51 protein-coding genes and 1 other annotated feature (2 of these 52 cut by a window edge) are annotated in these 57,671 nt (G+C 34.2%); of the genes, 5 read left to right on the top strand and 46 right to left on the bottom strand.

The genetic code is table 11. The annotated features are described in order from the left end of the window. The 25 genes from BM120_RS04685 to BM120_RS04805 form a co-directional block, all read right to left on the bottom strand. Positions 1-370: the 5' portion of a Stp1/IreP family PP2C-type Ser/Thr phosphatase gene (locus BM120_RS04685; RefSeq protein WP_091993688.1), read on the bottom strand. 383 nt of this gene lie to the left of the window's left edge; 370 of the gene's 753 nt are visible here — the first part of the coding sequence; the start codon lies at positions 368-370; its stop codon lies off the left edge, out of view. 11 nt (positions 371-381) lie between these two features. Then, positions 382-1,431: a dual-specificity RNA methyltransferase RlmN gene (gene rlmN / locus BM120_RS04690; RefSeq protein WP_091993813.1), complete on the bottom strand. Its 1,050-nt coding sequence runs from the start codon at positions 1,429-1,431 to the stop codon at positions 382-384. A gap of 23 nt (positions 1,432-1,454) precedes the next feature. Further along, positions 1,455-2,810 carry a 16S rRNA (cytosine(967)-C(5))-methyltransferase RsmB gene (rsmB, locus tag BM120_RS04695; RefSeq protein WP_091993690.1) on the bottom strand — a complete coding sequence of 452 codons (1,356 nt, stop codon included), beginning with the start codon at positions 2,808-2,810 and terminating at the stop codon, positions 1,455-1,457. Positions 2,811-2,917: 107 nt separating this feature from the next. Then, a complete protein-coding gene (locus BM120_RS04700) occupies positions 2,918-3,604 on the bottom strand; it encodes a zinc metallopeptidase (RefSeq protein WP_091993691.1) in 687 nt (228 codons plus the stop codon). A gap of 12 nt (positions 3,605-3,616) precedes the next feature. Continuing rightward, a complete protein-coding gene (gene fmt / locus BM120_RS04705) occupies positions 3,617-4,549 on the bottom strand; it encodes a methionyl-tRNA formyltransferase (protein WP_091993693.1) in 933 nt (310 codons plus the stop codon). 2 nt (positions 4,550-4,551) lie between these two features. Next, positions 4,552-4,998 carry a peptide deformylase gene (gene def, locus BM120_RS04710; RefSeq protein ID WP_091993694.1) on the bottom strand — a complete coding sequence of 149 codons (447 nt, stop codon included), beginning with the start codon at positions 4,996-4,998 and terminating at the stop codon, positions 4,552-4,554. Between the two features lie 29 nt (positions 4,999-5,027). Beyond that, positions 5,028-7,511, bottom strand: coding sequence for a primosomal protein N' (priA, locus tag BM120_RS04715; protein ID WP_091993696.1), 2,484 nt, complete (start codon positions 7,509-7,511; stop codon positions 5,028-5,030). Positions 7,512-7,572: 61 nt separating this feature from the next. Then, positions 7,573-8,781 (bottom strand): bifunctional phosphopantothenoylcysteine decarboxylase/phosphopantothenate--cysteine ligase CoaBC, encoded by a 1,209-nt coding sequence (coaBC, locus tag BM120_RS04720; protein WP_091993697.1) that lies wholly within the window; start codon positions 8,779-8,781, stop codon positions 7,573-7,575. 27 nt (positions 8,782-8,808) lie between these two features. After that, positions 8,809-9,075, bottom strand: coding sequence for a DNA-directed RNA polymerase subunit omega (gene rpoZ / locus BM120_RS04725; RefSeq protein WP_091993699.1), 267 nt, complete (start codon positions 9,073-9,075; stop codon positions 8,809-8,811). Beyond that, positions 9,069-9,695: a guanylate kinase gene (gene gmk, locus BM120_RS04730; protein WP_091993701.1), complete on the bottom strand. Its 627-nt coding sequence runs from the start codon at positions 9,693-9,695 to the stop codon at positions 9,069-9,071. The genes rpoZ and gmk overlap by 7 nt, the downstream gene beginning before the upstream one ends. A gap of 37 nt (positions 9,696-9,732) precedes the next feature. Further along, positions 9,733-10,614: a YicC/YloC family endoribonuclease gene (locus BM120_RS04735; protein ID WP_091993702.1), complete on the bottom strand. Its 882-nt coding sequence runs from the start codon at positions 10,612-10,614 to the stop codon at positions 9,733-9,735. A 164-nt stretch (positions 10,615-10,778) separates the two neighbouring features. Then, complete coding sequence (locus BM120_RS04740; RefSeq protein ID WP_091993704.1) at positions 10,779-12,557, bottom strand: Rqc2 family fibronectin-binding protein; 1,779 nt, start codon at positions 12,555-12,557, stop codon at positions 10,779-10,781. A 71-nt stretch (positions 12,558-12,628) separates the two neighbouring features. Beyond that, a complete protein-coding gene (pyrR, locus tag BM120_RS04745; RefSeq protein WP_091993705.1) occupies positions 12,629-13,156 on the bottom strand; it encodes a bifunctional pyr operon transcriptional regulator/uracil phosphoribosyltransferase PyrR in 528 nt (175 codons plus the stop codon). A 36-nt stretch (positions 13,157-13,192) separates the two neighbouring features. Next, positions 13,193-14,119 (bottom strand): RluA family pseudouridine synthase, encoded by a 927-nt coding sequence (locus BM120_RS04750; protein WP_091993707.1) that lies wholly within the window; start codon positions 14,117-14,119, stop codon positions 13,193-13,195. A gap of 4 nt (positions 14,120-14,123) precedes the next feature. Continuing rightward, a complete protein-coding gene (gene lspA / locus BM120_RS04755) occupies positions 14,124-14,561 on the bottom strand; it encodes a signal peptidase II (protein ID WP_091993709.1) in 438 nt (145 codons plus the stop codon). A gap of 179 nt (positions 14,562-14,740) precedes the next feature. Continuing rightward, on the bottom strand, positions 14,741-15,748 hold the full coding sequence (gene trpS / locus BM120_RS04760) for a tryptophan--tRNA ligase (protein ID WP_091993710.1): 1,008 nt from the start codon (positions 15,746-15,748) through the stop codon (positions 14,741-14,743). A 75-nt stretch (positions 15,749-15,823) separates the two neighbouring features. Beyond that, positions 15,824-16,534, bottom strand: a complete 711-nt coding sequence (locus tag BM120_RS04765) for a 5'-methylthioadenosine/adenosylhomocysteine nucleosidase (protein WP_091993712.1) — start codon at positions 16,532-16,534, stop codon at positions 15,824-15,826. Between the two features lie 305 nt (positions 16,535-16,839). Further along, positions 16,840-17,736 carry a sulfite exporter TauE/SafE family protein gene (locus BM120_RS04770; RefSeq protein WP_091993713.1) on the bottom strand — a complete coding sequence of 299 codons (897 nt, stop codon included), beginning with the start codon at positions 17,734-17,736 and terminating at the stop codon, positions 16,840-16,842. A 97-nt stretch (positions 17,737-17,833) separates the two neighbouring features. After that, positions 17,834-18,841 (bottom strand): proline racemase, encoded by a 1,008-nt coding sequence (locus BM120_RS04775; RefSeq protein WP_091993715.1) that lies wholly within the window; start codon positions 18,839-18,841, stop codon positions 17,834-17,836. A 96-nt stretch (positions 18,842-18,937) separates the two neighbouring features. Next, entirely contained in the window at positions 18,938-19,405 is a 468-nt protein-coding gene (locus BM120_RS04780; RefSeq protein WP_091993716.1) for a glycine/sarcosine/betaine reductase component B subunit, read from the bottom strand. A 10-nt stretch (positions 19,406-19,415) separates the two neighbouring features. Next, positions 19,416-20,174 (bottom strand): proline reductase cluster protein PrdD, encoded by a 759-nt coding sequence (gene prdD, locus BM120_RS04785; protein WP_091993718.1) that lies wholly within the window; start codon positions 20,172-20,174, stop codon positions 19,416-19,418. A gap of 126 nt (positions 20,175-20,300) precedes the next feature. Beyond that, on the bottom strand, positions 20,301-21,032 hold the full coding sequence (gene prdB, locus BM120_RS04790) for a D-proline reductase (dithiol) protein PrdB (protein ID WP_091993719.1): 732 nt from the start codon (positions 21,030-21,032) through the stop codon (positions 20,301-20,303). A 24-nt stretch (positions 21,033-21,056) separates the two neighbouring features. Then, positions 21,057-21,419 (bottom strand): CBO2463/CBO2479 domain-containing protein, encoded by a 363-nt coding sequence (locus tag BM120_RS04795; RefSeq protein WP_091993721.1) that lies wholly within the window; start codon positions 21,417-21,419, stop codon positions 21,057-21,059. A 38-nt stretch (positions 21,420-21,457) separates the two neighbouring features. Continuing rightward, the gene (gene prdA / locus BM120_RS04800; RefSeq protein WP_091993722.1) at positions 21,458-23,371 is read right to left on the bottom strand and encodes a D-proline reductase (dithiol) proprotein PrdA; all 1,914 of its coding nucleotides are present in this window, start codon (positions 23,369-23,371) and stop codon (positions 21,458-21,460) included. Between the two features lie 1,016 nt (positions 23,372-24,387). Continuing rightward, positions 24,388-25,809 (bottom strand): sigma 54-interacting transcriptional regulator, encoded by a 1,422-nt coding sequence (locus BM120_RS04805; RefSeq protein ID WP_278335329.1) that lies wholly within the window; start codon positions 25,807-25,809, stop codon positions 24,388-24,390. A gap of 358 nt (positions 25,810-26,167) precedes the next feature. Between BM120_RS04805 and prdC the strand changes: the two genes are divergently transcribed. Continuing rightward, positions 26,168-27,490, top strand: coding sequence for a proline reductase-associated electron transfer protein PrdC (gene prdC / locus BM120_RS04810; RefSeq protein ID WP_091993725.1), 1,323 nt, complete (start codon positions 26,168-26,170; stop codon positions 27,488-27,490). Between the two features lie 135 nt (positions 27,491-27,625). Here prdC and selB read toward each other — a convergent pair whose 3' ends face one another. From selB to BM120_RS04835, 5 genes are all read right to left on the bottom strand, one after another. After that, positions 27,626-29,515, bottom strand: coding sequence for a selenocysteine-specific translation elongation factor (gene selB, locus BM120_RS04815; RefSeq protein WP_091993727.1), 1,890 nt, complete (start codon positions 29,513-29,515; stop codon positions 27,626-27,628). A 9-nt stretch (positions 29,516-29,524) separates the two neighbouring features. Further along, complete coding sequence (gene selA / locus BM120_RS04820; protein ID WP_091993729.1) at positions 29,525-30,976, bottom strand: L-seryl-tRNA(Sec) selenium transferase; 1,452 nt, start codon at positions 30,974-30,976, stop codon at positions 29,525-29,527. 32 nt (positions 30,977-31,008) lie between these two features. Then, positions 31,009-32,061 carry a selenide, water dikinase SelD gene (selD, locus tag BM120_RS04825; RefSeq protein ID WP_091993731.1) on the bottom strand — a complete coding sequence of 351 codons (1,053 nt, stop codon included), beginning with the start codon at positions 32,059-32,061 and terminating at the stop codon, positions 31,009-31,011. Between the two features lie 199 nt (positions 32,062-32,260). Further along, positions 32,261-33,247: an ornithine cyclodeaminase family protein gene (locus BM120_RS04830; protein WP_091993733.1), complete on the bottom strand. Its 987-nt coding sequence runs from the start codon at positions 33,245-33,247 to the stop codon at positions 32,261-32,263. Between the two features lie 81 nt (positions 33,248-33,328). Beyond that, positions 33,329-34,090 carry a helix-hairpin-helix domain-containing protein gene (locus BM120_RS04835; RefSeq protein WP_091993734.1) on the bottom strand — a complete coding sequence of 254 codons (762 nt, stop codon included), beginning with the start codon at positions 34,088-34,090 and terminating at the stop codon, positions 33,329-33,331. A 218-nt stretch (positions 34,091-34,308) separates the two neighbouring features. Here BM120_RS04835 and BM120_RS04840 point away from each other — a divergent pair, with 218 nt between their 5' ends. Continuing rightward, positions 34,309-36,042: a D-alanyl-D-alanine carboxypeptidase family protein gene (locus tag BM120_RS04840; RefSeq protein WP_242941563.1), complete on the top strand. Its 1,734-nt coding sequence runs from the start codon at positions 34,309-34,311 to the stop codon at positions 36,040-36,042. A 125-nt stretch (positions 36,043-36,167) separates the two neighbouring features. Here the strand turns inward: BM120_RS04840 and BM120_RS04845 are convergent, their stop codons facing one another. The 15 genes from BM120_RS04845 to recX all read right to left on the bottom strand — a co-directional run bounded on the left by BM120_RS04845 (position 36,168) and on the right by recX (position 51,041). Then, positions 36,168-36,491, bottom strand: a complete 324-nt coding sequence (locus tag BM120_RS04845; protein ID WP_091993737.1) for a DUF2325 domain-containing protein — start codon at positions 36,489-36,491, stop codon at positions 36,168-36,170. Positions 36,492-36,685: 194 nt separating this feature from the next. Beyond that, positions 36,686-39,361, bottom strand: a complete 2,676-nt coding sequence (locus BM120_RS04850) for a cation-translocating P-type ATPase (protein ID WP_091993739.1) — start codon at positions 39,359-39,361, stop codon at positions 36,686-36,688. Between the two features lie 357 nt (positions 39,362-39,718). Then, a complete protein-coding gene (locus tag BM120_RS04855; protein ID WP_091993740.1) occupies positions 39,719-40,096 on the bottom strand; it encodes a RidA family protein in 378 nt (125 codons plus the stop codon). An 85-nt stretch (positions 40,097-40,181) separates the two neighbouring features. Next, entirely contained in the window at positions 40,182-41,399 is a 1,218-nt protein-coding gene (ilvA, locus tag BM120_RS04860; RefSeq protein WP_091993742.1) for a threonine ammonia-lyase, read from the bottom strand. Positions 41,400-41,533: 134 nt separating this feature from the next. Next, positions 41,534-41,896, bottom strand: a complete 363-nt coding sequence (locus BM120_RS04865) for a YhbY family RNA-binding protein (protein WP_091993743.1) — start codon at positions 41,894-41,896, stop codon at positions 41,534-41,536. Between the two features lie 21 nt (positions 41,897-41,917). Continuing rightward, the gene (gene obgE, locus BM120_RS04870; protein WP_091993745.1) at positions 41,918-43,198 is read right to left on the bottom strand and encodes a GTPase ObgE; all 1,281 of its coding nucleotides are present in this window, start codon (positions 43,196-43,198) and stop codon (positions 41,918-41,920) included. A gap of 136 nt (positions 43,199-43,334) precedes the next feature. Beyond that, positions 43,335-43,625, bottom strand: a complete 291-nt coding sequence (gene rpmA, locus BM120_RS04875; RefSeq protein WP_091993747.1) for a 50S ribosomal protein L27 — start codon at positions 43,623-43,625, stop codon at positions 43,335-43,337. 13 nt (positions 43,626-43,638) lie between these two features. Then, entirely contained in the window at positions 43,639-43,956 is a 318-nt protein-coding gene (locus BM120_RS04880; RefSeq protein WP_091993749.1) for a ribosomal-processing cysteine protease Prp, read from the bottom strand. A gap of 9 nt (positions 43,957-43,965) precedes the next feature. Beyond that, positions 43,966-44,274 carry a 50S ribosomal protein L21 gene (gene rplU / locus BM120_RS04885; RefSeq protein ID WP_091993750.1) on the bottom strand — a complete coding sequence of 103 codons (309 nt, stop codon included), beginning with the start codon at positions 44,272-44,274 and terminating at the stop codon, positions 43,966-43,968. 171 nt (positions 44,275-44,445) lie between these two features. Further along, the gene (locus tag BM120_RS04890; RefSeq protein ID WP_091993752.1) at positions 44,446-45,387 is read right to left on the bottom strand and encodes a DMT family transporter; all 942 of its coding nucleotides are present in this window, start codon (positions 45,385-45,387) and stop codon (positions 44,446-44,448) included. A gap of 266 nt (positions 45,388-45,653) precedes the next feature. Continuing rightward, entirely contained in the window at positions 45,654-48,074 is a 2,421-nt protein-coding gene (gene leuS, locus BM120_RS04895; RefSeq protein WP_091993753.1) for a leucine--tRNA ligase, read from the bottom strand. Positions 48,075-48,164: 90 nt separating this feature from the next. Continuing rightward, positions 48,165-48,358: a binding site (T-box leader), on the bottom strand. 191 nt (positions 48,359-48,549) lie between these two features. Then, complete coding sequence (gene rsfS, locus BM120_RS04900; protein ID WP_091993755.1) at positions 48,550-48,891, bottom strand: ribosome silencing factor; 342 nt, start codon at positions 48,889-48,891, stop codon at positions 48,550-48,552. 39 nt (positions 48,892-48,930) lie between these two features. Beyond that, positions 48,931-49,533, bottom strand: coding sequence for a bis(5'-nucleosyl)-tetraphosphatase (symmetrical) YqeK (yqeK, locus tag BM120_RS04905; RefSeq protein WP_091993756.1), 603 nt, complete (start codon positions 49,531-49,533; stop codon positions 48,931-48,933). Beyond that, positions 49,526-50,221: a nicotinate-nucleotide adenylyltransferase gene (gene nadD / locus BM120_RS04910; RefSeq protein WP_091993758.1), complete on the bottom strand. Its 696-nt coding sequence runs from the start codon at positions 50,219-50,221 to the stop codon at positions 49,526-49,528. Before nadD ends, yqeK begins: the two co-directional genes overlap by 8 nt. Before the next feature lie 184 nt (positions 50,222-50,405). Next, positions 50,406-51,041, bottom strand: coding sequence for a recombination regulator RecX (recX, locus tag BM120_RS04915; protein ID WP_091993760.1), 636 nt, complete (start codon positions 51,039-51,041; stop codon positions 50,406-50,408). Positions 51,042-51,254: 213 nt separating this feature from the next. Here recX and BM120_RS04920 point away from each other — a divergent pair, with 213 nt between their 5' ends. The 3 genes from BM120_RS04920 to BM120_RS04930 all read left to right on the top strand — a co-directional run bounded on the left by BM120_RS04920 (position 51,255) and on the right by BM120_RS04930 (position 56,079). Continuing rightward, complete coding sequence (locus tag BM120_RS04920) at positions 51,255-52,175, top strand: ribonuclease Z (protein ID WP_091993761.1); 921 nt, start codon at positions 51,255-51,257, stop codon at positions 52,173-52,175. A gap of 302 nt (positions 52,176-52,477) precedes the next feature. Continuing rightward, on the top strand, positions 52,478-54,313 hold the full coding sequence (locus BM120_RS04925) for an NAD(P)-binding protein (RefSeq protein ID WP_091993763.1): 1,836 nt from the start codon (positions 52,478-52,480) through the stop codon (positions 54,311-54,313). Then, a complete protein-coding gene (locus tag BM120_RS04930; RefSeq protein ID WP_091993764.1) occupies positions 54,307-56,079 on the top strand; it encodes an NADH-dependent [FeFe] hydrogenase, group A6 in 1,773 nt (590 codons plus the stop codon). Before BM120_RS04925 ends, BM120_RS04930 begins: the two co-directional genes overlap by 7 nt. Positions 56,080-56,191: 112 nt before the next feature. Here the strand turns inward: BM120_RS04930 and BM120_RS04935 are convergent, their stop codons facing one another. Next, on the bottom strand, positions 56,192-57,671 hold the 3' portion of the coding sequence (locus tag BM120_RS04935) for a ribonuclease E/G (RefSeq protein ID WP_091993766.1). Its footprint extends 20 nt past the window's final position; the window shows 1,480 of its 1,500 coding nt (coding positions 21-1,500); the start codon falls outside the window, past its right edge; it ends in the stop codon at positions 56,192-56,194.

Below are 57,671 nucleotides of genomic sequence, written 5' to 3' on the forward strand. Positions count from 1 at the left end.
TTGCAACATATGCTTTATTTTCATAAACAAAAGCCATTGTCAGAGTTGTACCCATCCCATCAAAGCTAATATCTGCTTTCGATTTTTCATATATCATTGTATTTACAGTATTGTAGGCCTGCTTTATTATATCGTCTATATATTCAACTTTTATTGCCTCATTTTGAATTATGCTATCGTTAAAAATTTCAATAATATTTTCGACAGCAAGCTGACTGGCGACTTCACCTTTTTTATGGCCACCCATTCCATCGGCAATTGCAAAAATTCCAACCTCTTTTTTTTCACCGATTTCAATTATTTCTCCCTTGCAATAGTCTTCATTATTTTTTCTGACTATTCCAATATGAGAAGTACACACAAAATCCATACTATTCCTCCTTAAACCGTGCCATCAGTATTTTTAAACTTTCTCCTTAGTTGTCCGCAAGCACCACTAATATCAGCTCCCATGGAATTTCTAATAGTCACAGGTATATTGTTTTTATCTAAATAATATTTAAATTTATTAATATGCTCTTTACTTGGTTTTTCAAAAGCTCTTTCATCCACAGGATTGATAGGAATTAGATTTACATGACATAGCATTCCTCTCAACAATTTTACAATCTCACTGGCCTCATTTTCAGAATCATTTACTCCATTGATTAGAGAATACTCAAGGGTTATTCGCCTTCCAGTTTTTTCAATAAAGTATCTACAAGATTTTAAAATATCCCGAATTGAAAATTTATTTGCCACAGGCATAATTTTTTTTCTTTCTTCATCAAATGGAGAATGAAATGAAATAGCCAAATTAATCGGTAATTGCAAATCTGCCAAATCATATATTTTATCTACCACACCACAGGTTGATAGTGTAATATGTCTATATCCAATGTTGAGACCATTTTCTTCATTAACCAATTTCAAAAACTGCACTGAGCTTTCATAGTTATCCAACGGTTCGCCACTTCCCATCATTACCACATTCGATACTCTCATCCCCAGATCTTCTTGCACCTTTAATATCTGATCCAGTATTTCCCATGGCTCCAGATTTCTATATAGCCCATCAATCGTGGACGCACAAAACCTACACCCCATCCTGCAACCAACTTGATTGGACACACAAACGGTAACTCTACTATCATAAATCATGGCAACAGTCTCAATAATGCTTCCATCATTTAACAAAAATAGATATTTTTTTGTATTGTCAAACCTTGATTCCAATATCAATTCTATGTCTATATTACCAATTATCGAGAACTCAGACAGCTTTGCTCTTATACTTTTGGGAATATTATTCATTTCGTCAAAATCTCTTATTCCTCTGTATATCCAAGAGAAAATTTGCCCACCTCGGAATTTTTTTTCGCCAATACTAACCAAAAAATCCTTCATTTCATTTTCAGTTAGGTTTTTAAGCACAACCTTCTCATTATACATTATACCATACCTCAATATAATTTTTAAACTTTTTTCAATTTGCAAATAAAGAAACCATCCATATTATCTTTACTGGGCATAATCTTTAAATATCCTTTGCGTCTTCTTTCTTCATCAAATAGCTTTGTCATAGGGGCACCACAGATATTTTCGAATACGAAACCTTGATTTTCATTCAAAAACCTTCTCACTACATCAATATTTTCCGAATCAAATATGGTACAAGTAGAATACACTATCAAGCCACCTTTTTTCAAGTATTTCGCCGCATTATTCAATATTTTTAATTGCAATATCGGCAATCCGACTACATCATTTTCTTTTTTGTATTTTATTTCAGGTTTTCGTCTCACTATTCCTATGCCAGAGCAAGGTACATCACATAATACATAGTCAAACTTGCCTTCATATTCAGGGTTGAACTCGGATGCATCTCCCAAAGAAATTTCGACATTATTTATTCCCAATCTCTCACAATATGACTTCACAAGCTTAATTTTATGCTCGAATACATCATGTGACACTATTTTTCCAGTATTGTTCATTATCTCTGCCAAATGAGTTGACTTTCCACCTGGAGCTGAACATAAATCTAATACCATTGAATTTTCCGATGGATTAAGAATATTTCCCACCAGCATTGAACTTTTATCTTGTATACTTATATAGCCTTTTCTAAACAACTCATTTTTTTCGATTCTTTTAAAAGAATCAACCTCGATTGCCTCAATTATACCTTCAACTTTTCTCCCAACAATACCATCCTTTGACAGTCCTTCTAAAACAAAATCCACATAGTCGTCAAATGATGGAAATTCACTAGATTTTAACCTATTTATACGAAGATAAATTTTCGGCTTTTCAGACAACGAAATTAGTATACCTCTTGTTTTTTCAATACCATTTTCTTTGACCAATCTTTCAACTATCCATTTTTCAAATGAGTATCTAGTAGCCAAGCCTTCTATTGAATTTTCATCATGCTCAAATACGTCATCAATATTCCTGGAAATATTTCTAAGAACAGCATTTACAAAATTCGACGACCCTTTGTCTATTTTTTTCATCATAGAAACAGCTTCATTTATGGCTGCGTAGTCTTTTACACCATCTAGAAAAATAAGCTGGTATGCACCCATTCTAAGTGAAATTTTTACAGAATATTGCATTTTTTTAACCTTTATCTTGGAGTGTCTATTTATTATTCCATCCAAAAAAATCTTATTTTCCAAAACACCATAAACCAGTTCCGTTGCAAAGCCTCTTTGCAAATCATTCAAATCACTCCCTTTTAAGTAATAGTCCAAAGAGATATTGGAGTATTTTTTATTTTTTTCTATATCAAAAAGCACCTTATAAGCAATATTTCTTGCCGACACCTATTTCACCTCAACTCTTTTCTATTTTTACTGTTCAAAAATAAATGGCTATCCTACACAAATATAAGAAAATAGCCATTTATAACTAATCCATGCTTATCAATTACTTAATCTCTATCTCTGGCGATCAAAATAAGTCTAACCAATTGTAATATTGAAGCCAAAGCCGCTGCTACATAGGTTAAAGCCGCCGCATTCAATACTCTTCTTCCATCTCTCTTTTCTTCTGGACCCAAGATTCCCAAAGCTTCAAGTTGATTTAATGCACGACTAGATGCGTTAAACTCAACAGGTAAAGTCACAATTTGGAATAATACAGTTGCAGAAAACAACAGGATTCCTAGCCAAAGAAAATTCTTGCTAACCATAAATCCCATCAATATAATTATCCATGATGCAGATGAAGCAAAATTCACCATTGGAACCAAAGTACTTCTAAAATTCATCGGCGCATAGGCTTCTTTATCTTGAATTGCATGACCACATTCATGAGCTGCTACTGAAACAGCAGTTATAGAAGTTCCGTAATATACTTCCTCGGAAAGACTAACTGTTTTGCCTCTTGGATCATAATGGTCTGATAAATTTCCCTTTACCGGATACACCAAAACATTTGATAATCCATTATGATCAAGTATTCTTCTTGCTACCTCTTGACCAGTAATTCCTTTCATAGCCCTTACCTGAAAATATTTTTTAGTGGTTGAATTAACCTTAAATGAAGCATATAAAGACAATAATATTGCAGGAATCAATATTATCATCGAACTATCATAATAAAACATCGGATACATCAAATCACCTTCCTATTTCAATATTAAACCTAATTCTATATCATTTCCCTTAATATATTCTGAAACTGCCATTCTTTTCTTATTTGGCATTTGTATTTCCTGTATCAATAGCTTACCTATTCCACAAAGAACTACTATCCCATTCTTATCTGCATCAGTAATTTTACCAATTTCATTGTTTTGACCAGAATCCGAAAAAACACAGGTCTTCCATATTTTCATCTTATTTTCGCCATACTCACACCACGCCCCCGGCCAAGGGTTAATTCCTCTAACTAAATTATGAATCTCCCTAGCAGACCTCGAAAAATCCACATGAGCCATCTCCTTGTTTAATGTGGGTGCATACGTTGATTTTGAATTATCTTGCTTTGTTCTTGAAAAATCTGATTTTGAGATTTTTTTGATGGTGCTACTTAATATCTCTGCGCCTTCTACCATCATCCAGTCATGAAGCTCGCCAGCTGTTATTTCATCGTTCAATTCAAATTCTCTTGCTTCAATAATATCTCCAGTATCAAGTCCAGTATCCATAAGCATCGTCGTAATACCAGTCTTTTGTAGACCATTAATTATCGCCCAATTAATAGGTGCAGCCCCTCTTAATTCAGGAAGCAACGATACATGTACATTTATACAACCAAGCTTCGGTATTTCCAATAAATCTTTTTTCAAAATCTGACCATATGCCAAAACAACTACTAAATCTGGATTTATTTCACGTATTTTATCTATAAATTCAGGTTTTGAAGCCTTTTCAGGCTGAAGCACACAAATATTATGTTTAAGGGCAAGCTCCTTTACTGGAGACATCGCAATTTTCTTTCCTCTTCCCTTTGGTTTGTCTGGCTGCGTAACTACCGCTGCTACCTCATATCCATCATCAATTAATCTCTGAAGTGAATCAACGGCAATTTGCGGTGTCCCCATAAATACTATCTTCATAGCTATTCTCCCCTAACTACTTTTTCTACAAAAAGTATTCCATCTAGATGATCTATCTCATGACAAAATGCCCTAGCTAAAAATGCTTTACCTTCAACAAATATCTCATTTCCATTTCTATCCTGAGCCTTAACCTTTACATAATTTGGACGCGTCACCTCATCCACATACTTATCAACACTCAGACACCCTTCCACATCAGTTTGCGTTCCTGAGCTTTCTATAATTTCTGGATTTATCAATTCAATCAATCCATCTCCAATATCCACAATAACAGCCCTCCTGAGAATACCTACCTGTGGTGCAGCCAATCCAACTCCATCGTGCAAATACATCGTATCTGCCATATCATCTAGCAAAGTATGCAGCCTTTCATTAAATTCCACAACTTTTTTTGATTTTTTATTCAATACGGGATCTCCCATTTTTAACACATTTCTTATAGCCATTTTATCCTCCTTAAAATCACATCCATACACTAAATAAAAGTATTCGGATTTATCTCTATATTTATATCTATACCCTTACTAAATACATTTTCATACTTTTTTATACAAATATATTTTATCATAGATTTCAAAAGTTTTATGTCAACTCCATGATTTTTTATTATTACTTGCCATCTAAATTTATTATTTATCATCCTAATTGAGCATTCGTTTGGACCAAGTATGCTTCTTATTGAATCAATTCCCTTTTCTTCCATCAAATACTTTAACGTATCTCTAAATCTAAAGGAATTTTCTTTGGCTAACGACTCATCCGAATTTGCAAAAACAACCCTAATAATACTGTTAAATGGTTCATAGCCAAAAGTTTTTCTAAGCTTTATCTCAGTTTCATAAAAGGCTTTGAAATCGTAATTTGCAGCACTCCTAATAGCAAAATGCTCTGTATTATATGTCTGTAGAACAACCTGACCCAGCTTTTCACCTCTACCCGCTCTACCGGAAACCTGAGTAATCAATTGAAATGTCTGTTCATATGATTTGAAATCCGGAAAATTCAGCATGAGGTCTGCCGATATAATACCCACCAAAGTCACATTTGCAAAATCATGTCCTTTGCTCAGCATTTGTGTACCGATTAAAATATCCGCTTCTCCCTTATTAAACGTTTCAAGAATTTTCTGCACTCCATTTTTCTTTTTTGTAGAATCTCTATCCATTCGCAGCGTTTTGTGATTTGGAAATAAATTAAATACAATCTCTTCTATTTTCTCGGTACCTACACCAACACTTCCAATATTTGTCATATTGCATTTCGGGCATCTATCAGGAATATGTTCTTCATATCCACAGTAATGACAAATTCCTTTTTTTAGCGACTTGTGATTCGTCAAAGTAATATCACAATTTTTGCATTTAAACACATGACCACAGTCTTTGCACTCCATAAAATTTGCGTAACCTCTTTTGTTTAAAAACAAAATTACCTGATTGCCTTTTTTTAGCTCCAAATCCATTTTGGCTACCAATTCCTTGCTTAGAGGCGAGCCATTGCCCGAATGTAGCTCTTTCCTCATATCAACTATTGATATTTCAGGCATCAAATTGTTATTTACTCTTTTATTTAACTCAAGCAGCTCGTAATCACCATTTTTGGCATTGTAGTAATCTTGTACAGATGGTGTCGCAGAGCCCAGCACAACAGCAACATTGCTTTTGAATGCCTTGTATCTTGCAATTTCAATCGCATCATACTTCGGTGTCTTTTCTGATTTATAACTAAAATCGTGTTCTTCGTCTATTATTATCAATCCCAATGAATCAAATGGAAGAAAAATTGCAGATCTCGTACCAATAACAACCCTTATATTTCCATTCTTCACCTCTCTAAAGACATCATATTTTTCACCTTCGGATAATTGGCTATGAAAAACTCCTACTATATCACCAAATCTATTTTTTACCCTTGCAATAGTCTGTGGAGTAAGAGCAATTTCAGGTACTAGAAAAACACTTTCCATGCCTTGAGATAACACATATTCTATAAGCTCCAAAAACACTTCTGTTTTACCACTACCGGTCACTCCATGAATCAAATATGGCTTGCGGCTTTTATGTCGAATGCCTTCGATTATTCTATCCACAACCTTTCTCTGCTGAGAATTTAAATCAATTTTTTTGTTCTCCACTGTCAAAAGCTGACTAGGAGCTCTGAAATGGCTCTCTTCTTTTATTTTAATTATACCTCTTTTTTCAAGGCTTTTTATTGTTTGATTAGATACACCAAGCAGCTCCAAAAGTGTCGACTGCTCCACAGAACCATTCAAAAGCAAGAAATTTACTGTCTCCAATTGTTTTTTACCTAGCTTAAGACTACTAATGTAATCAGAATTAGTCTGTGTTTTACATTTCAAATCCTCATCCAAATACACAATCTTTATCCTTTTTTCGTTGACAACCTCTTTATACGACCACTGAACATTTACTAGACCTTTTGAAATAAGAGAGTCTAATTTAGATTTTGAATGTCTGCTCGTCAGGCTGTCATAGCTGACGTCTTCCTTAGACAGATATAGCTCATTTATAATCTTTCTCTCAGCTTGATCTAGTGAAACCTCCTGTTCAACAGTCAGTTCTTTTATAGAAAAAACCGGTTTGACAATTTTTATAGAATTTAGTGTATATCCTTTTGGAAAAAAAAGATTTAAACAGTCTAAATATGTACAAATGTATCTATCTCTCATCCACGATATCAGCTCCATATTTTCACGTGAAATCAGAGGCTTGTCACCCAATACATCAAAAATATCCTTTATTTCAAAATCAGTGCATTCAGATTCATTTTCACTCTTTATATTATTTACGATTGCTTCAATAGGCTTGTTGCTTTTTCCAAAGGGCACACTAACTCGGTATCCAATATCTATTTTGTTTTCAAGTGAATCAGGTACTCTGTATGAGAACAACATATCAGAAAATCTTCCTTTTTGCTTCAAAATTACATCTACATACATAATTACCTCCAAAATCTCATCCTAAAAATAGGGAAATCAAAGTTGATTCCCCTCGCATTAACTACTTATTTTCGATTATCACTTTAATATCATCTAAAATATGATTTCCAACCTCTGACTTCTCCATTTTTGGAAGCTCTTTGATATCGCCGTTCGGATAAATAAGCTTTACTATATTTGTATCAGAAGCGAATCCGGCACCTTCCTTTGTCAAATCATTGGCAACAATAAAATCCAAATTTTTCTTTTCAATCTTTTTCGTGGCATTCTCCAAAACATCGTTGGTTTCAGCAGCAAAGCCTATCAGTATCTTATCACCTTTAATTTTTCCCAGCTCAAGGGCTATATCCTTATTTCTAGACAATTTGATTTCTAGATCATCGTTCTTTTTCTTTATTTTTTTATCAGAGTATTCTTTTGGTTTGTAGTCGGCAACAGCCGCACTTTGAATAACTACTTGATTATTTTCAAATTCCCTTGTCACAGCATTATACAAATCTTCTGCACTTTCAATACTTATAAGCTTTGAAAGATTTTTCGGTATTGGTAGGCTTGTTTTCCCAGAAATTAGAGTTACATTCGCACCTCTTTCTACGGCAGATTTCGCTATTGCGTAACCCATTTTGCCACTCGACCTGTTTGTAATATACCTGACTGGATCTATAGACTCAATTGTCGGTCCTGCAGTAATCAGTATATTTATCCCCTTTAGATCCTTTACAGCCTGCTCGTTAAAAAAGCTTTCAACATAAGCTACTATGTCATCTACATCTGCAAGCTTTCCAACTCCGATATCTCCGCATGCCAACAATCCAGAGCTTGGTTCTATAAACCTATAGCCATATTTTTTTAATCTTTTTATGTTTTCTTGGACAATCTCATTTTCAAACATATTAGTGTTCATAGCCGGAGCAAAAACAACTGGCGATTTAGTCGCCATAACTGTCGTACTTAGCATATCATCAGCAATTCCATTTGCGATTTTTCCGATAATATTTGCAGTTGCAGGCACAATCAAAAATAAGTCCGCCATTTTTGCAATTTCAATATGCTCAACATCCCAAGTCTTTGGTTTTTCAAACATATCTGTAGCTACAAAATTATTACTCAAGGTCTGAAAGGTCATAGGAGCTACAAACTCACAGGCTGATTTAGTCATAATGACTTTGACATTGGCACCCATTTTTTTCATTCTATTCACAACATCACAGGCTTTGTAAACAGCTATTCCGCCAGTTACTCCGACAACAATATTTTTACCACTTAACATAATATTTCTCCCAAAATATAACAAAAATTACTCTTGTTCTAAATACTTTCTCTCTTGCTCAAGCTTATGTTCTATTTCCTGTGTTTTTATTTCATCATCAGTTAATAATCTGTACTTTACCCTACCTTCAATGACTTCCTCACTTGCAACAACAACTGGCTTTTCTTCAGCAGTAGAATTAACCATAGGAATATCGCCATCCACCAATTCTCTAGCTCTCTTTGAAACAGTAGCAATCAAGTAATATCTGTTGTCTATTTTTTTTACAATTTCATTTAGTGATGGTTTTAGCATTTTAATATCTCCTTTTCAAATAAATCTATAATTTCATCCTTGTATCTTATAACCTTCATCTTTTCAGACATAATTATTTTTTCAATATCTTCTACTGATTTTTCCACTACATTATTAAAAACAAAGTAGTCGTATTCACCCACTAGCTTGATTTCGTTATACGCGGAATTAAATCGCATTTCAATTTGTGCACTTGTCTCCGTCCCTCTACCAACAATTCTACTTTTTAGCTCAGACAGGCTCGGTGGTAAAATAAAAACAAATACTGCCTCTGAATATGATTTTTTTATCTGCATCGCACCCTGCATTTCAATTTCAAGAATTACATCATTACCCTTGTTTATTTCGTCAAAAATAGTCTTTTTTGGTGTACCATAATAATTTTCATAAATCTTGGCAAATTCTAAAAACTCGTCGTTATCGATCATATTTTCAAATTCGCTCTTCGATTTATAATAGTAACTCACGCCTTCAATCTCGCCTTCTCTAGGTTTTCTAGTAGTAGCTGAAACCGAAAGATTAACATTTTCATGTTTTTCCACTAGCTTTTTACAGATAGTGCCTTTTCCAGCTCCACTTGGACCAGAAATAACTATCAGCAAACCCTTCTTCTTAACCATAAAAGCCCCTCCACGTATTAATACACTGCAATTACAGCTATTCAATATTCTGTATTTGCTCTCTTATCTTTTCCAGCTCAGACTTCATATCTATTACTAAATTTGTTATTGAAATATTGGAAACCTTTGAACCTATCGTGTTTGTTTCTCTATTCATCTCCTGAATCAAAAAGTCAAGCTTTCTGCCTATTGTATCATCACTTACAACTGTATTTCTCAATTGAGTTATATGACTTTTAAATCTAACAATCTCCTCTGTTATATTAGATTTATCAGCAAATATGGCAACCTCCTGTGCCAACCTATTTTCATCTATTAGATTAGGGTCATTCATAATATCTGAAATTCTGTCAAACAATTTCTTTCTATATTCCTCTTCGACAGTTGATGCCAAAGACTCGATTTCCAAAATATTCTTTTCCAAAGCTTTTGTTCGCTCCAATATATCATTAGCTAGCTTATGACCTTCAAAGCTTCTCATATCCGACAGTTCAGTCATACAATTTTCCAGTGCAAGCTTCATTATTTCCCATAGCTCATCTTCATCATTCTCAGCTTCTGAAATCCTTATTACATCAGGAAAGCTATAAATGTCACTAAGCTTGATTTCATCATCAATCTTAAAATCGTTCTTGACTCTAGAAACAATATCATAAACCTGCTTTGCGAGCTCAGAATCATAAATCAAATTAATATCATTAGAGGAGAATGCTTCTATTTTTACGAAAATATCAACTCTACCTCTTTTCAAGTATAGCTTAACGAATTGTCTCAGCTTATCTTCTAAAAAAGAAGCTTTTCTCGGAATCCTAGGATTTATATCTAAATACTTGTGATTAATTGTCTTACATTCAATAGAAATGCAGTACTTATCGTCTTTGTACTCTCCAATTCCAAATCCAGTCATACTTATTGCCATATTATTTTTCTCCAATATTTTATTATCATATATATTTTACCATAAGGTTAATTATAACACAAAAATAAATCATTTTGTATCAATTCCAAGACAATAAATTTTCAATTTCATCTATCTCGTGAAAGCAACTTTTATTTATCTCGTAAAACTGTTCTGAGAAAGTTTTAGCTTTTATCGTCTTGAATAACCTTTATCTTTGCTATTTCTTCATCTGAAGGAGTAACATACACGGTTTTATTATTCTCATAAATAACCAATCCAGGCTTTGCACCAGAAGGCTTCTTTACATTTTTCTTCAACGTATAGTCTACCGGAACCTTACTTGATAATCTTGCTTTACTAAAAAACGCAGCCAAAATCGCAGCCTCAAATATTTCTACATCGCTAATTTTTTTTCCCGCAGATTTTATTACAACGTGAGACCCTGGAATATCCTTTGTATGAAACCATAAATCCTCATTATCTGCCAATCTCAATGTAAGATAATCATTTTGTTTATTATTTTTTCCGACAATTATCATGTTTCCATTAGAGCTTAAATATTTTTTAAATTCCGTAACAGGCTTTAAATTCTTTTTGGGAATTTTGTAAGCCCTTACATATCCCTCTCTTATCAGCTCTTCCCTTATTTCTTTCAACTCCACTTCAGCTTCGCAGTTTTCTATTGCAAGCAAAATATTTTCAAGATATTCAGCTTCCTCAGAGTTTTCAGAAATAAATTTAGTCAGCTCTTCATTTGCTTTTTTTAGTTTATTATATTTTTTAAAATACCTTTGAGCATTCTCGGATGGAGTTAAGTTTTTTTGAAGCTGTATATTTACTTCATTGTTATCATCATAAAAATTACATAAGCTCACACTCTCCATTCCCGGCTTAATCATATAGATATAGGATGTAATCAGCTCTCCTTTTATCTTAAACTCCTCCGCCTTTTCCGATTCTCTCAACTCTTCCATTTGCTTTTTTATTTTGTTATTTAAACGATCTAATTTGATGGATATGTTTTTTCTCAAATTAAGAGATTTCTGAGTTATTCTCTCTTTTTGATCCTTTGATATATAGTAATTCTCAATAACCTCAGATACTGAGTCGAATGATTTTACTTCACAGTCTTTATATTGCGATAGTTCGATCACACCAAACTCAACTATTTTATTTTTTCTCATGTCTATTACCATATTAGGATAAACATCATCATTATCCAGTTTTGAAAAAATATCACTTACTTCATCAGCTATTCTTTTGATATCATAAAGATATGCATCCTTTGCTAATAAATCTACATCAATACCAAGCCTATAGCAAATCTCGTTTGAAATAAGTGGCGAAATTCCTAATATATTCGATAATATTGCCTTATTGATTTTTTGTTGACTTTTTTCAAATCTCCTTGTCAATTCATCTATATTAATACCACCTAGAGGATTGATTTTATCCTGGCTTGGAGGCAACTCATATTCCATACCTGGCAATAGCTGTCTAACTCTACTCACACTTAGAGGTATTCTTTTTATTGAATCCAATATCTTTTTTTCATTTTTCGAAACCAATATAATATTACTGTGTTTTCCCATAATCTCAATATAGAGATATTTTGTCGTTTTTTCTCTCAGCTCATCATAGGATTCAACTGAAATTCTCATAATTCGCTCGAATCCAATCTGTTCAACATCGGTTATCACACCATTTTGAATATATTTTCTAAGAGTCATACAAAATACGGGTGCTTTCTTTGGATTGCTTTTTTCATAAGCCTTGGCAATGTAAACTCTCGGGTTTGATGCACTAGAACTTATTACCAATTTTATATTAGATTCCCTTGTTCTAAGCTTTAGGCAAATTTCATCTTTTTCTGGCTGATACACCTTGTCTATTTTTGTTCCAACAAGTGTTTTTTTCAATTCTCTAGACAGTGCATTCAACACAATACCATCAAACGCCATAATACTGTTCCTCTCTAACCTTTATCATGTATTTTCTGCTTAACTTATTAACAAATTGCTACAAAATCCTCTTATTCACAAATTGTCACAGAATCCTCATCATCAATTTCTACAAATTTAACTAATACCTTTTCATTTTTTGAAGTAGGTACATTCTTACCTACATAATCAGCCCTAATTGGCAGCTCTCTGTGTCCTCTATCGACAAGAACAGCCAATTGAACTAGCTTTGGTCTGCCGTTGTCAATAATATAATCTAACGCCGCTCTTATTGTCCTGCCTGTATACAGCACATCATCAACTAAAACTACTGTTTTGTTGTGGACATCAAGATCAAATTTTTCGTCAACCAAGCCTTTAATAACATCATGTGTTACATCATCTCTATAACTCGTTATATCGATACTTTCACATATCACTCTGCTATTTTCAATAGCTTCAATCTTACTAGCAATTCTATTTGCCAAGGGAATCCCCTTAGTTTTGATACCAACGATAACTAAATCCTCAATACCTTTATTTCTTTCAATTATTTCATGACTAATTCTTGTAATTGCTCTACCTATGGCTTTTTCATCCATTATTCTCGCTTTTTCCATATCTATTTCCTCTAAACCTATTCAGATAAATTTTAGCTATTCCCTTGTCTTTTTCATCACATCTAAAAAATAATCAGGTAACTCAGAGTTAAATTCCATATATTCACCACTACTTGGATGAATAAATCCCAATTTTCTTGCATGAAGTACCTGCCCTGTTAATTTTGAAAATTTCTTTACAGTATACCCATAAAGATCATCACCTATTATTGGATGCTTTATATAATTGCTATGAACTCTTATTTGATGAGTTCTTCCTGTTTCCAAGGTCGCTTTCAAATGTGCGAATCCATTGAGATTTTCAATCAATTCAAAATGAGTAACAGCTCTTTTTCCACCATTTTTTACCACTGCCATTTTTAGTCTATCCTTTGGATTTCTACCAATAGGCTTATCAATTGTCATTTTTTTCCAATCCACATTTCCAAATACTATCATCTCATACTCTCTTGTGATCGAATGAATGGCAAACTGTTCTGCCAAAAAGCTATGAGCCTTATCATTTTTAGCAATCACAAGCAATCCAGATGTATTTTTATCTATTCTATGAACGATTCCTGGACGTATGACTCCATTGATAGAAGATAGATTTTCTTTACAGTGAAACAATATCGCATTTACCAATGTATTGTCAAAGTTTCCAGGTGCTGGATGAACTACCATCCCTTGAGCTTTATTAACTATAAGTATATCTTCGTCTTCGTAAGCTATTTCAATCGGAATATCCTGTGGCGCCACAGCTAAAACTTTTGGCTCGGGAAATTCAACTTCAATTTGGTCTCCAACGCAAACCTTGTAACTCGACTTCTGTTTTTTACCATTTACCAGAGTCATTCCATCTCTAATAAGCTTTTGATGCATACTTCTAGAAACATCTGAAAACATTTCTGACAAAAATGCATCCAATCTTTTGCTCTCATCATCCCTTTTCACCCTTAGTATCGTGTTCTTTTCTTCTCCCAAACTATTATTCCTTTCCAGTTATTAGCAGGTATACGCACAATATAAATGTACCAACTACAACAAGTACATCTGCGAAGTTAAAAACATAATTCCAAATAAATCTGAAATCAAAAAAATCTACAACATAGCCTAGATATATTCTATCAATTAAATTTCCTACTGCACCTGCCAGTATCATGGCAACAGCAATTTTTGAAATTTTCTTTTCCTTTGATTTATGAATATAAATTATGCCACCAATTACCACCATTACGGAAATAACGATGAAAATATACTGTTTGCCCTGTAACAATCCAAATGCAGCACCTCTATTTTCAACATACGTTATATGAAAAAAATCATTTACAACTGGGACACTCTCTCCTAACTGAATGCTTGATTGGACGTATTTTTTTGAAAGCTGATCTATTATTATCAAAACTACAATAATAAACTCAAACATTTTTTTCCTCGATTCTAAATTAAAATAATATAATTCAATATACATTAGTAAATGTAAAATATTAATAACTAATAACAAAACTAATTTGCCACTGAAGTAACTAACGTAATACAAGAGTATCACAATAATGATACTCTTGTATTACTAATATTATCATAGATATCTCTAATCAAAAACCATTAAAACTTTCTAGGTATAAAGCCTATTTTTTCATACACATCTCTAAGTGTCTTTCCTGCTTTAATTTCAGCCTTTTCAGCACCTCTAGTGTATATTCCTTCTAGATAATCTCTATTCTCCAACAAGTATGCATATTTTTCACGTATAGGTCTTAGGCTTTCCACCACTGCTTCTGCCATTTCGCTCTTAAATGCCCCATATCCCTTTCCGGCATACATGGCAACAATTTCTTCTACTGTTCTTTCTGTAAGAGCGGAATATATATTTATAAGGTTCTTCAATCCGGGTTGATCATTTGAATAATTAACTACACCTACAGAGTCTGTGACTGCTTTTTTAATCTTTTTGACAGTCGTGTCAGAATCCTCAGCAAGTAAGATAAATGCATTTTCATTAGAATCAGATTTGCTCATCTTCTTTTCAGGCTCTTGTAGACTCATTACCCTAGCAGTTTCTTTTGGATAATATCCCTCAGGAACCACGAACGTACCCGGATATTTGTTGTTAAATCTTATAGCCAAATCTCTTGCCAGCTCCAAATGCTGCTTTTGATCATCTCCAACTGGAACGACATCTGTTTGATAAAGCAATATATCCGCAGCCATTAATACCGGATATGTAAAAAGACCTGCATTAAGATTTGCTTCACTCTTCTTTGACTTATCCTTGTACTGTGTCATTCTATTTAGCTCACCCATATATGTCATCGTACACAACACCCAGCTCAACTCCGCATGCTCTCTCACATGCGACTGAATAAATATAGTATTCAAGTCAGGATCAATTCCACAAGCAATAAACTGAGCCAATAGTTCAATCGTTTGTCTTTTCAATACTTCAGGATCCTGTGGAACTGTAATCGCATGCATATTAACCATACTAAAGTAGCATTCAAACTCATTCTGTAGCATTGTCCAGCTCTTCAATGCTCCAAGATAATTTCCCAATGTCATTTTACCCGATGGCTGAACACCACTAAATATTACTTTTTTTTCTTGATCGCTCATAATTTTGTCTCCTTTAGATTTTTCAACGTTTATATAAATAATTATATCACTTGTAAAAAAAACATGTCAAGGTTTCTACAGGTGTGATAACATATTAATTACCATATTTTTAGAGGTAAGAGCAGCTTTTTTTACAAACTCCTCGTATTTAACATCTGCACTGCTATCCGCATTATCTGAAATAGCCCTAATAATAACGAAAGGAATCTCGTTTAGATATGCAACATGAGCAATAGCTCCGCCTTCCATCTCACAACAATATCCACCAAATTCCTCACGCAAAGCTGTTTTTTCTTCGTTATCAGCAACAAATTTATCTCCAGTAACCACTCTCCCCTTGAAACAGCTGTTTCCATCCTTTACGTTATCAAAAGCCTTGCAAGCGGAGTCTATTAATACACTATTTGCTATAAAAACAGAAGCTTTCAATCTAGGAATAGTGCCCCTTGGATCCCCCATTGCAGAAGCATCCACATCATACTCAATGGCATCTGTCGAAATCACAACATCATTGATGTTTATTTCTCCTCTCAAGCCACCAGCCACACCTGTATTAATTACAGCATCTATTTCAAATTCACTTATCAATATTTGTGTACACAAAGCGGCATTCACCTTTGCAATTCCACACTCCACTACAACTACATCTTTTCCAAATATATTTCCGAAATAGAAATCCAGACCAGCCACATTTTTACATTTCCTGCTTTCAATCTGAGAAACCAGCCCCTCTACCTCTTCTCTCATTGCACCAATAATACCTATTTTATTAAAACTCAATGCCATACTTCACCTCTTCGTCCATCATAATAATATTATAATAATATTAAATTTTCAATCATTTCATAGCATATTATATTTTATCATAATTGCGGAAAAATAGGAATAAATCATAAAAAAAGTATCCAAGCATTCATCTCCGTATGTACAGAATGCTGGATACTTTTTTCTAGGACTATAATTATATATCCCTTTGTTATTTTATACAATACTAAATATTAAAAACACATACTAAATTATGTTTGTAAACATTCATTACTAAAATCCTTCATTTACTAAGATATGAAGACTCTATGAGATAATTCAATAAATTATCCCTGCTGTTTTGCCTTTCTACCAGCCATTCCTGCTGAAAACATTTTATATGCAGTATAAAGAATAACTGCAATAATCACAAATTTCAATTTGTTTAAATCGGCATTTTTTACTCCCCAGTACGCTATTGCAACACCTAGAAGACCTGAAATAGATATCACTATTGAAACTAGTGGGCTATATGTCTGTTCTTTGATAAACTTGATTGAACAAACAGGCATCAATAGCGCACAAGATCCCATCATGATTGGGAATGCAGATTTTAAATTCATTCCTAGTAAGAATACCATTGCCATACATGGAGCATAAAGTCCAACACCAGCAGTCATCAACGCACCAAGAATAAAGTTACCAACAATACCTATTACTAATTTCACTCCAGTCAATCCAGTAGCTGTAGTTTCAACTGTAAACAGCTTCAAGTATGGATGAGTTATTATCATTATTATAGCAGCGGCAAACAATGCAACCCCCATAACCAACTGAATCTTTGTTTCGTCCATCTTTGATATTATTCCGGCTCCTACATATGAACCAACAACAGCTGCAGCAATTAATGCGACAAGAGTAACTGGATCAATTTCTATAGCACCAGTAAACAATATCGCTTCAAAAAGAACTGGAAGAGTACAAGAAACATTAAGTGTTCCAGGGATATCTTTATCATTAATATCAACCTTCAATAACTTTAACAAAGCAACTATAGGACCAAAAGAACCAATACCAAGTGTATCACCAAAGTTTGTCAAGAATCCTATAAATGCAGATTTTCCGATCTGAGCACCTGAAGTATTCCCCAATGCACTCTTTCTCTTAATAACATCAGCAAGCAATACCACACCTGAGCCAGCAAATGCAATTTTAAATAACCACAGTAAAACAGTAATTATCATAAACATACCCCCTAATATAATTCAAAAATATAATTTAAAAATAAATTCTAATTTAGTTTGAGGAGGGAAAAACCCTCCACAAACACATATTTACTTACTATTTCAATACAAATCCATGCTTAACTGGATCTTCATCATCTATTACAAAGTGATTGAATCCTGTAATATATGCAGAACCAGAAATCTGAGGTACTATTGCATCATAATCTCCAACCTTAGTTTCTTCAACTATTTCACCTTCGAATATAGTTCCTAATATAGATTCATAGAAGAATTTATCTCCCATTTTAAATTCTCCCTTTGCATGCAATGTAGCCAATTTAGCACTTGTACCAGTTCCACAAGGAGATCTATCAACCTGACCCTGACCGAATACAACACAGTTTCTCAAAGTAGCATTTGGAGTATCAGTTTCTGACCACCATTCAACCAAATCTACAGTTTTGATATGCTCTAATTCTGGATGCTGTACTGGTATTTCAGCGTTGATTATATCTCTTAGCTGCATACCCAATTTGTTCAATACTCCAGCGTTTTCTGGAACTATTTCAACACCTATCTGATCAACCTTTACGATAGCGAAAAAGCTTCCACCAAAAGATATATCAAATTTAACCTTTCCATATCCTGGCAATTCTACTTCTTGATCTCTCTTATATAAGAATGATGGAACATTCTTGAATGATACTTTCTTAGCCTTTCCATTTTCAACAAGAACTTCACCTCTAATTATTCCAGCTGGTGCTTCCTGAACAACCTTTGTGATTGGTTCAGTTACTGGAACCATTCCAGTTTCTACTGCACAAGTCATAGCACCTATAGTTCCGTGTCCACACATATTTAGGTATCCGCCACCATCCATAAAAATGATACCAAAATCAGCTTCAGGATCAGTTGGCTGTGTAATTATAGAGCCGAACATATCGTTGTGTCCTCTTGGCTCTAGCATTATAGAAGTTCTTAAATAGTCAAGATTATCTTCCAACCACTGCTTCTTTTCTGGCATCGAATTCCCCTTAATATTTGGAATACCACCAACAACTATTCTTGTAGCTTCACCCGCAGTATGTGAATCAATTGCGTGAATACTCTTACTAAACTTCATAACTAAGTACCTCCATTCAAAATAATTATTTTTTTAACTAATATATGTACAAAAATACAAAATAATTTCTTATAAAATGTTAAACAATTTAGAAAATTATTTCGCTTTTCGCATTTTCAATTTCAAAAATACAAGTGCTTTTCTAGCATCGACAATGTCGACATTGTTTTCACCAACAACCTCTGTTTCGATACCTTCTTCACTCTTATTAATATCGACAATCGTATCCATATATTTGTTTGTAACAACGAATTTCGCCTGTACACCATTGAAAGTAACACCAACAGTAGGTATTCCTCTCTTTCCAATTTCCTCAAAGGTATTTGCATAATCAACATGAGAATTTCCCCAGCCATCTGCACTCAGGATTACTCCATCCACTCTCATAGCTTCGCACCATGCCGCAGCTCTTTGGCCGACCAAATTCTTATATTTATTATCGTCAGGAGTACCAACAACCATTATTCCAACGAAATCAACATCGGTATCTTCTCCCATTACTTCTACCAATGGATCTCTAAACATATGAAGAGATGTCTCCTTTGTTGACGGACCTATTCCCATAACAAACCTCCTATACCAACGCTCTCAATATTCCATCCCTATACTCGTTAGGTGATAGTATCATAGGCATATTACACATATCAATAATTGAAGTTCCACCTTCAAAACCACTTGGCTCAGCTGGGAACAATAAATTGTCATACATTGCACCTTGTCCGGCAATCTGTTTAACCAAAACTACCTTTTTCTTTCCTGGAGACAATTTATCAACAAATTCATGCGATTCGGCTGCTAATCTTCCGTCTATTGTTTTTAGTACTTTTCTTATTTCTTGAATAAACATATCACATGCTCTAAAACAAGAGTTAGGTAGATTTCTATCAAATGGCAGTCCACCCTTTATCGTAACGTCCATATGAATGATGTAATCATTTACGTCAGGTGTTCCTCTTCTACCAAAAATCATCTGTTCAGATAATATACCTTCCGAGGATCCAAATTCATGCATTTGTCTTCCATCCTCATCAATACCAGTAAGCATAACACAGGCTCCGGTTATGGTATGAGTAATACCTTCTCCAATAGCTCCCAATACTTTTGTAGAAATTGGTATAATGTCCATAATGGTATTGATTTCTCTATCGTAATCACCTGGTTTAATGATATCAAGCTTTATTTCAGTGATTAAATCATCATTCTTTTTTAATTCATCAATAAACTCTGGAACAATCTCAAGTACATCTTTTTTTATTGCAAACCTATTCCCAAATACTACTTCGTTTATTTGAAATGGCTTTATTACAAGTCGTCTTAAAATTTTTTCCTCCATAGTAAATAATCACCTTCTTTATATTTTTTAGTAGGACTACATCCCCTATTTACATAGAGGATGTCCTACCAAAACACACCCAACAAGGATATGTAATATTATTATTTTTTATCAGGTATCTAGTTACTAGATAGCTGCATGATATTCGAATGGCAATGGTACAATCTTACCAGCTGATGGAATAGCAATTAACTGTTCCAAAGTAGCTTTCAATATACCAGTCTGCATTTCAACATTGTGTGGTTCACCAGCATTTGCACCCATTGGAACCAATGGAGCAACCGCTCTTGGAGTACCGTTCTGTCTAACAACAGGTGGAAGAGCTGCTATTATTATTGTAGGTATACCAGCTTCTTCTATAGCTCTCTGCACGATCACGGCAGTTCTATGACAAGTACCTCAGCCAGCTGTCATAACAACGCCATCAACACCTTCTTCTTTCAGCTTAGCAGCGATTGCTGGACCAGTTTCGTTTGTGAAAACTTCCTGGTTACCACCACCACCCATGAAAGCATAGTGCATTGGTGCAACACCTTTGATAAATCCTTCCTTAGCAAGTTCGTGTAATCTTTCGATTGGGAACATGCAGTTTACGTCTCTGTTTACGTCAGAGTTATCGTATCCACCGTGAGATACCATTAGATCGTCTGGAGTTGCAGTATCTGGAACTGCTCTATATCCAGTATCTCCAGCAAGATTAAATCTTTCATCAGATTTCATATGAACACCAGCTGCAGTAGCCAATGCTATTACCATTTCATTTAACGGTTTTGTAACAGGAGCCCAAACTGGAGGAGGTGTGATTGGCACATATATCTCAGATTGAAGTCCTGGTACTGTAGTTAACTTACGACTCATTTATATTCTCTCCCTTCAAGTATTTTATAATTCTGGTTCTAATTTCTCGATTTTTTCATTTAATTCTTGTAGAATCCGTTTCTTTTCAAGAATTTCTCTTTCGAGTCTAGACAGATTTTCCAATTTTTTCTTTTCTTCAACTTTACGCTGACCTTCTAACTTTCTAATATACTCCTCATTGGGTTCAGGACTTAATACCTCTGGGTTACTTAACATAAACCCAACTTCTTGTCCCACTTGAGGATTGTAGTCAGAAATGAGCATTCTGTTCGGTATTTTAAATAGTCCAAGTCTACCCTTTAAGTCGATAGTAACAGCTCCTCCTTCTATTTTGGTGATAACACCTTCGTAATATTTTTCAGAGGAAATGTATTTTAGTCTTTCCATACTAACTCCTTTCGTTAGGTATTTGAACCTTTTAATACTTATTTTTCACCTTCAACAGGAGTATAAGTATCTTCAACTAAACCAGCTTCTATATCAGCTCTTTCGTATAGCTGACTTCTCTTTCTAGTCATGTTAAGTGAAGTTTCGTTTTCTTCAAGAGGAATCTTAATACCCAAAGTTTTTTCTATCGCATCGATATTGTTCAACTTAACGTTGTTATTCCATTTTCTCTCAGCAGCTTTAACTTCAACACCTTCTATAGCATTCTTTAGCATTGATATAATTCTGTATGCTTCTTCTGGTGCTAATGTATTATTTTCAAGTATTTCGTTTTCGATACCCTGTCTTGACTTGTTGTTGTCAACCATGTGAGTCATGTACTTATTACCAACAACTAGAGCACCCTGAACAGCACAGTAAGATACACCAACTACTGGAATTCCTCTCATTCCTATCTGTTCGATATGTGATGCAAAGTCTATATGGTTATTACCGAAACCTTCAGTAGTAACAACTGCACCATCAACTTCCATAGATTCTACTAGCATACCAAGTCTTCTTGATACATAGAATTTTTCTGAGTTAGCCTGTGGTGAACCAACAAATACAACACCTACTAGGTCGAATTCTTCATCATTCATTGCAAGAGTTACTAATGGCTCTCTCCAATAATGTCTAGACATTTCCTTAGAAGCAGGTCCTATACAAGTTAATGCATGGATACCACCATCTAATACTTCAAGTGGAGAAAGTACAACCGGAACGTTACCAAGGTCAACGTTTGGTCTAGCACCTAATGTACCAACTGGTTCAACTGGCAATATTAGGTTGTCATGCATTGCACCCTGTCCCATTATTTCCTTAACTATTACTATTTTCTTTCTTCCAGTTCTTCTAACCTGATCGATTACCTCAGTATTAACAACTAGAGATTCATCTTCAACAGCCTTTAGAGCTTCTCTGATTTCCTGAGTGATATAATCAAATGCCTTATGTGCTGCAAGAGGTCCTGGTCTTTCCATGTTAGTGCCTTCTTTGATAGTAACCTGACCCTTGATGAATATTTCACCAAAATCAGCAGCTCCTGGTCTTCCCCACATCATTGTAGTATCCATAGCACCTTCAGAAGAACCGAATTCACCAATCTGAACACCATTTGCATCTGTTCCAGTAAGTACCATTACAACACCATCAAGAACTCTTGTAACCCCTTCACCTAGCTCACCAGATTCCTTAGCTGCAATTGGCTGTAGATCAAGGATTGCTTCTGAGTATTCGTTATATCTATCTGGAGTGATTATATCCAATGATAAATCGTATACCAATTCTTCAGTAGCAACTGCTTCTGCACAAATTGATTCAGGATTTCTTATTGTAAGTGTAGTTCCATTAATTTCAGTCTTTTCACCGAAAACAACCTTATCTATTTTGTAGTGCTTCTTAGTAAGACTTCTAATTACTGTAGTCTTTTCTTCCTCAACTGGAGCTTCAGCTGTAGCAGCTGGCAAAGAAGAAGCAACAGCATTAGCAACTGCTCCACCACCTAAACCAGTAGGAATTTCTAAGCTTATTCCCTTACCTTCACCTATGTTGATTTTTATTACACCACCAACATTAGCTGACTGTACCTGAGGTGCAACAAAGCTTGCAACTGTTTCTTCTGCAGCTTCTTCCTCTACAACTTCCTCAGCAGATGGGTCAACATAGCCCTCAACATTATCAGTTGTCATTGGAGTAAGCGCATCCAAAGTTTCCTTTAATTTTGCACCTAAAACCTGACCTATAGTCAAGTAATTTTCTGGAAGCTCCAATAATCCAGAATCAATTAGATCTGGGAATATCGCTGGATCTTCAAGATTAGCAGCCTCAACTACTGTCCCTGCTTCAAATCTACAACAGCAGACTGCGGGATCATTAGCATGGGCTTTTGCTGTTTCATTAGTTATTGACATAGCAAAAAACCTCCTTAATATAATTTTTTATTATGTATTATGATATAAAAAGCATATTATTTAACGATGCACCTTTGATATTATTACTAATTTAATTTAATATTATTTAATACTACTATTTATGTGCTCATATGAGCTCAAGCTGCATCTACTAGTAAACAAATGTTTTTAATATGCTTATTAAACAAAACAAAAACTCAAGGTATATACCCATCATTCTAACAATTAAACAATTTAATTCGTTGTTAATTTAATAATGATTTATTACACCAATCAAAATGGCAGCACTACTAAATTCTACTCTGTATTTCTGCAAATACCTTTCTTTATATAAAATATTCAAAACCAACAACAAAACATATTATTAAATAATATACGAAAAATCACCAAGGATTTTTATGTATTTTAATTTATATTTTTATTATAGCAATAAATACATAAATAATAAATAGATTTTTTCTATAGTTAATATCGAAAACACTAAAATTGACTGTTTTCCGACACTATTTTTTGTTTTCTATTTGTATTTTAATAATCATCAATTCATATACGCAGCTTTATCAATGATTATATAGTTTTTATTTGTTATTTTTACTTAAAAAATATTATGTACAGTTTTTGAACATATGTCAATAAACCGACATTTTTTAGTTAGTTTTTCTAACCTTTTTTTTGATATTTTTTTCTATTTTTGTTCATTTTTCTTTCTTAACTAAACTAAGTTTGTTTTTTTTTGTATTAACTAATATTTATATATTTTTTTCACAAATTCACTTAAATTTTTAATTTATTTTCATTTTTCTTTTTTTAGAGCATCTTTTGTTGAAAATATTTACACATTTTGTTGTTTTTAACAATAATTTCCACAAAAAGTATTTTATAGTTGTTATAAAATTTCTTTATAGCTATTACAAGCAATCATAATAACTACTACAAGCAATCATAAATATCTATAAGAATATTCATATATCTAATCTCAAGTATAGTTATTTTCATATTAAAAAAACTCAAATAAATTATTCTATATTATAAGCATCTATTTTATAATATAGTGTAGTTCTAGGAATATTAAGTATTTTGGCAGCCTTACTCTTGTTTCCCTTTGAAATTTCTAGTGCCTCTATAATCTTATTAATCTCCAAGCGTTTAATTGCTTCATTCAGATCCATCGGATAAATTTCCATCTGTTTGTTTTTGTTTACGGAATCAAGAATATAATTCGGAATATCGTCAATATCAAGAGTCTTTTTAGATGTCAAGACAACCATATTTTCCACCGTACTCTTTAATTCTCTAATATTCCCCTTCCACTCGTGACGCTCAAGCACCTTGAAAGCATCCTTGCTAATTTTTAAAAAAGGCTTATTGTTTTCCTTACATTGCCTTTCGAGAAAATAGTAAATTAATAAGCCTATATCTTCCTTTCTTTCTCTCAAAGGAGGCAGATTTATTTCTACTACATCTAAATTATAGTACAAATCCTCTCTGAACGCTTCTTCTTCAACCATTTGAGCAAGATCCTTATTTGTGGCGGATATTATTCTTACATTAATAGTTATTTCTTCTGTTCCGCCTATCCTTCTGATTTTTTTTTCTCTCATAGTTCTCAAAAGCTTAACCTGCAAATTTAACGGTAGCTCGCTTACTTCATCCAAAAATACCGTCCCTCCATTTGCCAATTCAAATATTCCACTTTTGCCTGCCTTTACCCCACCACGAATAGCTCCCGGTGCTATACCAAAAAACTCACTTTCAAACAATTCAGGGGGAATAGCACCACAATTAACAGGAACAAATGTACCTTTTCGCTCACTATACTTATGAATTGCCCTAGCAAATACTTCCTTTCCAGTACCACCTTCACCCATAATCAATATTGAGCTATTTGTTTTGGCAACCTGCTTGGCAATATTTTTTGCCTTCACAATAGCCCTATTCTTACCTAGTATCTTGTCAAAATTATTCATTGATAGTGATTTCACTTCATTTTCTAAGAATTTGATTTTTTCTCTCGTAGCTTCTAGCTCTTTTGATAATTCATTGGCATCTATTATGTCAACCTCTGTACATATAACCCCAACAAATTCATCTTCGTAATAAACTGGATTTGCGTACACATATCCATATAGCTCCTGATCTTCAAAATCATGCTTTTGACTATAATATACATCACTCATAGCAACCTTTGTATTCAACACTCTCTCGGATATTGTATCTTCCAAAAAGTCGCTCATCTTTCTTCCCAGCATCTCGGAAGCAGGAATATTGTATCTCTCCTCCATAAAGGAATTCCATAAAATGACCACTCCATTTACATCAATCATCGAAATACCCTCATTTATTTGTTGAGTTATATTCAATAACGATTTAAATTTATCCAGCAAAATATCATGATTTTTGTCTATTTCTTCATTTATTACCAATGGTAAATCAAACAATCCAATCCTCACCTTTCACCAATAATATATTTATTACATTATATCAAAATATATATAAAATTGGTACTCAGGTAATCTTTTGTCGAACAAATTGACTTGTATCTTTGAACAATCATCTTGTTTAATCTAGTATATAAAGACAAAATTGCGCATAAATAAGCAGAATTTTTATTATTAATATTTTAACTTTCCTATTTTTACTTTAATTTTTCTCAATGTAATGCTATAATATGCCTATCAGCAAACAAAAATGCTTTTTTGAAAATATAAAATATACAACAAACAAAACATATATACAACAACATACTGTATTATTAATTTAAAAATTTCAAAAAAATATTTTTAGGAGGGCATGACTATGTCAAATTTTATTCATCTATTATTAAAGCAAAATATTGGTGCAAAGAATACTCCAGTTGTTAAGGTTGGAGACGAAGTAAAAAGAGGCCAGCTAGTTGCTGATTTTGAAGGTCTTGGAGCGTATTTGCATGCAAGTGTAGATGGTAAAGTTACTGAAATCACAGAAGATGAAATAGTAATTGAAGCAAATGAAGCTCAATCTGAGGATTATGTGAAGATTGAAAAGGGAGCAACAATAGCTGAAACTGTTAAAAATGCAGGTATAGTTGGTCTTGGTGGTGCTGGATTCCCTACTCATGTTAAGCTAGGAACTGATTTAGGTGGAACAGGATATGTACTATGTAATGCTGCAGAATGTGAACCTATACTTTCCCATAATATGGAGCAGCTACTTGCTGAGCCTGAAAAGCTTTTGAGAGGTATGAAGCTATGTATGGAAGCATGTAATGCTGCGCATGGTGTTTTCGCATTAAAGGAAGTACATGAAAAAGAAATATTGGCAATGCAAAAAGTCGTAGAAGCCGATGGAGACAAGAGAATTACTGTCAAAGCAATGCCTGACCTTTACCCAATGGGAGAAGAAAGAGCAGTAGTAAGAGAATGTCTTGGTATAGTTCTTGAAACAGATAAGCTGCCTTCTGCTGCAAATGCTGTTGTAATAAATTCAGAAACTATGTGTGCAATAGCTGATGCTGTTGATGAATTAAAACCACTAATCGAAAAGAATTTGACTGTTGCAGGTTACTTAAATACTGCAAATCAAATTGAAGTTTTTAGAAACGTTCCAATAGGTACAAAAGTTGGAGATTTAATCAATAGAGCAGGTGGATTGTTTAAATATGACAATTACGGTGAAATAATAATGGGTGGACCTTTCACAGGAAAGAGCACTTCTCTTGATGCGCCAATAGTTAAAGCTACTGGTGGTATATTGGTTACAAAACCATATCCAAAGGATACTAGAAAAATGGGTATTCTAGTATGTGCATGTGGTGGTAACGAAGATAGATTAAGAGAAATCGCTGGTTACATGGGTGCTGAGGTTGTAGGTGTTCAGAAATGTAAGCAGGCCATTGAAGGAAAAGGTGGAGTTTTGAAATGCGAAAATCCAGGACATTGTCCAGGGCAGGCTGAAAAGATGCTTAACCTTAAGAAAGCTGGTGCTCAGACAGTTATCATTTCTAACTGTACTGACTGCACAAACACTGTAATGGGAGTTGCTCCAAAGATGAACATACCAGTATATCATGAAACAGACAACATACTAGAAACAATGCATATTGAAAAAATTAGATTCTTAAAAGATGGTCAGAAAAAATAATTAATATTGACTTGACATTCAAGTAAAGTGACCCTTGGCGATAGTATAACGAATCGCTAGGGTCACTTTTTATAACCACTATAGATGTTTTTTACGATTAATATCGATTAATAAATTATTTTACGTACTTTCCTACTAATAGAGTATTCTCTTATTCTCTACTCTTTTAGTAATTTTCTTCTTATCAAAGCTTTCTAATATAAGCATACTAATCTTTCTGCTAGAATTCATCATATCTCTAAATTCACCAAGGCTTATTTCACCATTTTTATTAATATAGTCAATCAGTTTTTTCTTGGCTTTCTCATACAGCTCTGTAGCAATAATATTTTCATCATCCAAAAGCTCGAGCTCAGCACCTATCATGGAATCAAGCACGCTTTTTTTCTTTTTGTCATTTTTGCAAATATCTTCAATTGTAGATATATCTTCGTATCCATTTTTATTTAATTCTGATAAAATCTGATTTTTTATTGAAATTTCCTCTTCATTCAACTCAACCTTGAAATCAAACAGAGAAACTGTATTATCAATTATCTTTATTTGACCATCAGCCTGTACCAGATCCAAAAATGAATCAATATCCTTAATTTTAAAGCTTGATTCTACCTTTGTGCCTGCTTCTTGCTTTGGCATACCTACTCTAAGATTATTTTCCTCATGATATTTTTTCAAAATTCTTAGAAGCTTACTCTTAAGTAATCTGTAGTATTCCTCATGAACTATTTTGCCGTTAATTTCTACAGTCTTATTTTCTGAACTCAATTCACTTAACAAATTCTCAATTCTCGCTTTATCAACGCCAACATATGCCATCATATCCTGAGTTTTGGGGAATTTATAAGAATTGTTTTTCAAATATATGTCCAAAATAAGCTTTTCATCTCCAGATTCCTTAATTCTCAAATCCTCTAATATTTTTTTTATATCCTTGTTGATGCTATGCTTTACATTAGATACATCCACTATAACGCCTCCACCAATTGTGTCCATTGGCGAATAAGTCCTTATAACAAACGGATCCATCTTTTTACAAACAATCCTTTCTTCAAGTCTCAATTGGACGAAGCCTTCATCTCCAGCCTTCATATTTTCATTTTCCAATGGTACCGCCCTACACAAAATTTCTTTTGTTCCGTGATAAAGCTTTAATCTATCCCAATTTTCAAGCTTGCATCCTTCGTGATTCAACAATTTAATTTTCACATCAAGCATCATTGATTCCAGCATTGAATCAGATGCCGCAAGAATATCTCCTCTTTCGATGTCGTTTACCCTTACACTAGAAAGATTGATTGCCGTTCTCTGACCTGCATAAGCTAAATCTACATTCTCACTATGAACTTGGATATTTCTTACTACAACCTTTTTGCGACTAGGGTAAATTTCAAGCTCATCATTAACCTTTATTATACCTTCAATAATAGTCCCAGTTACAACTGTTCCAAATCCTTTTATTGAAAATACCCTATCGATATTTAAACGAGGAGGAAGCGTTGTATTTTTTTCTTCAACTTCTTCACTCATCTCATCAAGCTTTTCTATTAATTCTGGAATCCCCCTTTTTGAAAGAGAATCTACCCTCAACACCTCTACTCCATCAAGAAAGGTACCTTTTAGCCCCTCCTTTATATCATCTTCAGCCAGCTCCAGCATCTCATCATCGACCATATCACATTTTGTCATAACTACAAGACCTTTTTTTATTTTTAAGTACGAAAGAATATCAATATGCTCTATCGTCTGCGGCATCATTCCTTCATCTGCTGCGACAACCAAAACAACCATATCCAAACCAGAGGCACCTGCCAACATATTTTTTATGAATTTTTCATGCCCTGGAACATCAACTATTCCAACTCTTTTTCCACTAGGAAGATCAAAATACGTAAATCCCAGATTGATCGATATTCCTCTTTTTTTCTCTTCTTCCAACGTATCTGTTTCTCTTCCAGTCAATGCCATGATTAGACTGGTCTTACCATGATCTATATGACCAGCAGTACCAACAACAATATGCTTCATATATCCTCCCTATTTTTCCAGTAATATATTTTCAATTTCTTTTGCTATATCTTCAAATTGAGATTCAAAAATAGTTCTGCAATCCAACACATATTTTTCATCATAAACCCTTGCGATAATATGAGATTTTGACAATCTTAGAGCCTCCTCAAATTTATTTAAGCTCATAGCTTTTGTTTTTATGACCACTGCAAATGAATCCAATTCCTCAGTAGGCATAGATCCACCACCAACCTGACCAACACATTTTTCAATATATAATTCAAGTCGTTCAGACAATCCACAGTTTGAGTTTTCAAGCCTTGTTCTAATTTGATTATATAGCTTTTTTGCTTTTTCTTCAATCTCGTCTATTGTATATGTCAGCATTCTCAATGTAGGTATTTCCTTCACAGCTCTTTCTTCATCAAGATAGAGGCGCAGTGTTGCCTCTAATGCTGCAATTGTCATTTTATCAACTCTCAATGCTCTTGTAAGCTGATTTTTCTTCATTTTTTCGATGTATTTCTTCTTACCGACAATAATACCAGCCTGAGGACCTCCTAGCATTTTGTCACCACTAAAGCTTACAATATCTACACCCCTTTTTAAAGAATCATTTACTGTTGGCTCGTAAGTCATACCATACTTTGACAAATCTACAAAAACTCCGCTTCCCAGGTCTTCAACAACAGGAATATTGTATTTATCACCCATTTCTCTCATTTCTTCTAATGACACACTCTCAGAAAAACCGACTATTCTATAGTTACTCGTATGAACCTTCATCAATACCTTTGTATTTTCATTTATGGCATCCTCATAGTCTGAGTAATGTGTTTTGTTTGTAGATCCAACCTCTATCAATTTTGAACCACTAAGCGCCATAATGCTCGGAATTCTGAACGCTCCACCAACTTCAACCAACTCGCCTCTTGAAACAATTGCTTCTCCACCTTTTGCAAGTGTACTTAGCACCAATAATACTGCAGCAGCATTGTTATTAACAACCAACACAGCCTCTGCACCTGTAATCTTTTTTATCATATCTGCCAAATGCGAATATCTCGATCCTCTTGCACCTTTCTCAATATCATATTCTAGATTTGAATATCTGGAAGCTATATCCCACAGCTCATCCTTTATCGATTCACTCAACAAGGATCTACCTAAATTTGTATGGACAACTATACCTGTTGCATTTATCACTTTCTTTAATGAAAGCTCAAACGACTTATTAGAAAGGAATATAGCTCTATTGACCACATCCTCATTACTTAGTTCAAAATTCTCCACAATCCTATCATCAAGTGAAATAATTTTTTTTCTGTAATACTCAATTGCTTCTCTAACAGAGTCAACCACTGTACTTCTAGGTATTTTAGCAAACACTTCTTCAATCTTTTTCTCATTTAATATCTCGTCAACTGAAGGTAATTTTGCAAATAAACTTCTCTTATTCTTTGTTTTACTTTCGCTCATCACTTATTCTCCAATGTTTAATTTTCTATAATCTAATAAACTATTACAAATTTATCTTCTTTTTCTACTACCTCTCCCACTATTTCTGCACAAATTGATCCATTTTCTAGCATATCCTTGCACATATCCTCTGCATATTTAGCAGGCAATGACACTAGCAATCCACCAGACGTTTGAGGATCATGTAAAATATCCGAAAGAGCCTCCTCTATATTTTCTGATATGATTACATCATCCTGTACATATCCCATATTTTTGTAAGCACCCTCTGGAATAATTCCCATTCTTGCAAAATCTAATGCCTGATCCATGATTGGAATAGCCTTTGAGTCTAGCCTTATTGTTACATTTGATGCCTTCGCAACCTCCAATGTGTGCCCAAGCATTCCAAAGCCCGTAATATCTGTAGCAGCATTTACTGGAAACTTTTTAAAGCTCATTGCAGCATACTTGTTAAGATGTGACATCACAGTAGTCACATAATCTGCAATCCTACTATCCACCAAGCCAGGCTTCATGGCTGTATTCATAATACCTACACCCAATGGTTTTGTCAATATCAACTTATCGCCAGCTTTTGAAGTAGAATTAGCAAGCACCTTATCTGGATGAACAACTCCCGATACCGATAACCCGTATTTTGGCTCCTTGTCATCAACAGTGTGTCCACCGACTAATAAGCACCCACTTTCATTCACTTTATCCGCCCCTCCTCTAAGTATTTCACCTAAAATCTCCATATCATGACAGGCTGGAAAGCAGACTATATTCATTGCAACAGTTGGCTCACCACCCATTGCATACACATCTGACAATGCATTAGCTGCTGCGATTTGACCAAACATATATGGATCATCTACCATCGGTGTAAAGAAATCCAGAGTCTGTATCAGTGCAATATCATCTGTCAGCTTGTATACTGCCGCATCATCAGCAGTGTCTAATCCAACTATTAGGTTTTTCATTTTATCACTAGTATTTTGGGGTAATTTCGAAAGAACTGAAGCCAGCTCTTCTGGTCCTATCTTAGCTGCTCAACCACCAGCACTTGTCATATCTGTCAATTTCAATATCTCTTTTGCCATTTTTTCTCCTTTATCGCTTCTATTTTCTAATATTATTTCAATTCTCTAATATTATTTCTAAAAATTATTATATTTTATAATTATAAATTATTATCAATGACAGTAATCTCAATTTTTATCAATGACAATACCTTTAAATTAACTAGAAAGGGGACAATATCAAATGACAATATCCCCTCAAAACTCAACTATTAATAAACTATACTTGCTTTCCAACACCTTTTTCCACAGCCCTTTTATAGATTAATTCTCCTGTCACCAAATCTTGAACACTTATTCCTACAGATTTGAAAACTATTATTTCATCATCATTTTCTCTTCCGATTAGCTTTCCATTTATAAAATCGCCAATATCTCCTGTAAATCTATCTTCAGAAATTATTCCGTTTTTTAAAGGCGTAATAAAACAGCCTGCCTCCGACAAAACTGCATCCTTTGAGTCGAAATATATTTTGTCAGCCTTCAATAATGTCTTTTCATCTATTTCATGCATGGCTGGCGTATATGAACCAATCCCACTTATCAAGGCTCCTTTTTTAATTAAATCACCATCGATTACAGGAACCTCCGAAGTAGTAGCTAGAACAATTATATCCGCACCATCCAAAGCACTTTCTCTGTCGCTAACAGCAACTATTTTTATCAAATCAGTTCCATATTTTTTAATCATTTTGTCTACAAACTTCACTCTATTATTCTTGTTTCTACTATATACCCTAATTTCTTCAATCGTATCACAAGCTGATAAAATTGCATCAAACTGCGACTCTGCCTGTCCACCTGTACCAAACAAACAAGCTATTTTCGACCCTTTTCTACCAAAAAGACTTATTGCAGCACCTGTTGAAGCACCTGTTCTCAATTCTGTTACATAGGTTCCGTCCAATATAGCTTTCAATATACCAGTTTTATCATCGACCAGCATTACTGTTCCAGAAATAGAAGGAAGTCCATGCTTATCATTATTTGGAAACACTGAGACAGCCTTCAATCCAGCAACACCCAAATCTCCAACATATCCAGGCATAAATAAAATATTACCCTTCTCTGATTTGGATTCAAAATTAATCCTCAAAGGTGATTCACCCTTACCATCACTAAAAACAGAATAAGCAATCTTATCAGCCTCAATTGCATCCCTCATATCAAAAACATTTTTTATATCGTCTCTATCTAAGAAAAGCATACTATATCCTCCCATTAATAAATCGTAATAATTACTTTAATTATACCATATCGATAATAACAATCCAATTATTTTAAATTTCTAATTCACTCCTATATATTCTTTCATATTTTCAAATTTTTTATCACCAATTCCACTTACTTTTTTTATATCCTCGATTTTTTCAAATTTGCCCAGTTTTTCTCTATAGTCTATTATTTTTTGTGATGTCGCCGGTCCAACTCCTGGTATTTTTTCTAGCTCTTCTGGAGCTGCAGTATTTATGTTTACCTTTAAACTACTCGTATTATCATTATTTTTCTGTAAAGAACTCCCAGAATCTCTTTCAAAATTATGGTTTTCCCCACCGACATTTCCCGGCACGACAGACTGCTGATTGCTTTCCTGCTCCCCTACAATCGGAATAACATAGTGTTGCCCATCCTCTAATATCATCGCTAGGTTTATCTTATTATAATCCGCATCCTTTGATAAGCCCCCCAACTTTTTCACTGCATCGTCTAACCTACTGCCCATTTTTAAGGATATTACACCTGGATTTGAGATTGCCCCTGTAATATAAACTGTAATATCTTTGTCTAATGTCTTACTGCTATTCTCTTTTTTAACAATATCATTCTGAGAACTGTCGCTTTGACCTTCAAATCTCAAAGCTTCATCATGGCTTTCATTTGATGAATTGACCCCATGCCCTTCAATCAAATATCTGTTCCCAAAAACCGAATTTAGTTGTGGAAAAATTATCTTTATCAACACTATTGTCAATATTAGACCAGTCAAAACAACTTTTTTCACACCTATTTCTACAATCTTATCTTTAATCATTTTTTTGTATCTTTCCATAGTAAACCACACCTCTTTTTTGTATTATTAATATTATAGACACAAAGAAATGATTTTTAATTATTCTTGTGGAATTTTTTTCAAGCTTTATGGTATACTAGAAAGTAGTACTGTATTGAACTAATATTTAAATTTATTTTTTGAAAATATAGTACGAAATTAAACTATTTATTATTTTTCTTGGAAAGGAGCAGATATCAAATTATCTGATTATTTATATGAAAAAAATAGCTTCAAAATTGATTATACTGGTGTCAACGATAACGTTATTTTCGACATCAACGATTTTATCTTTTGCCGAGATCAAAGAATTTGACAATCTAAAAGCAAAATACGTGGTCCTGATGGATTATGATTCTGGAAAAATTTTATACGAAAAAAATTCTGATAATAAGATTTATCCTGCATCTACAACAAAAATATGGACTGCATTTTGCGTTATAGAAAAGACAAAAGACCTAAATGAACAAATAGAAATAAAAGATATGCCAGAGGTAGACGGTTCAAGCATGTATCTTGAAAACGGAGAAAAATTCACTGTAAATGAACTCCTTGAATCATTGTTAATACACTCCTCTAATGATGTTGCCTATGTTTTGGCAAAGCATTTTGGTGGCGGAAAGCCTGAAAAATTCATAGATTTTATGAATGAGGAAGCAAAGAAATATGGAGCAAAAAAAACACATTTCAACAATCCTCATGGCTTGCCGGACGAAAACCACTACACAACTGCAAAGGACATGACAATTTTATCAAGAGTAGCTTACGGAGATAATCTGATAAAAAGCATAGTCGCAAAGAAAGCTGTAAAATTCAAGGTAAGCAACACCTGTAAGGTTGAACGAACACTGATAAATAGTAATAAATTTTTGACCTCAACAGATTATATGGACTATAAGGGAAAACAAACACCTATAAAATACGACATCGTCGATGGAATAAAGACAGGCTATACTGACGATGCTGGGAATTGTTTGGTTTCAACCGGTGAAAAAGCTGGAATAAGAATGATCTCATCGGTATTTTTCGCTCCATCTGGAAATTTATATCATGATTCCAGGACACTATTGGATTATGGGTTCGACAACTTCAAAACAATCACAATATTTGATAAAAAAGATTTAATCGGCGAAAAAAACATCAAATTTGCTTCGCCTAGCAAGGTTAAGTTTTCGCCTGCAAATAGCTTTAGTGTTACGCAGGATATAAATGAAAAAATAAATACAAGCGATTACACAAAAAAGTTTGACTTTGACAAGCTTGATTTACCTGTTAAAAAGGGGGATGTAATTGGAACAATGAATATTTATCAAAAAACCAATATGGTTTCCAGCATAGCCTTGATTGCTGAAAATGATGTTAATTCATATTGGGATATCATCAAATCAAAAATACCTTTCCTAAACGATGAAAATAAAAATTCTAGTAAGGACAACTCAGATTCCACAAATGATACCTCAGCTTCCGATTCATCATCAAATGATAAATCTTCAAAAACTAATTCAAATAAATCTAATGCTGATAAGAAAAATGAAGCTGGAATCGTAAACAAAGTAGTCAACAGTGGAAAGACAGTGAAATCTGAAATAGAAAATTCAGCCCATGGTATTTGGGGAATCCTTAAGGAAATAAGACTATTCTTCACAAATACATTCGGAGGTGGCTTTTCTACATTTGAAAAAAGTCATTTTTATAAGTTTTTGGACAATGAAATCTCATCGAAGGTAAGAATAATTCCTTCAAAATACATAATTATTGGTGTACCTGTAATTGTAATTCTCCTATTCCTAATATTAATAATCGGAATACTAAAAGATGCGATACTTGCAAGACTAGGTACAAGAAAAGATAAAAATGACACCAAAGCAAATAAATTAAAAGACGCCGATAATAATTCATCCGATAATAATTCTGATGCAATTAATACTGAGGATAGCAACTCGGACAAATAATAAAATAAACCTCGGACAAATAATTACTAAAAATATTGACACAAAATAGAAGCGGTAGCATATTTGTATTATTACAAATTTTGCTACCACTTCTTTGGTTAAACTAGCTTAACCACATTTTTATATTAATTATTCTTGCATCTTTTACAATTTTCACAATTGCCCAAACAAACATTTATTTCGTTGAGACATTCCGAAAAAGCCACCTTACTACTATTCTTGTGTCTAAAAATTGGAATATTCATCTTTTTCGCTTGGTTTTCAACAATTTTTGTCAGCTTATGTGAAACTGTAGAAGTCATTATTATAATAGCATCAGGACTTCCAATCGAATTTTTTACTTGACTGGACATAGTAGTATATATCTTTGGTTTAAATCCCATATTCTTCGCCATTTTATAGTAATCTTTTTCCATTCTTTCATGTCCACCAATAACTAATAGACCCATAATCATTCCCCCTTAAAACACTAGCAAATTATCTCCCAAGTCCCAAATAATGATTGTCTTACCTGAGACTATTTTTCTAAAATAACAAGGATGATAATGATTATCATCCTTGTTAATATAATAAAATATTTCATCCAATTTGTCAATATATAATTGAGAATAATTTTTATTTATTTTTATTATCTATTATTTTATTAACTATTTTTTCTTATTATCTTCACAGCTTCCATACACACAACTGAAGCCAATGCTAGTCCTAATGAGGTCAATAAATTTATCATAGAAAATTCTGCTGGTATCATAAATATCGGTCTGACTGATGGAAGTAATACCACTCCAAGTAACACCAAACAAACTAACACTGCCATCAATACATACTTGTTAGTGAAAAAACCAATACTAAAAAAAGTATTAAAATCAGATCTACAGGCAAAGGTTTGAAAAGTTCTAGATAACAGCAATGTTGTAAATGCCATTGCCACGCCCATCTCTGGAGATACTTTCATACCTATAAACTGAGCAAAAATTGCTGCAACACCTACAAATACGCCTCTGGAAAGTATCGCCTGCAAAGTTCCTCCGCCCAAAAGTCCTTCTTTTTTATCTCTTGGAGGTCTGTTCATCACTCCTTTTTCAACACTCTCCATACCCAATGCTATTGCAGGTAATGAGTCATTGACCATATTAATAAATATCAACTGCAGAGCTGTATAAGGATTTGACCAATCGGCAAATACTGCAAACAATATCGATATTATCGCCCCCAAGTTCCCTGAAAACAAATATGTAATTGATTTCTTGATGTTGCTATATACAGTTCTACCAACTTCAACTGCATCCACAATACTTGCAAAGTTATCGTCAACCAACACCATTGCAGATGCGTCTTTTGCAACCTCAGTACCACTTCCCATAGCAATACCAATATCTGCATTTTTCAACGCTGGAGCATCATTTACTCCATCACCCGTCATTGCAGTCACTTTATTTTTCTTCTGCCATGCACCCACAATTCTAATCTTATTTTGTGGAGATACTCTTGCATATACGCTGATTTTTTCAAGATTCTTATCTAATTCTTCATCAGACAAGTCATCCAGCTCTTGACCTGTGAAAGATAAATCTCCATCCTCAAATATTCCAATTTCTTTACCGATAGCGACTGCAGTAGTTTTGTGATCCCCTGTTATCATTATCGGTTTTATTCCAGCATTTTTAGCTTTTGAAACTGCATATATAACTTCTTTTCTTGGTGGATCTATCATAGCAATCAATCCGATAAATACAAAATTACCTTCAAAATCGACGTCTAATATTTCATCGTTGAATTCCTTATATCCAAAAGCCAATACCCTAAGTGCATTTTTTGAGTATTCTTCATTTTGATTTTTTATAGCTTCAAATATTTCAGGACTCATGTCAACAACTCTTTCACCCATCAATGCTTTTACGCTTCTAGATAAAACTATATCTGGAGCACCTTTGGTGAACATAATATTTTTACCATTTATTTTATGAGCTGTAGACATCAGTTTTCTATCAGAATCAAAAGGTATCTCCTGTATTCTAGCAAATGTATTTCTCACTCTATTTGTTGTGTAACCCATTTTATCTGAAAATACTGTCAGCGCAACCTCAGTTGGATCACCAATTTCTAGCCCATCTTCACTGACGGTCGAATCATTACATAGTGCAGCTGCATAATTTAGCATCATTTCAGAGGTAAATTTCTCAAAATTTATATCCTTAAGAGCAGTTTTATTTTCAACATCTCTAGAAATAAGAGTACTTCCATCATATGTAAAATATTTTACTGCTGTCATTTTGTTCATCGTAAGAGTTCCTGTTTTATCAGTACAGATAACCGATGTAGATCCCAAAGTTTCGACAGCTGGCAGCTTCCTTATTATAGAGTTCTTATTCGACATAGTTTTTGTTCCAACAGACAACACTATCGTAACGATTGAGGATAGTGCCTCTGGAATTGCTGCAACTGCAATTGCAACAGCAAACATAAATGAATTTAACACTACTGCCTTTATATCCTGACCAGTTGGATGAGTCAATGCTCTAAATACCTGTATCGCAAATATCAACAAAGAAATCACTACTATTGCAACTCCTAGCCTTTTTGAAAAGCTTTCAATATTTGATTGCAGTGGAGTTTGCTTCATATCTGTATTTTCAAGAAGATCAGCAATTTTACCTATTTCTGTAGCCATACCAATTTCCGTACACACGTACCTTGCTCTTCCATTTACCACCATTGATGTTGAATACACCATATTGCCCCTATCACCAACCGTACAATCTTCATTAAGCTCATGAATAAATTTTTCAGTCGGCTCGGATTCACCTGTCAGCATACCTTCAACTATCTTTAATGATTCAGCCTCTAATAACCTACCATCCGATGGAACATAATCACCTGCTTCAAGCAATACAATGTCACCAGGTACAATTTCTTTTGAAGAAATCGTCATCTTTTCACCATCTCTTATTACCTTTGCACTAGGTACAGACATCTGCTTAAGACTGTTGATGGATGATTCCGCCTTTTTAGTCTGAATAGTTCCCAGGACAGCATTTAATATAAGCACCAAGAAAATAATAAGCGATTCCATCACAGATCCCGTTATTATTTGTATAACAGCTGCTACAATCAAGATTATCACCATCGGATCCTTAAAGCTTTCCATGAATATTTTCCAAGTAGGATCTGATTCTTTTTCCCTCAATTCGTTTTTACCGAATTTTTCTTGCCTTTTTTTAGCTTCATCACTTGACAGACCAGAAATATTTGAGTTAAATATTTCTACAACTGAATCTGAATCCATCAAATAATACTTTTTGTCTTTAATAGAATTCATTTTGCTTTGTTCCTCCAAAAAATTTTAAAATAATAATAAAAAGCCTCAATAGCAAGACCTTCAAAATAAACCCACATCAAGGTTTATTCTGAAGGTCTTGCTATCAAGGCTATCCTTGTCCATTAACCGAGCTTTCGCTGTACTGACGACTAACAGATATACAATAATTGTATAGTGCTACTCCCCTTCATTACTTGATAAGTATACCATCAAAAATATACTTTTGTCAACAAAAAAGACTACTAAATTCCATGATATATTTCATAGAAAATAATAGTCTCTTTACTTCTAGAGCTCCTATAAAAATCATTAAATTCCAAAACACAAATAATAAAGCTTACGCTATTTAATGATAAGCTACAGTACAACTAATACCTCAACTTCAACCTTTGCTCCCTTTGGTAATTCTTTAACCGCAACACAAGATCTTGCTGGCTTGTGATCACCAAAGAAATCAGAATAAACTTCGTTCACAGCACCAAAATCCGCCATATCTACCAAGTAAACAGTAGTTTTAACTATATTAGTTAAGTCAGCACCAGCTTCAGTAACCACAGCCTTAACGTTCTTTAATGACTGCTCAGCTTGAGCCTTTATATCACCTTCAACTAATGCGCCAGTTTCTGGAACTAATGGAATCTGTCCAGAACAATATACTACATTACCTGCCTTTATTGCCTGTGAATATGGTCCAACAGCAGCTGGAGCCTTATCTGTGAAAATAACCTCTGACATAAATTTTTCCTCCTAAAAATCACTTTATCTTTCACAATAATTATAACACTTTTTTAATTATCAATACAATAAAAATATGTTTTTTTTATATAAATTCTACTTTTATTCCGTTCTCTATAAAATCTGATTTAATTCTATTAATTTGGTCGAAATCTATTGTTTCTATTGTTGCTTCAACTATTTGTTTTTTAACAAATTTTCCCTCTGCCAGTTTTTCCTGAGAAATATTCAATATATTAGCTCCATTATTTGCTATTATTGAAACCAATTTAGACAACGAGCCTGGCACATCAGGTATTTCGGCAATAAAGCTTATCCTTCTTCCTTGTTTTTTCAATGCAACACTTATTATTCTATAAAGAGTGTTTATGTCAATATTGCCACCAGAAACAACGCAAACGATATTTTCCCCTTTCTTTGGAACGTATTTACCAGAAATCAAAGCAGCAGTACTCACTGCACCAGCACCTTCAGATACCAATTTCTGATTTTCCATCATAAACAAAATGGCCTCTGCTATCTCCTCTTCTGTAACTGTTATAATCTGATCCACGTTCTTTGAAATAATATCAAATGTCAAATCTCCAGGAGTCTTTACTGCAATACCATCTGCAATAGTTATATCGTTGAATGCTGAGGTTACCTTCCCTGCTCCAAATGATACCTTCATTGAAGGAATATTTGCTGTCTGAACACCAATAATTTTGATATCTGGATTCAATCCCTTTAACGCTGTTGCAACACCAGCTATAATACCACCTCCGCCGATTGGTACTATAACAGTATCTACCTCTCCGTTTCTCTGCTCGAATATTTCGAGACCTATTGTTCCTTGTCCTGCAATTACGTATTTATCGTTAAATGGATCCAAAAATGTTGCACCTGTTTCAGCTTGTAGCTCCTTAGCCTTTGCCAATGCATCATCATATACATTACCGTTTAAAACGACGTTTGCTCCATAGCTCTTTGTAGCTGCTACCTTTGATATAGGAGCGTTTGCAGGCATACATATAGTCGCTTTAATTCCAGCTTGTTTCGCCCCCAATGCCACACCTTGAGCATGGTTTCCGGCACTTGATGCTATAACGCCATGTGATTTTTCTTCTTCAGTCAAGCTCGCAATCTTATTGCAAGCACCTCTCACTTTAAAAGAACCTGTTCTCTGCAGGTTTTCGCACTTATAAAATACTCTGGCACCAGTTTTTTCAGACAATCTAACGTTCTCAAGAATATCGGTTTCAAGAATGATATCCTTTATTACCTCTCTAGCTTCTTGAATGTCTTTCAAAGTTACTTTTTCCATGATATACCACCCTCTCTTTGATTATTAATATTATTAATAATTTTATACACTAATACTGCGCATAGTCAAAGCTCTACGCAATATTAATACATAATAAAATCATACTAAACCAATTAGATATTCTATAGCTTTTGCTATCTACCCATTCTCTTTGTCACAAACTTTTTGGCTATAGTATTTTTGTTCTTAGCAACAGCCTGCCCATGTCCAGGAAATACTATTTTAGGATTTTCAATATTTTTTCTATAAACAGTAAATTTAGATCCTATTGCCTGAACAAATTCACAGCGCAATTTTTCACATATAAAATTTGCACACTCTTTGGTATCAAGGCCAGAGCTTTCAAGTATATTAACCTTTACTAGCTCTCTAGCTCTCAGCATATCATCAAGTGACGCCAGAAAATCCGAACTCACACCATCTTTTCCTATCTGAGTAATCGGCTTCATCCCATTTGCCAAAGACTTCAAATACGCTCGTTGTTTTCCCTTTAACACTTTGTACCTCCATTAATACATTTAATTATAAAATTCGAACTCAAGTTCGTATATCTTGACCGAATCACCATCTTCAATCCCCATATCTCTCAGCTTATCGAATACACCACGAGACTCCATTTGATTTTGGAAGTACTGAAGTGACTCTACGTCATCAAAGTTTACCGAGTACATTATTCTCCTCAATTCCTTTCCCTTGATGACATAGACTCCATTTTCATCAACTTCAATAAACAATCCCTCATCTTCATTTACATCATATTCTGGTCTATATATTTCGTCCTCAGATACAAGCTCAATTTCACTTGATTCTGCCAGTACCTGAACAACTTTATCTATAACCTCATCAACACCTTCTCTAGTCGCTGCAGACATCTTGAATACCTCGTAGCCCTTCTCTTCTAGCTTTTTCTTAAAATCTGCATAAATACTGTCGTCGAAAAGCAAATCTGATTTATTTGCAACCACAATTTGTGGTCTCGTTGCCAATTTTTCATTATATAATTTAAGCTCCGAGTTAATTTTTTCAAAATCCTCAATAGGATCTCGCCCTTCAATACCTGAAATATCTACTATATGAATAAGAACTTTTGTTCTTTCAACGTGTCTCAAGAAATCGTGTCCAAGTCCAACTCCATCGGCTGCACCCTCTATTATCCCAGGAATATCAGCCATTACAAAACTTTTACCATGTCTAGTCTTTACAACTCCTAGATTGGGAGTGATTGTAGTGAAATGGTAGTTTGCGATTTTTGGCTTCGCTGAGGTAACGATAGAAAGAAAAGTTGATTTTCCGACATTGGGGAAGCCTAATAATCCAACATCTGCTATCATCTTCAATTCAAGCACGATCCATCTTTCCTGTCCATCAGTTCCTGACTTTGCAAATGCAGGAGCCTGCCTAACAGCATTGGCAAAATGCTGATTTCCTTTTCCACCAAAGCCACCCTTTGCAATCACAACTCTGTCACCACTATTTTTCAAATCAGCGATAACCAAACCTGTTTTTTCATCTCTAATAATTGTCCCTTCAGGCACTCTTAACAATAAATCCTCACCGTTTTTACCAGCTCTTTTCTTCTTTGAACCATCTTCACCATTTTGTGCAGAATACTTTGTTTTATATTTAAAGTCCATAAGAGTTCTCAGTGCTCCATCAGCTTCAATAATGATACTGCCGCCTCTACCACCGTCACCACCATCTGGTCCACCTGCAGGTACATATTTTTCACGCCTAAATGAAACGGAGCCATTTCCTCCGTTACCAGCCTTGACAAATATTTTCGCCTTGTCTACAAACATATGCCGTTTCCTTTCTAAATACCATTATCTATTATTTTACCACTTTTCGTGATTTTTTTCTCTATTTTTTTATAGCTTCACAATATTAATATTTACAAAAAATAAGAGCTATCAAAGTGATAGCCCTATCATTGTATTATTCAGCCAATTCTACTGGATATATACTTACTTTCTTTCTCTTCTTGTCCAATCTTTCAAATTTAACTTTTCCTTCGATTAGTGCAAATAAAGTGTCATCTCCACCCTTACCAACATTAGTTCCTGGATGAATCTTTGTACCTCTCTGTCTAACTATTATAGATCCAGCAGTAACAACCTGACCATCATATCTCTTTACACCAAGTCTCTTTGAGATAGAATCTCTACCGTTCTTAGAAGAACCTACCCCTTTTTTAGATGCAAGAAGCTGTAAATTCATTTTTAACATCTGGAGTCACCCCCTACTTCTCAAATATTTTTATATTTTTTGGATATTCTTTACTAATTTCCTCTAAAGCAAGTCTCAAATGTCTCAATAGCAATTGTGATTTTTCAATATCCTTCTCAAACAACTCAAGAATTATATTACCGTCCTCTGCTACTATATTTTTGGGACTGACCTTCAATAGGCTATCTAGAGAGTTAATAACTGCAACAGAATTGCTTGTAACAGCCGAACAGACAATGTCATATCCAAATTCATCATAACCTGCATGACCTTTTAACTCAAAGCCTATTATCCTCTCTTTTTCATCATAATAAAAGATTGCTTTTATCATATTATTTTATTAAGCGTTAATCTTTTCAACTACTAGCTTAGTATATAGTTGACGATGACCGTTCTTTCTTCTATAGTCTTTTTTTGGCTTATACTTATAAACGATAATTTTCTTATCTTTACCCTGTTCCAAAACCTTAGCCTGAACAGATGCGCCTTCAACTACAGGAGTACCTAACTTAAGCTCACCGTTATTAACTGCTAATACTTCGTTTAAAGTTATAACATCACCTTCGTTAGCCTCTAGCTTTTCAACAAAAAGAACATCACCTTCAGAAACCTTATACTGCTTTCCTCCAGTTTTCACTATAGCGTACATATATACACCTCCTTGTTCTCAAACTCGCCGGATCAGGTATTTACAATATGTAAAATTTTGTGCCAAGCACTACAAAAAGCGTGCAGCTACCTCTACCGTGCGGCATTACCTAAATATTATACTAAATCGACTACCAAGAGTCAATATATTTCATAAATAATTTTTGAAAATCTAATAATCTTTTACCGATTCGCTTGATTTTTTCGGTAGCTTGACTTGAGCTGCTACAACTGCAACTGCCATTATTATGCACCCCAAAAGCTCTCTTCTTGTCAGCATTTCACCTAAAATCAAAACTCCGGCAATTACTGATATCCCCGATTCGGTACTCATAATTAAAGATGAAACAGTTGGCTGCAAATTCTTTTGAGCCACGATTTGCAACGTAAACCCTATTCCACTTGAAAACAATCCAGTATAAAATATTGCCACACCAGCTGACATTACACCTTGAACAGTAACTGTTTCAAAAAATAGCATCGCTATAAGGGAAAGTGTTCCAGATGTTATAAATTGTATCATGGAAAGCTTAATCGCATCTGCCTTTGGTGCAAATAAATCTATTGCAATAATCTGAAGTCCAAAGAAAATGGCAGAAAGAAATACAAAAAAATCACCTTTTTCAATAACAAATCCTTCCTTTATTGACAACAGATATAATCCAACTGCGGCAATCAATACGCAAAGCCACATTTTGCCATTTACTTTTCTCCCATAAAACATTCCCATAATAGGTACCAATACGATATACATGGTAGTAATAAAGCCAGCCTTTGATGCTGTTGTGCTCACCATCCCTATCTGCTGTGTGCTCATTGCTAGAAATAATGCTGTTCCAGTAATCAAACCACCAGTTATAAGTGGCTTGTCTTTATACCATTTATACTTATTTTCCTCATCCACTAATTCTGTCGACCTCCTACCTCTTTGAGAAAAGAAAAAATTCATGGCAAATAAAAATAAAATACATATTACACACCTAAAAAAATTAAATGCAAATGGTCCAATATGTTCCATTCCTGTTTTTTGAAATACGAATGCAACTCCCCAGATTATAGAAGTGAGCATGAGAAGTGTCGCACCCTTTAGTTCTCTCTTCCTTTGATTATCCATTATAAATCCTCCTACAAAATAACAATTACACCAAAATTAACTGACGGTAAACAAAGGTGTTTTTTCACAAGAAAAAGGGCATCGCATCAGCAATAACCCTTATAATCATATATAAAATATTCTTTTCAATATAGTTTGCCTATATGTTCATGAAAACACTTCCTAGCTTTTCTAAGATACCTTCATTGCTTCCAAGCATCCTACACACCTATATTAACATAGTCTTTCCTATATTTCAATACTCTTTCAATATATTTTTTAAATTTTTACTTCACAACAATATTTACCAATTTAGAAGGGATTGAAACAATCTTTACTATCGATTTACCTTCAATAAACTCCTTCACTCTATCATCTGAAAGTGCAGCTGCTTTCATTTCATCTTCGGTAATTTCTACAGGAACCATTATTTTACTTCTGACCTTTCCATTTACCTGAACTACTATTTCTATTTCATCCAGCTGTATGGCTGATTCATCATATTTTGGCCAAGAAATATCAAACACGCTTCCCTCTTTACCAATCATTGTCCATAGCTCTTCACCAAGATGTGGCGTAAACGGTGCAATTATAACTACAATGGCTTCAAGAGCTTCTTTTAAAACTGCTTCATTTCTATCATCCAGCTCTTTATACTTGTATAGCTCGTTGACCAATTCCATCAATGATGCTATTGCCGTATTAAAACCAAATTTAACACTTAAATCCTCAGTAACCTTCTTCATTGTTGAGTTTGTCTTGGCTCTCATCTCTTGATCCTGCTTATTTAATTCATCAAATTCAACGTCTTTTCCAGCCAAGTAGGACAACTCATCTACTACTCTGTAAACTCTATTTATAAATTTAAAGCAACCCTCTACACCTGCATCAGACCAGTCCAAATCTCTTTCAGGTGGTGCAGCAAATAAAATAAACAATCTAGCAGTATCAGCACCAAATTTTTCTATTATTTCCATTGGAGATATTGTATTACCCTTTGATTTTGACATTTTGCTTCCATCCATCAATACCATACCTTGAGTAAGTAAATTCTGGAACGGTTCATCGTGTACAGTCCAGCCCATTTTCTTAAATGCCTTTGTAAACCATCTTGCGTACAACAAATGAAGAATTGCGTGTTCAACACCACCAATATACTGGTCAACAGGCATCCATTTGTTCACTATTTCTGAATCAAATGCCTTTTCCTCATTTTTATTGTCAATATATCTCATAAAGTACCAAGAAGAATCGACAAATGTATCCATAGTATCTACTTCTCTTCTCGCTGGCTTTCCACATTTAGGACAAGTGCAGGACTTAAATGACTCTGAGGTTGTAAGTGGAGATTCTCCCCTTCCAGTAAATTCAACATCTGTTGGTAATAGCACAGGTAAATCAGCATCGTCAACTGGAACTATTCCACAATCATCACAATATACCACAGGTATTGGACAACCCCAATATCTCTGTCTAGATATCAGCCAATCTCTCAATCTGTAATTTGTTTTTTTGTTTCCTTTTCCTTCGCGTTCAAGCTTTTCAATAATGCCATCGAAGGCTTCTTCCTTTGTCATTCCATTAAATTCCTGAGAATTAATCATCTTATCATTTTCGTCGATTACCGGAATAATATCAAAATTATATTTAACAGCAAAATCATTATCTCTTTCATCATGAGCAGGTACCCCCATTACAGCTCCAGTACCATAGTCAGCTAATACATAGTTTGCTACCCAGATTGGGATTTCCTTTCCTGTCAATGGATTTATCACTACCTTACCAATAAATTCGCCTTCTTTTTCAAGACTCGCAGACTCTCTTTCTATTGAAGATAAAGAGTGAATTTTTGTTAGGAAATTATCCAAAATACCCTCATATTCTGTTCCCTTTACCAGCTCTCTGGCAAGCGGAGATTCCGGTGCTACAACCATAAACGTAGCTCCATATATGGTATCAGGTCTAGTTGTATAAACAGTAATTGTTTCATCGCTATCCTTAATTTCAAAGTCGATAGCTGCTCCATGGCTCTTTCCAATCCAGTTTCTTTGCATCAGCTTAACTTTTTCTGGCCAACCATCAAGCTTATCCAAATCCTTCAACAAAGCCTCAGCAAAATCAGTAATTTTAAAATACCACTGCTCTAATTCTTTTTTCTCTACTAGTGAGTCACATCTTTCACAGCATCCCTGAACAACCTGCTCATTTGCCAAAACAGTCTCACATGAAGGACACCAGTTAACGAAAGAATTCTTTTTATATGCCAATCCTTCCTTATAGAATTCCAAGAATATTTTCTGAGTCCACTTGTAGTATTCAGGTGTCGATGTCGTTACCTCTCTACCCCAATCATAGCTTAAGCCAAGTACATTCAACTGCTCTTTCATTTCTTCTATATTAGACATAGTCCAAATATGAGGATGAATTCCATTTTTTATAGCCGCATTTTCTGCAGGTAGTCCAAATGAATCCCATCCCATTGGATGAAGCACGTTATAGCCTTCCATTTTTTTAAATCTAGCAACAACATCACCTATTGAGTAGTTTCTAACATGTCCCATATGAATTTTTCCTGATGGATAAGGAAACATTTCCAAGCAATAGTACTTTGGCTTACTTTCATCTCTTGTATCCATCTCATATTGGTTGTTGTCCTTCCATTTTGTCTGCCATTTTTTCTCAATTTCTCTAAAATCATATACACTCATATTTTACCTCCAAAATATTAACTTTGCTCAATTTTTATAAAACAAATAAATAATTATCCAAATAAAAAACTCGACCCTAAACAATAATTGTCTAGGGACGAGTTATCTCGCGGTACCACCCTAATTAGCCATCCATTAGATAGCTCACTCGGTAAGCTTTTAAACCAACAACGGTCTATGGTTTTTATATCGACAAGTTCAATGCAGTCCATTGTTATCTCACAGCTACCGATAACTCTCTGAAAAACTTCCTCACACCTACTACTCCGATCCATATAAAATAATCATCTTTAATTTTCAGATAATTCATATTTATTTAAATTATTTTCTAATGATATCACACAGTATTTCTGTAGTCAATACTATTTTCAATTTTTTTATTATTTTTTATAATATATATCTAAAAAATTATTTTTATCAAAAACACAGTAGCCTATTATACTAACTCTGTTCTTCAAAAAAAAACGATAGTAATCTATAGCTCTACATATGGTGCATCTTTCCATAGCTTCTCCAAATTATAGAAGCCTCTGTTTTCTTCATCAAAAATATGAACTATAATATCACCATAATCCAAAAGAATCCAATTCTGAGTTTCTCTACCTTCTTTTCCTCTTGGTTCAACACCAATCTCAGTCATTGCAGCTTCAACACTATCAGCAATAGCCTTTACCTGTCTACTAGATGAACCAGAAGCTATAATAAAATAATCACATAAGCTTGAAACCTTTCCTACATTTAAAACAGCAATATCCTGACCCAGCTTATCATCAATAGCATAATAAATCAGCTTAGCCATTTTTTCCACTGTCTCCATATTTACCTCCATATTCCAATACCACTTACAAAATTCTTCCTAAATAACCACACTATCTCTACCTTTTTCTCTATCTTTAATAAGCTTAACATAGTAATTTCTTGCTTCCACAGTCCTAGTATGCAAAACGGCTTTTTTATTCAAAACTACAGATATAGTTCCATCAATTGAATGCACTATTGCCTCTTCTAATTTTCCTCCAAAAGCCAAAGCTCTCACAGCATCAACACCAGGATAATCTCTTCCAACCTCTACAACATCAGCAATAAAAATTATCTTCTCCAACAAACCCATAGCAGGTCTACCTGTTGTATGAAATCTGATGGAATTTAGAATTTCTTCATCGTCGATGCCAAATTCATATTTTGCTATGTACATCCCCAAAATACTATGTGAAAGCGAAGTATTTGTTTTCTCTATATCATCAAGCTCAATTCCGTATTTATGACAGTATGAATCTACATCCAAAAACTTCACATATTTCGCCACATCATGTAATATTCCAGCTATCTCAGCCTTTTCTCTATCTCCACCGTAAATGTCACAAAGCTCCATAGCCGATTTTGCAACATTCATCGAATGAACAATTCTTCTCTCTGGCAAATAATCCTTAAGTTTTTCAATCATCTCTGATTTATTCATTACAGCTAACTCCTCGTTTGTATAATCCATATTCATAAATATATTCTTCAACCCTGCTAGGAACAAGGTATTTAACACTTTTATCTGACATCACTCTGCTTCTTATATATGTGGAAGAAATCTCAAGTGAAGGTACATATACCAAATCCACATCTGCACAGTAATCCTTTCTAAACCTTTCAACATTTTCTTGTGTCTCCAGAATTCCTATCCCTGGTCTTATGGCTCCTATAAATTTTGCTAGCTTAAAGTTTTCTCTAAAATCCTTCCAGCTCTCAATTTGATTTATCGCATCCGATCCGGTAATAAAGTACAATTCTTCATTTGGATAGGTTTCCACAATATACCTTAGCGTATCTACCGTGTAGCTTTGCTCCTTTTTATTAATCTCAAAATCGGAAACAAAAAAATCGTCATTCTTCATGGCTGACAAGACAACCATATTGTACCTATGGAATTTATCCAAAATAATTTTTTTATGTGGTGGATCACCAGTTGGAATAAAAACAACCTTGTTCAAATTATACTTGTCCTTAATAAACTCAGCGGTGGCAAGATGAGCATTATGAATAGGATTAAAAGTCCCACCCATTATTCCCAATTTCATCTTCCTATTTGAACCAATAAAAGACTCCACTTTTTTGCAATTTTTTTCATAAGACAGGTTTAACCTTTCTTGTAAATTCATTTCATTATTCCCTTCAGCACATTATATTTATATTATATCATAATTTCTCAAAAAAAATTAATCATTTTAGCTATCTCTCATCGACATACAATTTTACAATACAGTAAATACCTATCAAAATACTAATTCCTATCAACAATATATTTTTCATAGTCTATCCTTATTATATCAAATAATCTTAAATTTAGCCCTTTAAATGTTTCTCTAAAACTCTATCAATCGCTGATTTTATGACATCGTAGTCAAAGCCCTTGTAGGCAAGATGCTGAAACATTTTATTTTTAATTTTAATATGTTCTTCTCCTTTTAGCTTTTTATATTTTTTTTCAGCTAGATATATCGCATTTTCAAGCTCTAATTCCTCATCTATGCTTGACACCGCACTGACTATTTCCTTAGAGGAAATGCCTTTAGAATACAAATTTTGCTTGATTCTATTTCTTCCCACTCGCTTAACATTCTGACTATCTTTTACCAACATTTTTGCATATTTTTCATCGTCAATAAATGAATACGACTTCAAAAATTCTATTACTATGTCAATTGTTTTATCATCAAATGAATCCGACAGCTTTTCAATTATTTTTTTCTCGGACTTATTAGATTTACTGAGTAAATCCAATGCTTTTGTTTTTGCTTTCTCAAAGTTATCTGATTTTATAATATCCACAAGCTTCTGTCTGTCGATTTCATCATTGACCTTTAGTTTCATTTTGTGCACAAGACCTATATCCAATGATATCAAGTATTCCCCATCCACAAACAAATTTGCTCTATTCTTATTCTTTTTTTGAACCTCTATATTTGAAATCTTCGACATATCAAACCTCTCACACAATGAATTTTTCATATAAAATTATATCATAAATAACAAAAATTATCCTTAAATATTATTTTACATTAACAATTGTATGAATTATAATGTAAAATAGGATAAATAATTATATAGTAATAAATTATATGCTATAATAATATACCAAGTAATAACAATCAAGTAATAGTATATCGAGTATTTTAACGAAAGAGGTGTACAATGGTTAATTTAACAATGATTGGTACGGGAGGCAACGTTCCCTCTCACACCAGATTCTGTTCCAGTGTATTACTAAACTACAAGGGAGTAAAAATATTAATAGATTGTGGTGAAGGAACTCAAATAGCCATGAAAAAATTCAACTGTGGTTTCAAAGGAATAGATCTAATTCTAATCAGCCACCTACATGGCGACCATATAAACGGACTATTGGGACTACTTTCAACAATGGGAAACGCCGAAAAAAGATCCCCTCTTACAATAGTTGGACCTCGTGGAATAAAAGAAGCCATTTATGCAATGATGGTTCTTTGGGAGGGACTGCCCTTCGAACTACGTATAATAGAAAATCCAATTGGTAGCTTTTCTATCGTAGGAGGCGATGCTTTAAAGGATGTAGAAATAAACACAATCATTCTAGATCATTCTACAGAGTGTATAGGTTATTCACTTTACTTCAATCGAAACCGAAAATTCAGTATTGAAAAAGCTGAAGCGAATTCTGTACCTAAATATATTTGGAATCATCTACAAAAAGGGAAAACTTATTATATAAATGATAAATTATATTCACCTGAGGATGTACTAGAAAATGAAAGAAAAGGTATAAAGCTTAGTTTTATTACCGATACTAGACCAATAGACAGTATTCCTGAGTTCATTTCGGATAGTGATTTATTTATTTGCGAAGCGATGTATGGTGACGATATAGATATTTCAAAGGCAGTAAAAAATAAACACATGACATTTAGAGAGGCTGCAAGCCTTGCTTCAAAAGGAAATGTAAAAAGGCTTTTACTAACTCACTTCTCCCCTTCAATAGATAATCCCAATGACTATAAAAGCAATGCAACGAGCGTGTTTAAGGATAGCGAGGTTGCAGTCGATGGAATGAGTTTTACAATTTCATATCCAAAGTAAAAAAGAGATTTATTCTCTTTTTTTTTAATTTTATTAAAAAAAATGATGAAAAAAATTAGTTTTATGTTATTATAAGAATAATCAAAATTTTCATTTATTATATTTGCTGATTTAGATCCGATTTCTAATCGGATTTTGTTATTATAGGGAAAATGTTAGTTTTATCTCAAACATTTCAATTATTCTGAAGGCACAGAATAATCGCTAATAAATCAACAATTAGAATTTGATTTAAAATATTTTTCACTATAATTTAATCCAATATAGTTTAATAAACAGAAAATCAGCTATAGGAGGGAAATATGAGTAGATTATATATTAATACACCAGACACTGCACAATTAGTTGTAGAAGGTCTATACAAAGATATCGAAAGAAGAATAATAGCAAGTCCCCCTGGAATTTGTCCAGTAGAGGCCTCTATAGCATTTCTAAAGCTTTGTCATGCACAAACCTGCGGAAAATGTGTACCCTGTAGAGTCGGTTTAGGTAAATTGCAGCAGCTTATGGAAAACGTTCTAGACAATAGGGCGAGCGAGAAAACACTGGAAATGATAGAGCATACGGCTATTTCCATTATCAATTCCGCCGACTGTGCAATAGGAACTGAAGCCGCCCAAATGGTACTATCTGGAGTAATGGGATTCAGAGATGACTATATTTCACACATCAAGAAAAACAAATGCTCTATGGATAGAAATATTTCCGTTCCATGTGTCACACTATGTCCAGCAGGAGTTGATATTCCTGGTTACATTGCTTTAGTTGGAGAAGGCAGATACGCTGATGCAGTAAGGCTTGTCAGAAAGGATAACCCATTCCCTACAGCTTGTGCATTGGTCTGTGAGCATCCTTGTGAAGCAAGATGTCGAAGAACTTTTGTTGATGCCCCATTGAATATAAGAGGATTGAAAAAATATGCATCAGATCATGCTGGAGTAGTTCCTCCTCCACCTTGTGCTGATAGCACTGGCAAAAAAATTGCCATCGTCGGTGGAGGTCCAAGTGGTTTAAGTGCTGCGTATTATCTATCGCTTATGGGACACAAGGTCGAAGTATTTGAAGAAAAAGACAAGCTGGGTGGAATGCTTAGATATGGTATACCAAACTACAGACTACCTAGAGAAAGACTCCAGGAAGATATTGATGCAATACTTGCCACAGGAGTCGAAGCTCACACCAATGTGGAAATCGGAAAGGATTTAAAAATCGAAAAACTTGCAAATGAGTACGATGCTGTATATATTGCAATCGGTGCACACGATGACAAAAAACTTGGAATCGAAGGCGAAAATTCAAACGGAGTTGTTTCTGCGGTAGAAATGCTGAAAAAAATCGGCGATGAGGACTATCCAGATTTGACTGGAAAACGTGTCGTGGTGATAGGCGGTGGTAATGTCGCAATGGATGTCGCTCGTACATCAATCAGATGCAATGCTGAAAAAGTAACGATAGCATATAGAAGAAGACAGGAAGATATGACATGCTTAGTAGAAGAAATCGAAGGTGCTATAGCAGAGGGCTGCGACCTGCAAACGCTAATGTCTCCTGAAAGAATAGAATTTGATGAAAACAACAACACTACTGCTCTATGGGTAAAACCACAGATAGTCGGTGAAATGGATTCCGCTGGTAGGCCTAGACCTAGAAATGCAAATAGTGATTCAGTTCGATTGGAATGTGACCATGTAATAGTAGCTATAGGACAAAATATAGAATCAAAGCACTTTAAGGAATTTGGAATGCCAGTAAAAAGAGGTATTATAGAAGCCCTTAACTCAAGTGAAATAGAAAACCTTCCAGGTGTATTCGCTGGAGGTGACTGTGTTACTGGCCCAGCTACAGTAATCAAAGCAATCGGTGCAGGAAAGGTTGCTGCTGCAAATATAGATGAATACCTTGGATACAACCATCTAATAAGTGTTGACATTGACCTTCCACACATTAGATGGGATGATAGAAAGCCATGTGCAAGATCAAATATGAAGGAAGTTCCAGTAGACGAAAGAAAATATAACTTTGATGAAATCGAATACGGTCTGACTGCTGACGAGGCTGCTCAGGAAGCCTCAAGATGCTTGAGATGCGATCATTTCGGATGGGGTAACTTTAGAGGAGGTAGAGCATCAAGATGGTAAAAATAACTATAGATAATCAACAAATAGAGGTTAAAGAAGGAACTAAAATAATTGATGCTGCTGTTTTGGCTGGAGTTAGAATCCCTAGGCTATGTTTCCTTCGAGATTTAAATGAAATCGGCGCATGTAGAATCTGCGTCGTTGAAGTCAAGGGCAAGGAAAAATTATTGACATCATGCAATAACGTTGTAAAAGAAGGTATGGTAATAAGAACAAATAGTCCTAAGGTAAGAAACGCCAGAAGGACTAACGTTGAGCTAATACTATCTCAGCATGACTTTAAGTGCGCTACTTGCGTTAGAAGTGGAAATTGCTCACTTCAGGAAATTTCAAATGACTTAAATGTATTAAATGTAAATTTCGACATAGACTTTGAACAGAGAAGCTGGAATCCAGACTTCCCTCTTCAAAAAGACTTTTCAAAATGTATAAAGTGTATGAGATGCATCCAAGTATGTGACAAGATACAGAGTTTAAATATATGGGATATCGTGAACAGCGGATATCGTACAACTGTGGATGTTTCTTGGAATAGAAATATAGAGCAAGCTGATTGTTCTTTATGTGGACAATGTATCACACACTGTCCAGTCGGTGCATTGATGGTTAAAAATGACATAGACAAAGTATACAAGGCATTAGAAGATCCAGATCTGATAACCGTCGTTCAGGTAGCACCTGCTGTAAGAACTGCATGGGCAGAATATTTGAATGTGGATGACATTCATGCAACTACCGGGTTGATGGTAGCATCTCTAAAAAGGATAGGTTTCGACTATGTTTTTGACACTAATTTCAGTGCGGATCTTACTATAATGGAGGAAGGTACTGAATTCTTGGAATTGTACTCTAAAGGAAACATGAAGTATCCTCTATTCACATCATGTTGCCCTGGTTGGGTAAGATTTATGAAATCTCAGTACCCAGATATGGTTAAATATCTTTCCACATCAAAATCTCCACAGCAGATGTTTGGTGTCGTAGCAAAATCATATTATGCTGACATATTAGGTGTAAATCCAAATAAAATCTTCTGTGTTTCTATAATGCCGTGTTCGGCGAAGAAGCATGAAGCTGGAATCCCTTCAATAAATGATTCACAAGCAGATAGAGATGTTGATGTCGTTATAACAACTAGAGAATTAGAAAAAATGATCAAGGCCGAAAATTTAGATTTTACAATGCTAAAGGAAGAATCATTTGATACTCCACTTGGAATAGGAAGTGGTGCCGGTGCAATATTTGGAGTTACTGGTGGAGTTATGGAAGCAGCACTAAGATCGGCATATTACCTAGTGACTGGAAAAAACCCAGATCCCGATTCGTTTAAATCGGTGAGGGGTTCTCAAGGCTGGAAGGAGTCGAAATTTAACATAGATGGAAGCCAGATAAATGTGGCAGTTGTCAGTGGTCTTGGAAATGCAAGAAAACTTATGGATAATATAATTAAAGGTGAGGTAAAATATGACTTTGTAGAAGTGATGGCATGTCCCGGTGGATGCTCGGGTGGTGGTGGACAGCCTATTAGAGAAGGTATGGAACTAGCTAGCACTAGAGGAGAGAAATTATATGATATTGATAGATCAATGTATTTGAGATATTCACACGAAAATCCATCAATTAAAAAACTGTACGATGACTATCTAGAAAAACCAAGCTCTCATTTGGCTCACAAGCTTCTTCATACTGATCATGAATCATGGGATACTCCTCTTTCACCATTTATTACGATGGTGCAGGATGAAAATTTCTTTGACGAATATTAGTTTGGAATATTAAAATAATAGATATGCTCTGTAAAGGTAGATTTAATTTTATTTCTTTACAGAGCATATACTATTATTTTTCGACACTATGACAGAATGAGGAAAAAATGCGCTATTTGATATCGAAATTTGATATTTTATATAATTTTTTTACTTTTATTTCCATATTATATTTTTTTTTCAAAGTATCCAATACATGTGATTTTCTTGTCAGCAAGCCATCATTGAATATCAGCTCATGATGCAATTCTTTACCCATTGTACCAAATATTTCAATACATTCTTCTAGTGATTCCACTTCACCTATTGAATATATATTCAAGATATTTTTGTTTAAATGGTATTTTGTGTATATGAGAAGCCGCTCTAGTCCATCGAGCAAGGAATCATCCGATTTCGTGTCAGAAATGCCATCCTTTAGATAGTAGTTCTCAAATGAATCATTTTTTCTCATTCTTGAAATTTCTAATAGACCCAGCTTCGTAAATCCATGAATTTTACTTTTTCTATCGTCACATCCAAAGCTTCTATTCATTTCATCAATAATTTTTTCTTTATCTTCCTCTTTTTTCATATCGATAAAATCTACCAAAATTATTCCAGAAATATCCCTTACCATAATTTGATTGGAAATTTCAGATGCTGCAGATAAATTTATATTTAATATTGTGTTTTCGTAGTCTCCACTTCCTATATTTCTACCTGAGTTCACATCTACAACAGTCATTGCCTCAGTCTTATCAATCACAATATATGCTCCCTTGTCCAACCAAATCCTTCTAGATTTGTATTTTTTCAGCATCCTATTAATACCATACGATTCAAAAACATCATCTCCAGATACCTTGACAATTTTTGTAAGCTTTTCTATACCGCTTCTTTTCACAATTTTTTTGATAGCCTCCAGAAAAACTCCGTCTTCATCAAAATCATCCTCAAACGAGCAAACAATTTTCTCTACATTATCACCAAAATTTAACTCAATATACCTAATTATATCTCCTCCACTACTAAATATGCACTCAGGCTCAAATTTCTGTTCATATAATCGACAAATATCACTGTAATCCTTACATACTTTTTCAATGTCTTTTTTTAGGCTATCCTTTTCTAAAGCAACAGAATCTGTTCTGATAATAAATCCATTTTTTACATTCATCTCAGAAATTATCTCTTCAACAATGCTTCTCAATCTATTTCTCTCTTGAAAAGATTTTATCTTGCTCGAAAAGAGTATTTTTTCGCTATTTGACAGCAAAACAACGTATTTTCCTTGAATGCTTATATCTGTGGTAAATTTTGCCCTTTTTACACCTTTTTCCTCTTTAATCAACTGAACCATCACATTATCACCTATATTCAGAGAACTATTAGGATATAACGCACCCAGCTTATTTAAATTTTCTAGCTTCAAAAATCCATTATTTTCATCGCCATAATCAATAAATACGGCGTCCATAGAGGGTATTTTTTTCACTATTTTTGCTCTATAAATATTGTTTATTCTGTTGTTTGAAAAATTGCTTTCAATAATTATTCTCTCAAACTTGCCACTATCTATTACAGCAAGCTTCTTTGCATTTACAAAATTT

The sequence above is a fragment of the Peptostreptococcus sp. D1 genome (genome assembly GCF_900112955.1).
Classification (GTDB): Bacteria; Bacillota; Clostridia; order Peptostreptococcales; family Peptostreptococcaceae; genus Peptostreptococcus.

Bases quoted from the DNA above. Each gene is read 5' to 3' on its own strand.
- rlmN (WP_091993813.1), bottom strand. From the start codon at position 1,431: ATGTATAATGAGAAGGTTGTGCTTAAAAACCTAACTGAAAATGAAATG.
- BM120_RS04700 (WP_091993691.1), bottom strand. From the start codon at position 3,604: ATGTATCCGATGTTTTATTATGATAGTTCGATGATAATATTGATTCCT.
- fmt (WP_091993693.1), bottom strand. From the start codon at position 4,549: ATGAAGATAGTATTTATGGGGACACCGCAAATTGCCGTTGATTCACTT.
- def (WP_091993694.1), bottom strand. From the start codon at position 4,998: ATGGCTATAAGAAATGTGTTAAAAATGGGAGATCCCGTATTGAATAAA.
- priA (WP_091993696.1), bottom strand. From the start codon at position 7,511: ATGTATGTAGATGTAATTTTGAAGCAAAAAGGAAGATTTTCTGATATG.
- coaBC (WP_091993697.1), bottom strand. From the start codon at position 8,781: ATGTTAAGTGGTAAAAATATTGTTGTCGGAGTAACTGGCGGAATAGCT.
- rpoZ (WP_091993699.1), bottom strand. From the start codon at position 9,075: ATGCTAAAACCATCACTAAATGAAATTGTAAAAAAAATAGACAACAGA.
- gmk (WP_091993701.1), bottom strand. From the start codon at position 9,695: ATGGTTAAGAAGAAGGGTTTGCTGATAGTTATTTCTGGTCCAAGTGGA.
- BM120_RS04735 (WP_091993702.1), bottom strand. From the start codon at position 10,614: ATGGCAATAAGTATGACTGGATTTGGAATTGGAGAGTACAAAGACGAT.
- BM120_RS04740 (WP_091993704.1), bottom strand. From the start codon at position 12,557: ATGGCGTTTGATGGTATTGTGTTGAATGCACTGTCTAGAGAATTGAAA.
- pyrR (WP_091993705.1), bottom strand. From the start codon at position 13,156: ATGGAAAAAGCGAGAATAATGGATGAAAAAGCCATAGGTAGAGCAATT.
- lspA (WP_091993709.1), bottom strand. From the start codon at position 14,561: ATGTTTGAGTTTATTATTGTAGTTTTGATAATAATAGATCAGCTTTCA.
- trpS (WP_091993710.1), bottom strand. From the start codon at position 15,748: ATGAGCGATCAAGAAAAAAAAGTAATATTTAGTGGTGTTCAGCCATCG.
- BM120_RS04765 (WP_091993712.1), bottom strand. From the start codon at position 16,534: ATGGCATTGAGTTTTAATAAAATAGGTATTATTGGTGCAATGAGAGAA.
- BM120_RS04770 (WP_091993713.1), bottom strand. From the start codon at position 17,736: ATGATAATTACTGTTTTACTGTGGTTATTTAAAATTGCATTTGCTGGC.
- BM120_RS04775 (WP_091993715.1), bottom strand. From the start codon at position 18,841: ATGAAGTTTAGTAAGAGTATTCACGCAATTGATTCACATACTGCGGGT.
- BM120_RS04780 (WP_091993716.1), bottom strand. From the start codon at position 19,405: ATGGGAATAGGTCCGTCAACAAAGGAGACATCTCTTCATATGTTTAGA.
- prdD (WP_091993718.1), bottom strand. From the start codon at position 20,174: ATGGAGGAAAAAATTTTAAGACGACTTGTAATAAAGCCATTTCAAATA.
- BM120_RS04795 (WP_091993721.1), bottom strand. From the start codon at position 21,419: ATGGAAAGACTAAAATACATTTCCTCTGAAAAATATTACGAAGGTGTT.
- prdA (WP_091993722.1), bottom strand. From the start codon at position 23,371: ATGTCAATAACTAATGAAACAGCAAAAGCCCATGCTAATGATCCCGCA.
- prdC (WP_091993725.1), top strand. From the start codon at position 26,168: ATGTCAAATTTTATTCATCTATTATTAAAGCAAAATATTGGTGCAAAG.
- selB (WP_091993727.1), bottom strand. From the start codon at position 29,515: ATGAAGCATATTGTTGTTGGTACTGCTGGTCATATAGATCATGGTAAG.
- selA (WP_091993729.1), bottom strand. From the start codon at position 30,976: ATGAGCGAAAGTAAAACAAAGAATAAGAGAAGTTTATTTGCAAAATTA.
- BM120_RS04830 (WP_091993733.1), bottom strand. From the start codon at position 33,247: ATGCTTTTCTTAGATAGAGACGATATAAAAAATGTTTTTGATATGAGG.
- BM120_RS04835 (WP_091993734.1), bottom strand. From the start codon at position 34,090: ATGGAAAGATACAAAAAAATGATTAAAGATAAGATTGTAGAAATAGGT.
- BM120_RS04840 (WP_242941563.1), top strand. From the start codon at position 34,309: ATGAAAAAAATAGCTTCAAAATTGATTATACTGGTGTCAACGATAACG.
- BM120_RS04845 (WP_091993737.1), bottom strand. From the start codon at position 36,491: ATGGGTCTATTAGTTATTGGTGGACATGAAAGAATGGAAAAAGATTAC.
- BM120_RS04850 (WP_091993739.1), bottom strand. From the start codon at position 39,361: ATGAATTCTATTAAAGACAAAAAGTATTATTTGATGGATTCAGATTCA.
- BM120_RS04855 (WP_091993740.1), bottom strand. From the start codon at position 40,096: ATGTCAGAGGTTATTTTCACAGATAAGGCTCCAGCTGCTGTTGGACCA.
- ilvA (WP_091993742.1), bottom strand. From the start codon at position 41,399: ATGGAAAAAGTAACTTTGAAAGACATTCAAGAAGCTAGAGAGGTAATA.
- obgE (WP_091993745.1), bottom strand. From the start codon at position 43,198: ATGTTTGTAGACAAGGCGAAAATATTTGTCAAGGCTGGTAACGGAGGA.
- rpmA (WP_091993747.1), bottom strand. From the start codon at position 43,625: ATGTTAAAAATGAATTTACAGCTTCTTGCATCTAAAAAAGGGGTAGGT.
- BM120_RS04880 (WP_091993749.1), bottom strand. From the start codon at position 43,956: ATGATAAAAGCAATCTTTTATTATGATGAAAAAGAGAGGATAATAGGC.
- rplU (WP_091993750.1), bottom strand. From the start codon at position 44,274: ATGTACGCTATAGTGAAAACTGGAGGAAAGCAGTATAAGGTTTCTGAA.
- BM120_RS04890 (WP_091993752.1), bottom strand. From the start codon at position 45,387: ATGGATAATCAAAGGAAGAGAGAACTAAAGGGTGCGACACTTCTCATG.
- leuS (WP_091993753.1), bottom strand. From the start codon at position 48,074: ATGAGTGTATATGATTTTAGAGAAATTGAGAAAAAATGGCAGACAAAA.
- rsfS (WP_091993755.1), bottom strand. From the start codon at position 48,891: ATGGAGACAGTGGAAAAAATGGCTAAGCTGATTTATTATGCTATTGAT.
- yqeK (WP_091993756.1), bottom strand. From the start codon at position 49,533: ATGAATAAATCAGAGATGATTGAAAAACTTAAGGATTATTTGCCAGAG.
- nadD (WP_091993758.1), bottom strand. From the start codon at position 50,221: ATGAATTTACAAGAAAGGTTAAACCTGTCTTATGAAAAAAATTGCAAA.
- recX (WP_091993760.1), bottom strand. From the start codon at position 51,041: ATGTCGAAGATTTCAAATATAGAGGTTCAAAAAAAGAATAAGAATAGA.
- BM120_RS04920 (WP_091993761.1), top strand. From the start codon at position 51,255: ATGGTTAATTTAACAATGATTGGTACGGGAGGCAACGTTCCCTCTCAC.
- BM120_RS04925 (WP_091993763.1), top strand. From the start codon at position 52,478: ATGAGTAGATTATATATTAATACACCAGACACTGCACAATTAGTTGTA.
- BM120_RS04930 (WP_091993764.1), top strand. From the start codon at position 54,307: ATGGTAAAAATAACTATAGATAATCAACAAATAGAGGTTAAAGAAGGA.